Annotated in this window: 40 protein-coding genes and 1 pseudogene; 32 read left to right on the top strand and 9 right to left on the bottom strand. The window is 54.7% G+C overall.

The window, feature by feature from the left end:
* Positions 1 to 19 precede the first annotated feature (19 nt).
* The 3 genes from MDG893_RS15335 to imuA are packed head-to-tail and all read right to left on the bottom strand — an operon-like array spanning position 20 to position 5,255.
* Entirely contained in the window at positions 20 to 3,139 is a 3,120-nt protein-coding gene (locus MDG893_RS15335) for an error-prone DNA polymerase (protein WP_007154725.1), read from the bottom strand.
* Positions 3,139 to 4,557 carry a Y-family DNA polymerase gene (locus MDG893_RS15330; RefSeq protein ID WP_007154724.1) on the bottom strand — a complete coding sequence of 473 codons (1,419 nt, stop codon included), beginning with the start codon at positions 4,555 to 4,557 and terminating at the stop codon, positions 3,139 to 3,141. Before MDG893_RS15330 ends, MDG893_RS15335 begins: the two co-directional genes overlap by 1 nt.
* 8 nt (positions 4,558 to 4,565) lie before the next feature.
* On the bottom strand, positions 4,566 to 5,255 hold the full coding sequence (gene imuA, locus MDG893_RS15325; RefSeq protein ID WP_007154723.1) for a translesion DNA synthesis-associated protein ImuA: 690 nt from the start codon (positions 5,253 to 5,255) through the stop codon (positions 4,566 to 4,568).
* Between the two features lie 126 nt (positions 5,256 to 5,381).
* On the opposite strand from imuA, the gene MDG893_RS15320 reads away from it, so the two are divergent.
* Both MDG893_RS15320 and MDG893_RS15315 read left to right on the top strand, forming a co-directional pair.
* Positions 5,382 to 5,729: a 4a-hydroxytetrahydrobiopterin dehydratase gene (locus tag MDG893_RS15320; protein WP_040474671.1), complete on the top strand. Its 348-nt coding sequence runs from the start codon at positions 5,382 to 5,384 to the stop codon at positions 5,727 to 5,729.
* A 31-nt stretch (positions 5,730 to 5,760) separates the two neighbouring features.
* Positions 5,761 to 6,036 (top strand): YrhK family protein, encoded by a 276-nt coding sequence (locus tag MDG893_RS15315; RefSeq protein ID WP_007154721.1) that lies wholly within the window; start codon positions 5,761 to 5,763, stop codon positions 6,034 to 6,036.
* Here the strand turns inward: MDG893_RS15315 and MDG893_RS15310 are convergent.
* The gene (locus tag MDG893_RS15310) at positions 6,033 to 7,025 is read right to left on the bottom strand and encodes an integron integrase (protein ID WP_007154720.1); all 993 of its coding nucleotides are present in this window, start codon (positions 7,023 to 7,025) and stop codon (positions 6,033 to 6,035) included. The genes MDG893_RS15315 and MDG893_RS15310 overlap by 4 nt on opposite strands.
* A 383-nt stretch (positions 7,026 to 7,408) precedes the next feature.
* Between MDG893_RS15310 and MDG893_RS15305 the strand changes: the two genes are divergently transcribed.
* From MDG893_RS15305 to MDG893_RS15275, 8 genes are all read left to right on the top strand, one after another.
* Positions 7,409 to 8,341, top strand: a complete 933-nt coding sequence (locus MDG893_RS15305; RefSeq protein ID WP_007154719.1) for a toll/interleukin-1 receptor domain-containing protein — start codon at positions 7,409 to 7,411, stop codon at positions 8,339 to 8,341.
* Positions 8,342 to 8,420: 79 nt separating this feature from the next.
* Positions 8,421 to 9,440 carry a DUF3800 domain-containing protein gene (locus MDG893_RS15300; RefSeq protein WP_007154718.1) on the top strand — a complete coding sequence of 340 codons (1,020 nt, stop codon included), beginning with the start codon at positions 8,421 to 8,423 and terminating at the stop codon, positions 9,438 to 9,440.
* 93 nt (positions 9,441 to 9,533) lie between these two features.
* Positions 9,534 to 9,986, top strand: a complete 453-nt coding sequence (locus MDG893_RS15295; protein WP_007154717.1) for a hypothetical protein — start codon at positions 9,534 to 9,536, stop codon at positions 9,984 to 9,986.
* Positions 9,987 to 10,152: 166 nt separating this feature from the next.
* Positions 10,153 to 11,736: a transposase gene (locus MDG893_RS15290; RefSeq protein WP_007152904.1), complete on the top strand. Its 1,584-nt coding sequence runs from the start codon at positions 10,153 to 10,155 to the stop codon at positions 11,734 to 11,736.
* A 122-nt stretch (positions 11,737 to 11,858) separates the two neighbouring features.
* Entirely contained in the window at positions 11,859 to 12,506 is a 648-nt protein-coding gene (locus tag MDG893_RS15285; protein ID WP_157132858.1) for a hypothetical protein, read from the top strand.
* Positions 12,507 to 12,600: 94 nt separating this feature from the next.
* Positions 12,601 to 12,960, top strand: coding sequence for a hypothetical protein (locus tag MDG893_RS15280; protein WP_007154715.1), 360 nt, complete (start codon positions 12,601 to 12,603; stop codon positions 12,958 to 12,960).
* 94 nt (positions 12,961 to 13,054) lie between these two features.
* The gene (locus tag MDG893_RS21435; protein ID WP_007154714.1) at positions 13,055 to 13,306 is read left to right on the top strand and encodes a PIN domain-containing protein; all 252 of its coding nucleotides are present in this window, start codon (positions 13,055 to 13,057) and stop codon (positions 13,304 to 13,306) included.
* 19 nt (positions 13,307 to 13,325) lie between these two features.
* Positions 13,326 to 14,138: a PIN domain-containing protein gene (locus tag MDG893_RS15275; RefSeq protein ID WP_208855210.1), complete on the top strand. Its 813-nt coding sequence runs from the start codon at positions 13,326 to 13,328 to the stop codon at positions 14,136 to 14,138.
* A 272-nt stretch (positions 14,139 to 14,410) separates the two neighbouring features.
* Here MDG893_RS15275 and MDG893_RS15270 read toward each other — a convergent pair whose 3' ends face one another.
* Entirely contained in the window at positions 14,411 to 15,454 is a 1,044-nt protein-coding gene (locus tag MDG893_RS15270) for an IS110 family RNA-guided transposase (RefSeq protein ID WP_007154712.1), read from the bottom strand.
* A gap of 394 nt (positions 15,455 to 15,848) precedes the next feature.
* Between MDG893_RS15270 and MDG893_RS15260 the strand changes: the two genes are divergently transcribed.
* From MDG893_RS15260 to MDG893_RS15230, 6 genes and pseudogenes are all read left to right on the top strand, one after another.
* Positions 15,849 to 16,981, top strand: a protein-coding gene (locus tag MDG893_RS15260; RefSeq protein ID WP_085985277.1) for an IS3 family transposase whose coding sequence is annotated in 2 segments (ribosomal slippage) — positions 15,849 to 16,107 and positions 16,107 to 16,981 — 1,134 coding nt in all. Because the reading frame shifts where the segments join, the coding sequence is not laid out codon by codon here.
* A 16-nt stretch (positions 16,982 to 16,997) separates the two neighbouring features.
* Complete coding sequence (locus MDG893_RS15255) at positions 16,998 to 17,951, top strand: hypothetical protein (protein WP_040474668.1); 954 nt, start codon at positions 16,998 to 17,000, stop codon at positions 17,949 to 17,951.
* A gap of 134 nt (positions 17,952 to 18,085) precedes the next feature.
* On the top strand, positions 18,086 to 18,406 hold the full coding sequence (locus MDG893_RS15250) for a hypothetical protein (protein WP_007154710.1): 321 nt from the start codon (positions 18,086 to 18,088) through the stop codon (positions 18,404 to 18,406).
* A 218-nt stretch (positions 18,407 to 18,624) separates the two neighbouring features.
* A protein-coding gene (locus MDG893_RS15240) for an IS3 family transposase (RefSeq protein WP_425268447.1) occupies positions 18,625 to 19,760 on the top strand; the annotation gives its coding sequence in 2 pieces (ribosomal slippage) (positions 18,625 to 18,877 and positions 18,877 to 19,760; 1,137 coding nt in all).
* A gap of 26 nt (positions 19,761 to 19,786) precedes the next feature.
* Positions 19,787 to 20,032, top strand: a pseudogene (locus MDG893_RS15235) (transposase); the annotation flags it as partial.
* Between the two features lie 208 nt (positions 20,033 to 20,240).
* A complete protein-coding gene (locus MDG893_RS15230; protein ID WP_007154708.1) occupies positions 20,241 to 20,639 on the top strand; it encodes a GFA family protein in 399 nt (132 codons plus the stop codon).
* Positions 20,640 to 20,767: 128 nt separating this feature from the next.
* Here the strand turns inward: MDG893_RS15230 and MDG893_RS15225 are convergent, their stop codons facing one another.
* Positions 20,768 to 22,849, bottom strand: coding sequence for a bifunctional diguanylate cyclase/phosphodiesterase (locus MDG893_RS15225; protein ID WP_007154707.1), 2,082 nt, complete (start codon positions 22,847 to 22,849; stop codon positions 20,768 to 20,770).
* A 375-nt stretch (positions 22,850 to 23,224) separates the two neighbouring features.
* On the opposite strand from MDG893_RS15225, the gene MDG893_RS15220 reads away from it, so the two are divergent.
* Entirely contained in the window at positions 23,225 to 24,628 is a 1,404-nt protein-coding gene (locus MDG893_RS15220) for a pectin acetylesterase-family hydrolase (protein ID WP_007154706.1), read from the top strand.
* A gap of 54 nt (positions 24,629 to 24,682) precedes the next feature.
* On the opposite strand, the gene MDG893_RS15215 is transcribed toward MDG893_RS15220, so the two are convergent.
* Positions 24,683 to 25,354, bottom strand: a complete 672-nt coding sequence (locus tag MDG893_RS15215; protein ID WP_007154705.1) for a hypothetical protein — start codon at positions 25,352 to 25,354, stop codon at positions 24,683 to 24,685.
* A gap of 211 nt (positions 25,355 to 25,565) precedes the next feature.
* Here MDG893_RS15215 and MDG893_RS21090 point away from each other — a divergent pair, with 211 nt between their 5' ends.
* The 3 genes from MDG893_RS21090 to MDG893_RS15200 all read left to right on the top strand — a co-directional run bounded on the left by MDG893_RS21090 (position 25,566) and on the right by MDG893_RS15200 (position 28,500).
* On the top strand, positions 25,566 to 25,895 hold the full coding sequence (locus MDG893_RS21090) for a hypothetical protein (RefSeq protein WP_007154704.1): 330 nt from the start codon (positions 25,566 to 25,568) through the stop codon (positions 25,893 to 25,895).
* Positions 25,896 to 26,038: 143 nt separating this feature from the next.
* Positions 26,039 to 26,917 carry a glutathione-dependent disulfide-bond oxidoreductase gene (gene yghU, locus MDG893_RS15205; RefSeq protein ID WP_007154703.1) on the top strand — a complete coding sequence of 293 codons (879 nt, stop codon included), beginning with the start codon at positions 26,039 to 26,041 and terminating at the stop codon, positions 26,915 to 26,917.
* Positions 26,917 to 28,500 (top strand): PQQ-dependent sugar dehydrogenase, encoded by a 1,584-nt coding sequence (locus MDG893_RS15200; RefSeq protein ID WP_007154702.1) that lies wholly within the window; start codon positions 26,917 to 26,919, stop codon positions 28,498 to 28,500. Before yghU ends, MDG893_RS15200 begins: the two co-directional genes overlap by 1 nt.
* Before the next feature lie 55 nt (positions 28,501 to 28,555).
* On the opposite strand, the gene MDG893_RS15195 is transcribed toward MDG893_RS15200, so the two are convergent.
* A complete protein-coding gene (locus MDG893_RS15195) occupies positions 28,556 to 28,807 on the bottom strand; it encodes a thiamine-binding protein (RefSeq protein WP_007154701.1) in 252 nt (83 codons plus the stop codon).
* A 25-nt stretch (positions 28,808 to 28,832) separates the two neighbouring features.
* On the bottom strand, positions 28,833 to 30,596 hold the full coding sequence (gene ggt, locus MDG893_RS15190; protein WP_040474667.1) for a gamma-glutamyltransferase: 1,764 nt from the start codon (positions 30,594 to 30,596) through the stop codon (positions 28,833 to 28,835).
* Between the two features lie 108 nt (positions 30,597 to 30,704).
* Here ggt and purU point away from each other — a divergent pair, with 108 nt between their 5' ends.
* From purU to pyrF, 12 genes are all read left to right on the top strand, one after another.
* Positions 30,705 to 31,559 (top strand): formyltetrahydrofolate deformylase, encoded by an 855-nt coding sequence (purU, locus tag MDG893_RS15185; RefSeq protein ID WP_007154699.1) that lies wholly within the window; start codon positions 30,705 to 30,707, stop codon positions 31,557 to 31,559.
* A 127-nt stretch (positions 31,560 to 31,686) separates the two neighbouring features.
* The gene (gene gyrA / locus MDG893_RS15180; protein WP_007154698.1) at positions 31,687 to 34,266 is read left to right on the top strand and encodes a DNA gyrase subunit A; all 2,580 of its coding nucleotides are present in this window, start codon (positions 31,687 to 31,689) and stop codon (positions 34,264 to 34,266) included.
* Complete coding sequence (serC, locus tag MDG893_RS15175) at positions 34,250 to 35,332, top strand: 3-phosphoserine/phosphohydroxythreonine transaminase (protein WP_040474666.1); 1,083 nt, start codon at positions 34,250 to 34,252, stop codon at positions 35,330 to 35,332. Before gyrA ends, serC begins: the two co-directional genes overlap by 17 nt.
* Before the next feature lie 2 nt (positions 35,333 to 35,334).
* A complete protein-coding gene (gene pheA, locus MDG893_RS15170) occupies positions 35,335 to 36,432 on the top strand; it encodes a prephenate dehydratase (RefSeq protein ID WP_007154696.1) in 1,098 nt (365 codons plus the stop codon).
* 30 nt (positions 36,433 to 36,462) lie between these two features.
* On the top strand, positions 36,463 to 37,590 hold the full coding sequence (hisC, locus tag MDG893_RS15165; RefSeq protein WP_007154695.1) for a histidinol-phosphate transaminase: 1,128 nt from the start codon (positions 36,463 to 36,465) through the stop codon (positions 37,588 to 37,590).
* The gene (locus tag MDG893_RS15160; protein WP_007154694.1) at positions 37,565 to 39,820 is read left to right on the top strand and encodes a bifunctional prephenate dehydrogenase/3-phosphoshikimate 1-carboxyvinyltransferase; all 2,256 of its coding nucleotides are present in this window, start codon (positions 37,565 to 37,567) and stop codon (positions 39,818 to 39,820) included. The genes hisC and MDG893_RS15160 overlap by 26 nt, the downstream gene beginning before the upstream one ends.
* Positions 39,820 to 40,500 carry a (d)CMP kinase gene (cmk, locus tag MDG893_RS15155; RefSeq protein WP_007154693.1) on the top strand — a complete coding sequence of 227 codons (681 nt, stop codon included), beginning with the start codon at positions 39,820 to 39,822 and terminating at the stop codon, positions 40,498 to 40,500. Before MDG893_RS15160 ends, cmk begins: the two co-directional genes overlap by 1 nt.
* A 131-nt stretch (positions 40,501 to 40,631) precedes the next feature.
* A complete protein-coding gene (rpsA, locus tag MDG893_RS15150) occupies positions 40,632 to 42,326 on the top strand; it encodes a 30S ribosomal protein S1 (protein ID WP_007154692.1) in 1,695 nt (564 codons plus the stop codon).
* Positions 42,327 to 42,458: 132 nt separating this feature from the next.
* Entirely contained in the window at positions 42,459 to 42,755 is a 297-nt protein-coding gene (locus MDG893_RS15145; RefSeq protein WP_007154691.1) for an integration host factor subunit beta, read from the top strand.
* Positions 42,756 to 42,826: 71 nt separating this feature from the next.
* Positions 42,827 to 43,129: a LapA family protein gene (locus MDG893_RS15140; protein WP_007154690.1), complete on the top strand. Its 303-nt coding sequence runs from the start codon at positions 42,827 to 42,829 to the stop codon at positions 43,127 to 43,129.
* A complete protein-coding gene (gene lapB, locus MDG893_RS15135; RefSeq protein WP_007154689.1) occupies positions 43,129 to 44,298 on the top strand; it encodes a lipopolysaccharide assembly protein LapB in 1,170 nt (389 codons plus the stop codon). Before MDG893_RS15140 ends, lapB begins: the two co-directional genes overlap by 1 nt.
* Positions 44,299 to 44,331: 33 nt before the next feature.
* Positions 44,332 to 45,042 (top strand): orotidine-5'-phosphate decarboxylase, encoded by a 711-nt coding sequence (pyrF, locus tag MDG893_RS15130; protein WP_007154688.1) that lies wholly within the window; start codon positions 44,332 to 44,334, stop codon positions 45,040 to 45,042.
* Positions 45,043 to 45,145: the final 103 nt, after the last annotated feature.

Genomic DNA, 45,145 nt, shown 5'->3' with positions numbered 1-45,145 from the left:
ACAGTTATCGCTCTCGAAACTAATGAAAATCCCGCGAATTAACCGGTAACGCCTGAATCAGGTGGCTCAAATCGGACAACCTTCCTGCCATCACGTGAACAATATCCCCCTCTCTTTCCAGAACTCCTTTCACATGTAGAAGTCGAGCCGTTATCAGCGGCTTGCGCTGCCGCCGTGCGGTTTCCAGCCACACCACTACGTTTACGTTACCGGTTTCGTCTTCCAGGGTAACGAAGGTGACTCCGGAGGCGGAGCCGGGGCGTTGGCGGCCTGTGACAAGGCCAGCAACCTGAACGGGGCGGCCAGGCTGGATATTCTTGAGTTGTTCGGCGCTGAGACAGAACTTCAGGTGCCCCTGTTCCCGGAGCAGGGCCAGGGGATGGCGCTGCAGGGTCAGGCCCTGGCTGGTGTAGTCGGCCAGAACGTTCTGGCCTTCCGTGGGTTCGGGCAACTGGAAACAGTGTTCTGGCTGGTAATGAGCAGGTGCTTCTCTGGCAAAGAGCTCCGCGGGCTGTTCGTGCTCAAGCAGTTGCCAGTAAGCCTGATGGCGATTAGTGGTGAACGCTGGCATGGCGTTAGCGCCGGCGAGCAGTTCCATGTCACGTTGGTTCAGGCCGGCCAGGTGACGTAGTTCGGCGGTGGACCGGTAACCTTCAGCCGGGCGGTTGTTGTGCAGGCTTTCGGCGCCGCTGGCAGAGAGGCCTTGTATGAGCCTGAGCCCTAGACGCAAATGACGATTGGGCGACTCCAGAGTATGATTCCATTGGCTGTGGTTTACATTCGGTGGTAGCACAGTGACGTCATGACGACGGGCGTCCTGGACCAGTTGGGACGGTGAATAGAACCCCATGGGCTGGCTATTGAGTAGGGCGCAGTAGAAAGCGGCTGGGTAGTGGCGTTTAATCCACGAGGACACATACACCAGTAGCGCAAAACTGGCGGCATGGGATTCCGGAAAACCGTAGCCGCCGAAACCGCAGATCTGCAGGTATAACCGTTCGGCGAAATCGGCATCGTGGCCGCGTTCCAGCATGCCGTTGATCAGCTTGTCCCGAAACGGCGTCAGGTCGCCGTGGGATTTCCAGGCAGCCATCGCGCGGCGGAGCTGGTCGGCTTCACCGGCAGAGAACCCAGCGGCCACCATGGCCAGCTTGATCACCTGCTCCTGGAAGATAGGCACACCCAGGGTGCGCTCCAGAACATTCCGTACAGCGTCGTTGGGATAGTCAACCGGCTCCAGGCCATGCTTGCGACGCAGATAGGGGTGAACCATGTCACCCTGGATAGGGCCGGGGCGAACGATGGCCACCTCAATCACCAGGTCGTAGTACTTTTCCGGTTTCAGGCGCGGCAACATATTGATCTGGGCACGGGATTCCACCTGGAACACACCGATACTGTCGCCTTTTTGCAGCATGGCATAGGTGGCCTGGTCTTCCAGGGGAATATCCTGCATGGTAAAGGGAGTGCCCTTTTCCTCACTGATCAGCTCCAACGCCTTGCGGATGGCCGTGAGCATGCCCAGGGCAAGCACATCCACTTTCATCAGGCCCAGGCTTTCCAGATCTTCTTTGTCCCACTGTATGACGGTACGGTCCGCCATGGCGGCGTTCTCCACTGGTACCAATTCGGCCAATGGCCCGGCGCTGATGACAAAACCACCGACATGCTGGGACAGGTGGCGGGGGAAGCCCAACAGGGTATTCACCAGGGCAAAGAACTGGTCGGCCACTTTCGGGTTGCGGGTAAGGTGCTTGTCGAGAATTTGCTGGCGCCAGTTGCTGGCCTTGTCCCGCCAATCGATGCCTTCCAGTAGCTGTTCCACCATGGCGGGATCAAATCCCAGGGCCTTGCCCACATCCCGGATGGCGCTGCGCGGCCGGTAGCGGATGACCGTGGCAGCCAGGGCCGCGCGTTCCCGGCTGTAGCGCCGGTAGATGTATTGGATAACCTCTTCCCGCCGTTCATGCTCGAAATCCACATCAATATCGGGTGGCTCTCCGCGATCCTTGGAGATGAAGCGTTCGAACAGCAACTCCACGCGAGCCGGGTTGACCTCGGTAATGCCAAGGCAGTAGCACACGGCAGAGTTGGCGGCAGAGCCCCGACCCTGGCACAGGATGCCCTGACTGCGGGCAAAAGCGACAATGTCCTGGATAGTGAGGAAGTAGTGCTCGTACTTCATCTCTGATATCAGGCTTAGTTCCTTGCGTATCAGCCTCTGAACGTTCGATGGCGTGCCGCTTGGGTATCGCCGGCGTTCACCGTCGTGGGTGAGTTGTTTCAGGTAGGCCGCTGGTGATGTGCCGCCCGGCACCAGGTCCGGTGGGTACTCGTACCGCAAGCTGCCAGGTTCGAAAGTACATTGCTCGGCAATTACCAGGGTTTCCCTGAGCCATGCTTCCGGAAACAGGCGATCAAGAACCGGTAATGGTCGGAGGTAGCGCTCCCCGTTCTGGAACAGGCAGTGGCCGGCGTTTTCCAGGTTGGTGTGGTTGCGCAGGGTCGTGAGCACATCCTGCAACGGTTGCCGCTCGCGGCTGTGCATGTGCACTTCTCCGGTGGCGGCTACCGGGCAACGCAGGTGGTCTGCCAGCCAGCGCGCCCGGGCCAGTTGCTGCTCCTCTCCGGATTCGAGAGTGCGGGCTGCGGCTATCCAGAGATTCGGCTCGAACAGGCGCTGAAGCCATTCACCACAAGCCAAAGCCTGGTCTGCATCTACAACAGTGGGTGAGGGAGGCAGCCACAGGCATACACAATCGTTCAGGGAATGGGTTTCAATATCCCGGAAGAACAACCGGTACTGACCTTTCTCCGCCTGCCGGCGACCAGTGGTGATCAATTGGCAAAGCTGGCCATAACCCTTGCGGGTGCGGGCCAGCAGAATGAAGCGGGGAGTAGCCGCTTCGGCCGGGGCATCTTCAAGTTCAAACCAACTGCCGGTGATCAGCTTTACCGGACTGTCTCTCAGGGCGGCCCATGCCCGAGGAATGCCAGCCACCGAGCAGGCATCTGTGATGGCCAGTGCAGAGTAGCCCAACTCCAGCGCCCGCTCGGCCAGTTCATGGGGGTGTGAGGCCCCGGTCAGAAAGGTGAAATTGCTGAAGCAGAAGAGTTCGGCATAGCTGAATTCGCTCATCAGCCAAACCAACCATGCACGAACCAGCCATCCCGCACATCCCGGAATACCCAGGCAAGCTGGCCGGTGGATAGCTCGGCAATGTAATAGTCCCGATGTACCCTCTGGCCATCCCACCAGCCCCCACTGATCCGTTCCGGGCCCGAAAACCACATGGTCGGAGCTTCGGCCAGCGGTTGCGGCCCTTTGAGTAACCATAAAGGCCGGCGGGGTAACGGGTTAGGAGAGGAAAGGCAGATATGCTTTTTTCGCTGCACCTCTGAGGCAGACCAGGCCCGTTCGGGCCGGTGATCTGCCTGCGGTGATAACTGCCGTAATGAGTGTTCGCCAAGCCGCGCCTGCAGGCGGCTGATCAGGGTATGCCAGGCTTCGCTCAAATCCTGCGTTTCACCCAGGAGGTCCTGGCCAGAGGCCGCTTCCCGCCCCAGAAAGCGTTTGACCGACAACACCAACGAGATCACCGGAGCCCTTAATGGGTGTTGCTCAAAGCGTAGGCGGATAAGATTCAGAAATGCTTCGGCCCGATGCTCGGGGCCGGAGGTGCGAACCCGAATGCGGGTAGGCTCCTGATGCCGGTGCCGCAGGACCAGCAACAGGCTGTCGGTATCCTGCTGTCGCCAGCACAGGTCTTCCTCCAGCTCTGACAGAATGCGCTGCAGGGGGAACAGCAGGCCCTGGGACTGCTCAATCTCCTGTACAAAATCCGCTTGCTGACGAAAGGTGTGGGGCGGTTGCCAGGGTGTTTGTGGGTCCGCGCGGTTACCCTGGATTTTTTGCACATACGCGAGGGTTTCCGGCGACAGTCGACGGGCCAGTTCACCGGCAGGCAGTGAGAAAACATCATCCAGGGTGTTCAGGCCGATTCGCTGCAGCCTGGTACAGGTTTTGTCATCGAATTCCGCAGCCAGCAGGGACATCTGCCCCAGTGTACGCAGGATATGGCCTTTGTCCGCCGTGCACTCGCCCTTGCCGGTACGGGCAATCAGCCGGGCTGACAGTGGGGTGTGGCCGATGGCTATCCAGGCGTTAAGCTGGCGTTCCTCCAGCCCCTGTTCCACCGTTTGCCATACGGCGGCCAGCCCGCCGTAAAGCCGCTGCAGACTGCCCACTTCCGCCAACAGGCCATCCGGTGGAACCAGCACAATATGAGCCGCATACCGGTATAGCCAGCATGCCTGGCTTTCCAGTATCCGGGCTTCCTGTTGGTGGTCCGCCCTGACCATACCCAGTTCCGGCACCAGACTGATGGCAGTTTTCAGGCGCATGCCAGCGTGCACTCCCTGGGCGCAGGCTTCCGGGCAAGCCTGGATCACCTTCTGGCCGGAACCTTCCACAACAGCCAGCGCCGACTGGTTTTCATGAGAGCGGCGAATATGATCCAACAACAGATGAGGAAAGTGCAGATACAGCCAGAGCATGGTGAGCCTTACCCGGCCTTGTCGGCCCAGGGACCCTGGACCACCCTGGGTGCTTCCCGGAAGGCGAGGTCCGCCCGGTGCCCCATGGCTACTGAGCAATATTGGCCGGGCCAGCTGCCGCGACGTTTCAGAACATTGACCTTGAGCGCCTGCTGGCTTCCTGCTGTCAGATCCAGGCGTAGCGCCGCCGGGGAGTTCTGTTCGGCATGGCGCCGTTCGCGGAACAGCACGCACACATTGCTGCCGGCCTCCGCAGCCAGTTGCAAGCGCCGTATGTCTCGGGTGGCCAGTTTTCCGGGCCAGGCCATCACCAGGCCGGTGACCGGTGAGCGCAGGCAGTTTTCCAGCGTCCACAGGAAGTCGCCATCGTCTTCGGTGTTGATCAGTATGACCTGATCCAGATTAACCCCTTCACGGGCCAGGGCAGGGGCGTAGGGTATATGGGGCGGGTTCAGCCAGAATACAGTTTTTTCCGCTTGAGAAAGCCGTTGCATCAGGGGTAGCAACAGGTGCAGCTCACCAATGCCGGGTTCATCCAGCAAGCACTCACTCAGCGCACCACGTGGCCAGCCAGCACCGCCGAGCTGGTTGTCCAGCACCTGGTAACCGGTTGACTCTGTTGGTCGGCTAGTGCGGGTATGATGTTGACCCTGCCACACACGGGCGTCCTGCATCAGTGTATTCAGAATCTCGCTCATGGAAGGTTCTCTATATACTGTTTAAATATACAGTATTCTGAAAAAGACAGGATTTCAAGCGATGGGTTGATAATGTGGCGGAACGAACCCACGTTTGTAGTACAGCCATCAACCATGGAGGTTGAAATGAGTGAATTGACGAAACAAAGCTGCGAAGCCTGCAGCGCAGATGCTCCCACAGTCACTGCTGACCAAAAGCAGGCTTTGGGTAAAGATGTACCCGACTGGCAGGAGATTGAGCTGGATGGGGAAGAGCAGCTACAGCGGGTGTTCAAGCTCAAGAATTTCGCCCAGGCCCAGGCATTTACCAACAAGGTGGGTGACCTGGCCGAAGAGGAAGGGCACCACCCCGCCATCCTTCTGGAATATGGCAAGGTCACCGTACGCTGGTGGACCCACAAGATAGGCGGCCTGCACAAAAACGATTACATCATGGCGGCGCGCACCGACGCAGCCTACAAAGACATGCAATAATTTACCAAACCCACTGGAAACAGGATGTGTAATGGCTGAAGACCGTACAGATAACCCACTAACCTTTCGGTTAGGCCACGAAGAACTGGTTATACGGCGCCGTTACGAAGTGCTCAGCATCATCAATGATTTCCTGATCGCCATCTGGTTTCTGGTGGGCAGCATCCTGTTTCTGTTTCCCGAACACGAAAAAGCGGCCATCTGGCTGTTCATTATTGGCAGTTTCCAGTTCCTGGTTCGCCCCACCATTCGCCTGATCGGGCATATCCACGTGCAGCGTATTCCGGAAAGTCGCTGGGAAAGTTAGAAGGCGTCGTCTATCGGGCTGCGTACTCCAAAGCCTCCTTTACGAACCACATGTGTGTAGATTTCAGTGGTGCGCACGTCGGCGTGGCCCAGCAGCTTCTGAATGGTGCGAATATCGTATCCGCTTTCCAGTAGGCGAGTGGCAAAACTATGCCTGAAAGTATGACTGTTTGCGGGCTTCCGTATCCCCGCAGAGCGAATCGCTATGCGGAAATTTTTTTGTACAGTTCTATCAATCATGTGGTGGCGACGGCGGATGCCGGAACGTGGATCTACTGACAACTCCGCTGCGGGAAACACATACTGCCAACCTGGCTCTTGACTGGCATTTGGATACTTCCGGGCAAGCCCCGCAGGCAAGTATACAGAGCCGTAGCCTTTGGCCAAATCACTTGAATGCTGATGCAAGGCCGCTTCAATTTGCCTGGTCAGGGACTGTATAAGGGAACTAGGTAACAGGGTAATCCGATCCTTATTGCCCTTACCGCTGCGAACCACCAATTGTTGCATTCCAAAATCAACGTCCTTCACGCGCAGCCGCAATACCTCGTTAATACGAAGGCCCGAACCATAGATCAGCATGGCAATCAGGCGATACTCGCCTTCCAGGTTGTTGATAGTGGTTTTTGCTTCCTCAGGACTGAATACCGTTGGCAGCTTTGCGGGCTTTCGGGCGGCTTCGTAATTCAGGTTGTCTAGAGGAATGCCCATGAATTCCCGGTAGAGAAAAATCAGTGCATTCAAAGCTACTCTCTGGGTTGCCACACTGGCATTGGCTTGTAATACCAAATGTGAAAGAAAGGCTTCGACGTCTGCCGAGCCCATCGTTTCAGGATGCTTCCGACCATGGAAACGGATGAAACGCCTTATCCAGAACACATAGGTTTTCTCGGTTGCATAGGCAAGGCCTCGCATACGAATGAAGCTACGAAGTTTGTCCAGAAACCGCGTTGGTTGCACGGGGATAGCTGGTGGGATGTCCATATCCATTTTAATGCCCTTATACTGTTTTTATATACAGTAGGTTCGAATGCGTTGCCCTGTCAACGGGCGCTACAGAGCGAAGTTATACGAACCGGTTCGCAAAACTCCAGGTTAGGTGCGGGAAACTCATGTAAGTATCTGATACTGTTGAAGCTGGATTAGAGCATTGTGGAGTTATACGCCCTCATTCAACGAAATGTTGCAGGCCAAGGAGGGCGTATAACTCCGGCGGTAGCCGTGGTGGGTTCTGGTTAATTATTGATTTTAAATTGATTTATTGAATCGGGCAGGGCGGCTGAAATTGGAATTATACGAATGCGTATTATACGAACGGGTTCGTATAATACGCTGTTACGTGTACAAAATTTCCCTTTGAAACTGGGGTATAGATGAGAGCCATAGAAAAAATAGAGCTGTTGGAAAAGATTGCCCAAGAACTTCAATTGCGAATGACTTTTTCGGAAATAGACATCTTTTTTGATGCTCACGGGGTCAAGTACGCTGGAATTGTTCCGAGTGCCAATAGCAAACGGATTTACGCAAAGGAGGTGCTGGCAAAAGAGAAGAGTGAGGATTTAATACTTAAAATCGCAGAAGAACTCGATATTCCACACAATTATTCAACGAAGTCGCCACGCGAAGCGACGTTTTGGAAACCTGGTTTCTTTCGTCTATTCCTCACCCACCTTGCCTCATTCAAGGTTCAGACATCTCATCTTCAGTCGGTTCTCAAAAGATATGCGATATCCGCTTTCGTTGCGCATGAAGATATTGAGCCGTCTCGGGAATGGCAGCAGGAAATTGAGGCAGGGCTATCAACGATGGATGCGCTTGCAGCGATCCTGATGGATGGTTTTAGAGAGAGTAACTGGTGCGATCAAGAAATCGGTGTTGCCGTTGGGAGGGATGTCTTGATCATACCAATCCGAAAGGGGATGGACCCTTACGGGTTCATTGGAAAATATCAAGGCATTCAGGGAGTAAACAAAACAGTCGGTGAGGTTGCTGAACAAGTATTTATCACGATTGTTAAATCTCCAAAAACGCGATCAAAAATGTTACTGGCTTTGTGTAATGCCATAGGTCAATCAACAGACATCGATGAAGCATTGGACAAAGTCGCTATTTTGAAGTCCGTCGATGCCGTTCCGGAAGATAATTTGGAAAAACTTAAGGACAGAGTAAAAGACAATAGTGTCCTATCGGAATCAGAAAACTTTTTGGCATCATTCAATGGAATGCTCGCAAAATTTGGAGTCAACAAGCTTGTGCTAGTTGATGCAAAAGCCGAAGACGAGTGGGACGATGATATACCATTCTGATCCAGCACCACGTAACCAGTACGGTCAAGGGACGCTCCTGACGTCGCGCCCCTGCCGTTGGCGTTAGCGGGCAAAAAGAATGAATATATTCGTCGATGAATCGGGATCATTCGTAGACGCCCCAAACGTTGGTGCGTTCAATGCTGTGGCCGCATACATGAGTCCCGAAACTGACCGACGCCAGCTTCGAAAAATACTGTCATCTCTAAAACGTTCAGCCGGTGCGCCTGCAAACTCCGAAATCAAGCTCAAAAATCTCAGCGAGCAGCAATATTTCAGTTTTTTGCATCAGCTTTCCGGGTTGGCTGGTGCGCTTTATGTCGTGGCAACCGATGCCGGGCTAAACCAAGCATCCGCAGTAGCAGAACATCAGTTGGAACAGGCTGCCAGGGTGGTCGTTCACAAAGAAAAAATGGTGCATAAGACTGGACAAAATAGTTTGCAGTCTCTATCGGACCGAGTGGCCTCATTGGCACCGCAGTTGTATGTTCAACTTCATTGCCAAGTGAATCTTTTCGAAGCGATTTTAAGAAATGGAGTGCTATATTTCGTTCAACGTAAACCGAGAAGCTTAGGGGTTTTCAGGTGGAGGATTGATCAGAAAAATTCTACCAGGACTGAATACGAGATGGCGTTTACCCAGGTGCTTCCCGCGTTTTTACAGTCGATTTCTCTGGATGACCCAATGCCAATGTTAGAGGGTGCAGATTATTCTGCGTTTAGTCGTTTTGATTGGAGTCCGGAGGAAAAGCCAACATACCTGCGAGACGCCTACGGTATCGATATTGACGAAAGAGAGCTGGCTACAAATATTGGAATGTTAGTAAGAGACAATCTGGAATTTGTTGATTCGAGGGATAGCCAAGGCGTCCAGATTGCCGATCTCTTGGCATCAGGGGTTCGCCGTAGTCTTAGGGGGGAATTCGCAGATAATACATCAGCAGCTAAGTTGCTAGGAAGGCTGATGGTACAGAACTACAAAGGCAAACCGCCAATTCAGCTCCTTGGTTTTACACGATCCGGGACGGCAGTTGACGACCAATCTGCTCGAGCGATAAATATCATGCAGGCGAGTGCGCGTGCGATGCTTACTCGCTAACCAGGCGCTGTTGCCGGACAATTTTTCCACCGCTTTGCGGTTCCAAAATTGCCGCAAAGCTTCGCGTTATGCACTTCTAATTGGGAGGTTTTGGTGCCTGAGAATCTTGAGTTAGAACTGAGCAAACAGTTCAAGGCATCTCAGGAAAGGTACGTTTATTTTGTGCTAGCGGCATCCGCTTCAGCAATCGGTTTTGCGATGACGCAATCGAAAACTGAGCCTCTGAACTATTTCCATGCCCCGCTCGGACTCGCGATTTTTCTTTGGGCTGTTAGCTTTGTCTCTGGCCTGAAAGTTGTGGAGTATGCCGTAAGCGTTACATTTCAAAACCAAAACTATTTAGCATTCAAGCGCGAGCTGCATTCACTACAAGCCGAAAACAAATCTGAGCTTATCGCGCAGTTCAAGGAACGTCTCGACGAGACGGTAGGAAAACAGGAGGCAAAAATGCAGCTGTATGGTGGCCTACAGAGCTGGTGCCTTCTACTGGGAGGCTTGTTCTATATAGTTTGGCATGGTGCTCGAATGTGGGCTCTAAATGCATAACCAGTCATTCCAGTCCGTTACGGCCCTAATGGGCCTCCACCGGACGGCCTTTTCTTCGCTTCGCTACGCAAAGGCCGCCGCTGAATATTGGCGTTGAGGCTGTAGAAAAAGTCTGAATTCCGCCCCAGTTTTGCTAGGATCGGGCAAACGGACAAGGAGTCGTCAGATGCCCAAAGCCAAACCCCGTTTCAGGCCCTACAACTACGACCAGGACGCCATGGTCGTGATCAACTATCAGAACCAGCTTCAGCCCGGCACCTTTGAACACGCGGTGCACTACCTGATCGAGCACAAGCTGGACCTGTCGATCTTCTACCCCAAGTACCGCAACGAAGACACCGGCCGACTGGCCTACGATCCCGCCATCCTGCTGAAGATCATCCTGTTCGCCTATTCCAAGGGCATCAAGACCAGTCGTGAGATGCAGTGGTGCTGCGAGACCAACATCACCTTCAAGGCGCTGTCGTGCGATACCGTTCCTCATTTTACGACCCTGGCCAAGTTCGTCAGCAACCATGCCGACGAGATCGAAGACCTGTTCGAGCAAGTCCTGCTGGTGTGCCACGAACAGGGATTACTGGGGAACGAACTCTTTGCCATCGACGGCTGCAAGATGCCCTCGAATGCAGCCAAAGAATGGTCCGGCACCTTTAAGGAGCTGGAAGAGAAACGGAAAAAGCTACGCCGCCTGATCCGCCACCACCTGAAGGAGCACCATGAAAGGGACGAGGCGGAAACGGAAGCCGAACTGGACCGGGACATCCGCCGGGCGAAGACGGTCCTCTCCCTGGACGAATCCCTGAACAAAGTGAACCGCTTCCTAAAGACGAACCGCCCAAGGATGGGCCGGGGGAAGCGGAGCAAGGAAGTGAAGAGCAACATCACCGATAACGAAAGCGCCAAGATGACCACCAGCAAGGGCACGATCCAGGGCTATAACGGCGTGGCCACGGTGGACCGGAAACACCAGATCATCATTGATGCGCAGGCCTTTGGCGAAGGCCAGGAACACCACACGCTACAACCAGTACTGGAAACCGTCGAAGCCCGATTCAAGAAACTGGGCATTGCCGAGAGTATCTACCAACAAGGCACCGTCATCACCGCCGACACCGGCTTCGCCAACGAAGCCAACATGAAATACCTGCACGAACGGCAGATCAACGGCTACGTGCCGGACAACAAATTCCGCAGCCGGGATCCGAAGTTCAACCACCAGAAAGACAAATACGGCAAGCGGCATCAGAACCTGCCAGACACGGGCTGGAAAGAGACCATCCCGGCCAATGAGTTCCAGTTCGATCCAGTGAGCCTGACCTGCATCTGTCCGACAGGCGAAAGCCTGAAATACCACGCCACCCGCACCGACCAGAATGGCCAAAGCCGGGCCTACTTCCAGGGCCGTCTGTTGCAGTGTCGACACTGTCCGAAGAAGCATCAGTGCATGCAGAACCCGGAGGCCGCCGACCATCGGAAAGGCAAAGGCCGACAGGTGTCGTTCACCATTGAGAGCAAGCGCCTGCCCAACTATACAGACTGGATGAAGCACCGGGTCGACAGCCCAAAGGGCAAAGAGATCTACAGCCACCGCATGTCGGTGGTGGAACCGGTGTTCGGCAACATCGGCACCAACAAACGACTGAACCGGTTCAGTCTGCGAGGTAAGAAAAAGGTGCAGGGCCAATGGCAGCTATACTGCCTGGTGCACAATATTGAGAAGCTGGCGAATTATGGGCGATTGGCAGTCTGACTGGAAACCGCAGAAGGACCCACAATCGGCGCCGCTGAATGAGCTATAGGTGACACAGCGGCGAAACTTGGATTCTGAGCCACATTTGCCAGCAAATAAACGAATGCATCCGCCAACGGCGGATGAACAAACGAACAACTGAAAAGGCGAGTGGAAGCGGCTCAGAATTGGGTTTTTCTACAGCCTCGTTAGCGAGAAAAGTACACATGCGATTGCTATACATTTACCCCATCAGCTTTCTTCTTTTCGTTTTCCCTATAGCGCTCTTCGCGTCAGAGAGTTTGGACGAGCGTTTGTTCTCTGAACTGCAACTAATCAATCAGTCCATGAGCAAGATGACTTCGGAAAACGAGGCGTTTATCGAAGAGCTGGACAAGGAGCGTTGCTCTAAAGCAGCGTCGAAGGGGACATCCTGCGAGGAGCAATCATTGCGGCATTTGGCCGCTTTGGACGAAAGCAATCGAAAAACAGAAGCGTATGTGAAAAATATGATTGAGGGGTGGGCCAGAATCTATGGAATGTTGCGCGTGGCTCACATGCATTGTGACCTTAATAGCTTTAATTTTGATGCGGTACCGACGTCTCTGAGAGCACAATCTCAATTGATCAAACTAGACCCAGACACTGTTGTCTTAAAATACCTTGAGGCATCTGAGGGCGCGTTGGAGATGGATCTTGATGAACTTGATTGTGAGGCGATCAAGTCGTTTACAGCTAATGTGCAACAGATATTTTTAGCGGCACGTCGGGCCCAGGAAAGAATGCGCTAACCAGTGCAGGCACGGCGACGCCCATTACATTGCGCCTTTGGCTCCATTCCATGGGCGCGCATGCTGCAAGCGTTAACCACTACAAAGAGAAGTTATGAGTCAGAGTCAGGAAGAAGAGAAGCAGCCCAAGGAAATAACCGAGCACTCCACTGTCGTTGACAACGGTGAGCCTGTTGAAATTCAGGCAATGGGCAAGTTCTTCGAGGGTATCGTAGAGCCTATCGCTCGTAGCCAAGAGATCGCAGCTAAAGAAGGCACCAAACAAGCGGAAATAATGGCTGGTATCGCGCATCGTGGGCTGTTCTATTTCTTTGCCGTAGCATTCGTAATTCTAGGTATAGCTGTCGCCGCCCTGTTCTTAGACAAAGATCAGCTCGCTGAGAAAATCATTTTTGGCGTCATTTCATTCATAGGTGGTCTCGGTATTGGCAGAAGTATGCCGAAAAATGGTTAACAAGGCGCTTAAGTTTGTTCCGGCCTTCGGCCTCCACCGGACGCCCTTGTCAGGGCGCCGCTTAGCTTCGCGTTAACCAATTTGGGGAGAATGGATGAAGATTTTTGTTGATACGAACATATTCTATAATGATTGGTTCATGCGAAATGCAAACTTCAAGTATCTTTTCCATTTTCTGAATAACGAAGGTCATTCGTTAATTGTCTCAGATTTAGTGATTCAAGAATCTGAAAATATAAGAAATCGAGAGCTTTTAGAGGCTCTTCATGAGATAAAATCCGGCATCAAGAAAGCTCAAAACTCAATTATAGTAAATTGCAGTATAGCGAAGATGATCTGGAGTTAAAAGCTATGACTTTCTCTCAATAATTAAATCAAGAGCGGAAAATGTCGAAGAAATTGGATACGGAAAAATATCGCATTCTGAGGTCGTAAGTCGTGCCCTTAGAAACAAAAAACCATTCTTGGAGGGAGAGAAGGGATATCGAGATACTCTTATCTGGCTATCATTTATCGATTACCTTGTAAACAGAGACGTGAATGAGGATGTGGTTTTTATAACTCAAAACAAGTCGGATTTTTTTAAAAAGAAAAACGATTCAGTTTATTTTCACCCTGATTTGGCTGCTGATTTAAAAGAAAAAGGAGTTAAGGCAAAAGTAGTACCATTCACTTCTCTCTTCGATTTTATCAATAGTAGAGTTGATAGAGATAAACATGCAATAGATCACTATAAATCGGAAGAGGTGTTCGAAGATTTTATAGAGAGTTCATCCATTTCCTTTCTAAATGAGATGTCAAATTTTGGTCTCGCTAATTATCTAGAGAATTCAATATTTGAAAATAAAGTTAGGAACATTCTTGCATTAAGGGTAGAGATGCTGGAGGGGCTTGAAGATTCTGAAGTGATCAGCACTCGGAGTCTGGGTGGTGGTGATATTTACGTAAGCTACAGCTACAATTTACGCAGAGTTTTCATTGAAATCGATATTCAAGAAATAGATTATGCAATGAATAAGTATGAGCTTGATAAAATTTTTTACGATATCGAAATCAGTTCAGGCGTAGCGACTTTGGAATGCCTCATCCGTCCGTATTTTGAGGTAAGTTTTATCTATAATGACAAAGATGAGGAGTTAAAGAACTTCGAAGTTGCAAATTTGCGGATTCGCCGATAAAAAGGTTAACACATATGAGCCTTCTCGGAATCAATAGGCAATAGTCATTTTTTGGCCGCGCCAGCGGCCAACCTAAATCCATGAGCAAGAACGCCTGCTTCGTCAGTCTCGCGGAGCTGTCAGGCACTTACAGCAAACACATATCAAGTCGCTCTGGCTTCAACATCAGTGACAGAAAACCGCTTGGGTATCGGGTACCAGTCAGCGGACGCGCAGTCTTCGGTGTCATCCTTCCGGATCCAGTTAGACGTCTTGCTCAGCCCGTGGCGTGACTAACCTCTCAGGAACCGTTGTTCATCGAACACCCTTTTGTCTTTGAGCATGAAGTACACAGCTCGGCCCAACTTGTGCGCCAAAGCGGATAAGGCCTTGGGTTTGTTCATTCGCTTCTGGAGCTTTTCAACGTAGCGCTTGGCTCTGTCGTTGTTGCGGATGAACAGCACAGCAGCTTCAGAGAATGCCCACTTCAGATGGGCATTGCCGATCTTGTTGCCCTGAGTGCCGTAGACCTTTCCGGCGGATTCGGCTTTGCACTTCACCAGGCGAGCGTAGGACGCGAATTTCTGAACGGATTCGAAGCGTTGAATATCGCCGACTTCGTAGAGAATGGTCAGCGCCAGAATGCGACCCACTCCGGGAATGGTCTTCAGTACGTTGAGTGACGCCGGATTGTGTTGTTTGGCCTGCTGTTCTAGATGCCATTCAAGCTTTTTGAGTTCGTGCTGATAACAGTCGACGATGGCCAGGTCCAGATCGATGTTGCGTTGAACGTCTGGATCGGTAAAAGCAGCAGTGAGTTGTGACCGGCCGCCTGGATTGTTGAGGTTGGCTTTGCTGGGCGGCAGATTGTACTGCCCCAGGGTGTTCACTGCGTGGGCCTTGAGCATAGCCCCATGACGGACGATGCGGGTACGGCGGCGCAGTAGATCGCGGGTGGCCCGCATCTCCTTGGGATAGACGTAAGCCAGTGGGAAATTACCACCGCGCATGAGCATCGCGATCTTGAAGGAATCGATGCGATCGTTCTTGGTTTTACCACCGTGGATGGCCTTCATATAAAGTGCATGGCCAAGGATGAAGTGTATGCCGTGCTCTTCACACAGATCGGAGATCCAGTACCAGCAGTGCATGCACTCGACACCCACAACAAGATCGTCGCGAAACGGTTCGAGCGTGGCCAGTAAGAGTTCCGGCCGAGCTTTGATTTCCTTGTGCAGCAACACCTCCCCCTGCTGGTCGATGATACAGACATACAGGCTGCGGGCGTGCAGGTCGATTCCACAATAATGGCGGTGGGTGCTATGGTAAAAGTTCATTGAGTCTTCTCCCTTGTAGTGCTTGGTCGCCTTCCAGCTTAGCGGGCAACCGCTGGGCTGGGGAGAAGGCTCAATCAGTATCAATCGCAGGCACAGCGACGGCTTTTTCGTTCCGGCTGCGCCTCCACTACAAAGCCGCGCGTGCTGCGGGCGTTATATTCCTGTGATTTCGGTAGGGCACGGCATTAGGCAGTCCAGTCTCTGTGCTCCAGGCGAACTGTCCTCGCGGGTTTGCGATTCACGGTCATGTTTTCAAAGAAAATATTCTTGATATTCGGTAATATGTCGCGACCGTACTAGGTGGAGGATCGCATGTTTGATATGTCTGACCTGCACCCAACTTTCTAATCCATCCTGATCTTAGTAATGTTCATCACCAGAGAGGACGATGAACATGAAGAAGCGATTCACCGAAGAACAGATCATTCCCATTCTCAAGGAAGCCGAGGCCGGCCTTCCGGTCAAAGAGCTGTGCCGGAAGTACAACATCTCGGATGCCACCTTCTACACCTGGCGCAAGAAGTATGGCGGCCTGGAAGTCTCAGAAGCCCGTCGCCTGAAAGCCCTTGAGGAAGAGAACGCCCGGCTCAAGAAGTTGCTGGCCGAGTCCATGCTGGATACAGAAGCCCTGAAGGCCGCCCTCAACCGAAAGTACTAACCGTCGGGAACAAGCGCGAGGCTGTGCGCACCATGCTGTCGGAGACGACGATATCCGAGCGCAAAGCCTGTTCACTCGTCGGGTTATCCCGCGCAACGATGCGATATCAGTCTCAGCGCTCTCCAGAGGAGCGTGAGCTGACAGAGCGCATCAAAGCCATTGCGTTCGAGCGCCGCCGGTTCGGGTACCGGCGTGTTCACCAGTTGCTGCGTCGTGAGGGTGCTGAGGTGAATCACAAGAAGGTTTATCGACTTTACCGAGAGGCCGGCCTGGCCGTCCGCAAACGCAAGCGCCGTAAAGGTGTGATGGTCGAACGGCAGCCATTGGTGTTGCCTGGTGCGCCGAACCACACGTGGTCCATGGACTTTGTGATGGATTCCTTGGCCAACGGCCGCAGGATCAAATGCCTGACGATTGTGGATGACTTCACGAAGGAGTGCCTCGACATTCCCGTGGCCATGGGCATTTCAGGTGAACAGGTCGCCCGCACCTTGGATGGTATAGCGGCCTTCCGAGGCTACCCGAAGGCCGTTAGAACCGACCAGGGGCCGGAATTCACTGGCAGAGCGCTCGATCAATGGGCATACCGCCATGGCGTTGAACTGAAGCTGATTCAGCCCGGAAAGCCGATGCAGAATGGTTACGTCGAGAGCTTTAACGGAAAATTCCGGGATGAGTGCCTGAATGAACACTGGTTCCGGGACCTTGCTCATGCCCGGGAGAAAATCAGTAACTGGCGATTGGACTACAATGAGCAGCGTCCGCATTCATCCCTGGGGTATCAGACACCCCTGGAATTTGCCTCCGCTCTCCGACTTGGAAAAACAGATTCAAAAGTAACGGACATTACTAGGGAGCAGTTGGATTAAACACTGGGGGCAGGTCATGGCATCAATGGGCAGCGTCGCAAGTATACTTGGTTTGCTCGTGGCAATTGCGGTTGCTTTTTACCAGCGGAATGCAGCAATCAAGGCGAAGTTTAGAGCGAATGCTGAAAAAGAAAGAGCTGCAAATCTTGAAGATCACCTTGCCCGTCAACGTTGGCAGCAGCTCCGTTCTTTGGGTGAGCAAATAGATACTCTGGAGAAAGACAAGCGTCATACTGCTGATGCCACTGGCGCTGCCCTCCATGCACGTTTAAAGGAGCAGTACAGCTCTCTTCTGGGCGTAATTGCAACCTCCACAAAATCGTTTTCTGCCGCTCAGCTACGTCACTGGGTTTACACGGGGCGGTTATCGAGACCTTGGCAGGTTGAAGAAGCTCTGAGTCATGTTGAGCCTGAGTTTTCGAATAGTGAAATTGCGGAAGACGAAAAATGGCTAAGACGCGTAATAGACGATGCAAAGGTATCTGCGGAATCCTCACCTCAAACTCTACAGTTTCCACTTGAAGTAAACGAATATGTTGCTGCTTATATTTTGGTCGCAGCAGCAGTTGAAGAACAGCTTTTGGAAGTTTCGAGAGGCAGTGGTCAAACTGCTTATTCGATTGCAGTTTTACTAAATCACTTAGCAGAGGACTGCCTGACAAAAAGCCAGAATAAATATGGCCCCATTAGTTTGAAAGCTTGGGGATGGGATTCAGATAAGACCTTTAAAGAACGTTTCTATCATTACCAAGAGCTTGATTTCTGGGTTGTTCGGGGCGCTGCGCATGACGCCCAAAGCTTACTTAATGGATACGAAGAGTTTTTTGAAGATTACGACGCTCTTGTGAAGTCGGTTATCCCAACCAAGTCGGCAATTCATCATTCGAGGAATAAATATCCCGATATAGCTGAAATCGCGGATCGATTCTTGGAATCAAGCGGCTCAAGAAGAAAAGCCCTCGAATCTTAAAGGGGCTAATGCTTCTCCGACACCTTTGACTTTCTTCATAAATATAACCAATAGCTGTTGCCGGAAGTACCTGCGTTGCGCCCGGGTATGCCGCAAAGCAAAGCGGTAGAGTCTCAATAGAAGGATCATCGAGAATGTATTTAACAAGAGAGGATCTCCACGTTTTTTACCATCAAGTCCATCAGATTGTGGCGAAAAAACTTGGAATAGAAGACTTTGAACTTAAGTCGGCTAGCGAATTAGTCGATGAAATTGAAAAGGTGAATCCAAACGTATCCTCAAGAGTAAGGACGTTCATAAAAGCGTACGAGCGCTGGTTTGATTTTCACCAAAAAATTGATGCCGCAGGCTCATCAGGAAATTTATCTACTCAACAGAACCAAGAGCTGACGGCCGCAATGGATGCTCGGGATTCGACTCGCAAAGAGCTTATCTCGGAGCTAGACAAACTCTAACCAGTCATTGCAGTTCGTTCCGGCCCGATGGGCCTCCACCGGACGGCCTTTTCTCCGCTTCGCTACACAAAGGCCGCTGATCTTGCACCGCTTTAGTGGACGGTCATTTACCGGACTTGGACTTACCCCGGTGCAGTGGACACGCCTAGCCTATGATTGGACTTACCCCGGTGCAGTGGACACGCCTAGCCTATGATTAGAGCATAGGAGGAATTGCCATGAGCAGCCAACGTTACCCCCCTGAATTCAAGGACGAAGCGGTCCGACAAGTGCTGGAGCGGGGCTATACCGTCGCCGAAGTGTCGCAACGACTGGGAGTATCGACTCACAGCCTCTACAAATGGGTTAAGGCCGTGAAACCGGATAAGTCTGACGAACAGGCTGCCGAATTGGTCGAAGCCAAGAGCGAGATTCTAAGGCTACGGGCCCAGATGCGCCGGATTGAAGAGGAGCGGGATATCCTAAAAAAGGCCGCTCGGTACTTTGCCAGAGAGCCCGAGTAAAGTATCGGTTCATCAACGATCACCGACACGAATTCAATACGAAGACCATGTGTCGCGTGCTCCAGGTGGCTCGCAGCGGGTTTTATCAATGGCTGCATAAGCCATTATCTGACCGAGCTATCGATAACCAGCGGCTGCTGGCGCAGATCCTGGCGTCGTATCAGGGAAGCTCTGGTGTCTACGGTGCTCCACGCGTGTTTCTGGACCTTCGGGAAGCCGGTGAAACCTGCGGCAAGAACCGGGTCGCCCGGTTGATGAAAGAGCATAAAATCAAAGCGCTGCGAGGCTATAAAGCGCCAAGGGTGATTGCCGGACGACCGTCAATCCTGACCCCGAACAAGCTTCAACGTGAGTTTACGGTGGACCGCCCGGACAAGTCCTGGGTCACCGATATCACCTATTTGCGAACCTGGCAGGGGTGGCTGTATCTGGCGGTGGTGGTCGATCTGTTCTCGCGTCGTGTGGTGGGCTGGTCCATGAAACCCACGCTGCACCGCAGCCTGGTGGTGGATGCACTGCTGATGGCGGTCTGGCGTCGACGCCCGAAAGCTACCGTGCTGGTGCATTCCGACCAAGGCTCCCAGTACGGCAGTGATGACTGGCACCGGTTCTGCCGTGCCCACAATCTAGACCCGAGCATGAGCCGTCGGGGCAATTGTTGGGATAATGCCGTCGCGGAATCCTTCTTCAGCAGCCTGAAAAAGGAGCGTATCCGGAAGCGGATCTACAAAACCCGTGACCTGGCCAAGGCGGATGTGTTCGACTACATCGAAGTGTTCTATAACCGAATTCGGCGTCATACCCATCTGGGTGGCGTCAGCCCAGAGGCCTTTGAAATGGCCTCCGTTTGAGGCTGGGGTGTGTCATGTGTATCGGGGTAAGTCCAAAGCGCCTGCCCAACTATACGGACTGGATGAAGCACCGGGTCGACAGCCCAAAGGGCAAAGAGATCTACAGCCACCGCATGTCGGTGGTGGAACCGGTGTTCGGCAACATCGGCACCAACAAACGACTGAATCGGTTCAGTTTGCGGGGCAAGAAGAAAGTGCAGGGCCAATGGCAGCTATACTGCCTGGTGCACAATATTGAGAAGCTGGCGAATTACGGGCAGTTGGCGGCGTGATGCGAGGAGTAGTAGGTGGGAGTGTGTTCGCTGGACGCCAGCAATATCGACACTGATATCGTCAAAGGGCCGAAACTGCTGGCTGAACACCGAAGTTGCGATAGTTGGCCAATTGGTGGCCGCGATAAAATTTACAGGAATCAGGCAGTGGGAACAGCTCAGAGTTGGGTTTTTCTACAGCCTCGTTATCACACAAGGAGGTGCATCAATGAAGCAAACAGGTAGTTGTCTCTGCGGGGGCATTCAATACGAAATCAACGGTCCGCTGACCGATGTTCTGAACTGTCACTGTTCAATGTGTCGCAAGCTTCATGCCTCAGCGTTCAGAACCCGCGCCAAGGTGCAATCCTCGGATTGGCACACCGTCAAAGGTGAGGTGTTGCTGAGGTTCTACGAATCTTCTCCGGGCGAGCACAAAGGCTTCTGCTCAAACTGCGGCTCTAGTCTCTATACCAAATTCGATGCAGCCCCCGAGATCTATGGTTTCCCTCTAGGAACACTCGATACTGATCCAGGAGTGAACGCAGGGCGCCATGTATTTGTGGGAAGCAAGGCTCCTTGGATCGAGATAACAGATGATCTGCCTCAGCATGTGGAGTACGACTGAGGCAATAATAGCGAGCCGGTCTTGCCGAACAGGTGCGTGATCTGCACCGTCGTTTTCATAGCTCAACATCGTTGGCAGCGGCATTCTTCTGCCAACGATGCCAACAGTCGTCATGCCGCTCCGCTCATCTAAGTAACCAGAGCTGATTCCGTACGTTTGGTCATGTGAGCAATCTTCTCAAGCAACGCGTCGGGCGGGGCAGGTCTGGCCAACAGGTATCCTTGCAGGGTGTTGCAACCAAGCTGGGTCAGTAGTGCCTGTTGTTCGGCTGTTTCAACACCTTCTGCGACAATCCTCATGTCCAGCGTTTTGCCCAGAGCAATGATCGCCTGGATGATTGCTTCGTCATCGTTATCCTGGGCCAGCTCGGTAATAAAGCCGCGGTCTATTTTCAGTTCGTTGGCTGGCAAACGTTTGAGGTAGAGCAGGCTTGAGTAGCCGGTGCCAAAGTCGTCGATAGAAATGGATACGCCAAGCGCTGAAAGTTTGTTCAATACGGTGAGACTTGTCTCTGCGTTGCGCATGGCCGTTGTTTCGGTGATTTCAAGCACCAGATGTGAGGGATCCAGAGAGTGTTTTTTCAATGCCTCGCGAACCACGTCCACCAGGCTATGGTGTTCCAACTGAACCGCTGAAAGGTTTACCGCCACGCTCCACTCACGATGCCCCTGATCGTACCAGACCCTCATTTGCCGGCAGGCTTCTTCGATGACCCAGTTGCCTATGGGCACGATCAGCCCGGAGCTCTCTGCCAGCGGGAGAAAACGATCGGGTGACAGGAATCCGTGATCGGGGCTTTGCCACCGCAGCAGGGCTTCGAGGCCAGTCATGGGGCCGGCTGGGGCCACAAATTTTGGCTGATAATGCAGAACCAGCTCGTTGCGGCTGACGGCCTGTCGCAGGTTCTGCTGCATCTGCATCTGTAGATGCACATTGGCATTCATGCCGTGCTCGAAAAAACAATAGCCGTTGCGGCCCTGCTTTTTGGCGTGGTACATGGCTGCGTCGGCATTCACCATCAGTTCATGTTCGGTTTTACCGTCCTGGGGGTAAATCGCGATGCCGACACTGGTGGAAATGTGAAGTGGGATATTCGAGGTCTCGTAAGGCTGCTCTATAGAGTCGATTAACCGCTGAGCAAATACGGCGGAAATTTCCGGTGAACTGGGCTCCAGCAAGAGTACAAATTCATCGCCTCCAAGCCTTGCAGCTGTGTCCCCTTCACGTTTGTTTATTAGCAGGCGATTGGCGACTTCCTTCAGCAAGGAATCTCCGACATGATGTCCGTGCATGTCGTTGATCGCCTTGAAGCCGTCGAGGTCCAAAAACAGTACGGCAAACTCACTGTTGTTTCTCTCGGCTCGGTGTATCGCCTGCTCCAGACGGTCGCCCAACAGAACGCGATTTGGTATGCGGGTCAGGTTGTCCTGCAGGGCGAGCTTGATGAGTTCGTTATTGGCGTCATCGAGTGAGTTGGAAAGGCGGCTTGTGCGTACATCAAGCATGGACACGATGAGTGCAATGGCGAACACCGCAAGGCTGACAATGATGACCAGCACCGCCAGCCACTTTGTATCGATCCCGCTGTTGGCCGCGCCACAGAAGCTGTCGATCGGGAATTTGGAGGCAGCCATCCCCGTGTAGTGCATGCCGATAATGGCGCACCCCATAACCAGGGACGCGCCAATGCGGCCGAAGGTGGCCCGCTTGGTTTCCTCCCGCAGACGAAAGGCCAGCCAAAGGGCTGCTGTGGCCGCAACGATGGCGATAGCGATGGATAGTCCAACCAGCCAGGGCACATAGAAAATGTACGGCTGCATGAGCAATGCTTCCATGCCGATGTAGTGCATGCTGGCTACACCCAGGCCCATCAGCAAACCACCCGATAACAGCCGGCTCCAGGGCAATGTGTCCTGACACACCAGATAAAGGGCGAACGCAGAACAAGCAATGGCGATGACTAATGAAAGCAGGGTGAGGGGAACGTCGTAGCCAAGTTCGATGGGAAGGCTAAAGGCGAGCATGCCTATAAAGTGCATGGACCAGATGCCAAAGCCCATGGCGATGGAACCACCAATCAGCCACAGAACGGCAGAGCGCCCCGATGCGCTGGAGACACGGCTGGCCATATTCAGGGCCGTATAGGATGCAAGGACGGCAATGATAATAGAGCAGGCGACCAGCGCCTCATTATAACTGCTCTCTAACATCGAAGACTCGCTTAATATAATCGCGGATTAATGGAATTACAGTCGCCTGATGTTGAACGCTGTCTGCCAGTTATTGCCTGAATATTCATTTTATTTCAGAAGCTTAGTTTCTAAACAGTGGCAAATTGTTACGTTTTATGTCGTGATGAACGTGCTTTTAGTCCCATTGGGCCAATATTAAGTAAGCGATGGGGTGGGCGGTTCTCTCCAATTCAATCATTTCCTTTATGTTTTCCGACAACGCTATTACCTGTCATTTTTTAGGACAAATTGTTCTACGGGCTTTTGTTGAAATGACAGAGTGTCACGTCTAGTTTCGGTTCAGGGGTTGAGCACGACGATTGCCTACACCCCAATAACAACAATCAAGGAGGGATGCCTGTGAAAACGAGCATCAAGAACCAACTGCTAGCTGTTCTTATTCTACTGGGCGTAACAGGCCCGGCGATGGCCGAACTGGGTGACTATGGTTTCTGGCGAACGCTCGGGAATCTGGTTAATCCACCGGCAGCGGATAACCCGGTTACTGCAGCTCAGCGTCAGGGTGACTACCCCTTGCTTGCCAACCCGCCGGGGTTCAACGATGGTTTTTCGCCGGGCAACTATTACGCCTGGCAAACCATTCCTCTGGCGCCCGAAACCGGTGCTGTTTGTGGTAACGGCTCTGAATACAAGTTCTTTGTGAACCGGGTGCCGAATACCAGTAATACGATTATCTATCTGGAAGGGGGCGGCGCCTGCTGGGACTATGAAAGCTGCTCTGGCCAGACAGGGATTCGGGGAGCGCGCAATCCGGACGGAATTCCCGATGACTATATGAGCCTGACGAACCCGAGCGCCAGCCTGGTCAGCCCGTTTGTGGTGCGCCTGAATCCACTGACATCGGTCAAGACCCAAAACTGGAACATGGTCTATATCCCTTACTGTACGGGGGATGTCTACTCTGGTGACAAGGTGGCCGTGTATGAAGATCCAGAGGGTGAAGCGGAGCCTCTGATCTGGCATCACAATGGTCTTCGCAACACCCGTGCAGCCATTTCATGGGTGAAGGACAATCTGCAGCGGCCGAAGCAATTGCTCACAACTGGATGCAGTGCCGGCGGCCTGGGCAGTTTGACCAATTATCACCCGACCCGCCGCGATATGGAGCCAAATCGGGGGTACATGATCAACGACTCCGGGCCAGCTTTCAGTGCGCCTTCCGGAGCCGATCCAGAGGTTTATCCTTCGGTACTGCTGCAGTCGTTTATCCGTGATGCCTGGGGGCTGGACCAGCCCAATGGTCCGCTGGAATACCTCAGCGACGGGCTACCACTGATGAACCTGAACGATCTCGGCTCATTGTATACGGCTCTTTCTGCGGAGCTACCGAATGATCGGATGGGGCATACGCATTTCTGGCAGGATCTGAATTACTCCTCCTATTCTTACGAGCGTTTCTATCCGGAAATCGAAAATGCGCCGAATCAGGCTGCCAAGGAGGCGTTGATCCACGAACGCTGGTATACGGATACAGAACGCCTGAAGGGTACCCTGTCCAACCTGAATAACTTTGGCTATTACCTGCCATGGTTCCGCGATGTGAACGAGAGCCACTGCACCACAATCATCGAGTTCGCCAACTCAGACATTCAGGAGGCGGGGCTGGAGCTGGATGATTTTGTGGCCAATGTGTTGAACGGAAGCGGTGCTGTGATGCAGGCCTCTGAAAGCGATCAGCAGGCTGACTACAACAAGCCGTTCAATCCGCTCTACTGGGCACTTGATCAGCTTTTGTAGCAAATTGGGTCTCAGGTTCTTCGGAATCGGGGAGCTGACTGGAACGGCGATGCGTTATTGTGGCGCATCGCCGTTTTTGTGAGCGGCCACGCGGGCTTCCTGCAATCGCTGGCGTAAGTATTCGTTGCGGGTCATCCCGGAGGGCACTTTGGCCATAGCCATTACCTCTTTTACGATCTGTTTTTCCTGCTGCTTATAGGCTTCAAACTCCGGCTTGGGTTTGGCCAGCCACTCTTCCTTGCGAGCCTGCGCAGCGGCATTCTGCCGGTCAATCAGGCCTTGCAAGGCCCGCTTCTGCGCGGCTTCGTCTTCGATGGTGAGTTTCGTCATGGCAATGCGGACCATCAGGCTCTCTGCTGCGCTGACCTGTCCCCTGCGTTGGTATTCGGCCAGGCGCTGTTCCAGCATGGCTGCCTCCGCTGCGCGTTCTTTCGAAGACAGGCTCTTGGCTTTCGCAAAAAAGGTATGTAGTTCCTCCTCAAAGTCGAGTCGATTGGCCAGTTCCAGCGTTTGCGGGTTGTCCAGTAAAGCCTGTTGCTCGGCTGTAAGCCCGCTGTTCTGATTTTGACTGGTCGACGGCAGCTCTTGAGTCAGTGCCGGGGCAGCTTGTGGATTGCTGATCGATTTTGCGGTGTCGACAGAGGAGTCTGTCTGGCTCAGCCAAAAAGAAATACTGGCCGTGACGGTAGCGATACCGATGGCAGATGCGAGAACCATTCGTTTCATGGCAGTCCCCCTTGTTATTATTGCCCTGATTCCAATTCAGGCTTGGCCTGGCCCAGTAAACGCGACAGGTAATCACTATATTAGCGCAAACCGCTGTAGGCGTAGCTAACGTCCCCAAGCGCTGGGGTTTAATCTTCCGGTACGGGCCTTAATCTGTCTGCTACAGTGGCAGCGCACTCACATCCATTGTTGGTCCCGGGAGTAAAGCCTCATGAAGCCAACCCTATGCGTTTTTGCCTTTCTGGCCGCTTTCAGCCTTAACAGCTGGGCCCAGGAGGTTGATTATGATAAGCGCAACATGCACATTTTCTGTGCCTCGCACCTGGCGGTGATCAGTGACACCCTTGATGAACAAAAGGATGAATACAAGGCATTGACGTTCATGTCTGGCGTTCATCGTGATGAGGCAAGAGAAATGGGGGCAACTGAAAAACACTTCGATGACGTGGTGGCTTATTTAAAGAAAGCACGCAAAAACAATAAACCGAAGTGGAACAAGCTGACATCCCAAAGTCGGAATGTGTGCTTTCCGCAGTCCTGATCGCCATCCTTGAGGTACACACCCTTAAGCCTTTAATCCAAATTAGTTGTCAGTATTCATTTTTTGCAATAACTCAGCAGAGTAGGATGCATACTGACTAATCGCCTTGTGATCCGTGAACTGTTAATAGTGAGGATGAACCAATGACCGACGATACCTACACGCCCCCGAGAGTCTGGAAATGGGATGCCGAGAGCGGCGGAGCCTTCTCGCAAATCAATCGTCCGATTGCCGGCCCCACTCATGAGAAAGAGTTGCCGGTCGGGGAGCACCCGTTTCAGGTCTATTCTTTGGCGACCCCGAATGGCGTGAAGGCCACGATCATGTTTGAGGAGCTCTTGGCCAAGGGTATCAAGGAAGCGGAATACGATGCCTGGCTGATCCGCATCACTGAGGGTGAGCAGTTTGGCAGTGGTTTCGTGAACGCGAACCCGAACTCCAAGATCCCGGCCATGATGGACCACACCCACAGTCCGGCCGTCCGCGTGTTTGAATCCGGTTCTATCCTGCTTTACCTCGCTGAGAAGTTTGGTGAGTTCCTGCCGACGGACATTGTGGCGCGCACGGAAACCATGAACTGGTTATTCTGGCAAATGGGCAGTGCGCCGTTCCTGGGCGGTGGGTTTGGCCATTTCTACGCCTACGCACCGGAAAAATACGAGTACCCGATCAACCGCTACACCATGGAAGTGAAGCGCCAGCTGGATGTGCTGGATCGGCAATTGGCTGACAATCGCTACATTGCGGGTGATGAATACACCATCGCGGACATGGCGATCTGGCCCTGGTACGGTGCACTGGTGAAAAACAAGGTGTACGAAGCGGCAGAGTTCCTGGAAGCGCACACGTACAAGAACGTGATGCGTTGGGCCGATGAAATCGCAGAAAGGCCAGCGGTCAAGCGCGGATTGATGGTTAACCGCACCTGGGGCGAGGACAGCAGGCAGTTACACGAACGGCACGACGCCAGCGATTTTGAATTGCGCACTCAGGACAAGCTGGAGCCTTCTGGAGAGAAGTAATGGCAGCATCGGTCGGTTGGAGGTCAGTGGTGTTGGCGTTCATCGTCGCGCTGATTGCGGGTTCGTTGCTGGGCAGCCTCGTGCAAACCCAGTTCAATCTCCAGGCGCTGGAAGGCCTGGGGGTTGAAATCAGTATGGGAACCCGTCTCGACACCACCGTCCTGGATCTGCTGAACTTTGCCCCCTTGTACGCCATCCTCTTTGGGCTCAGCTTTCTGTTCTCCCAGGCGGCTGCGTCCCTTGTGGCCCGGCTTTTCGGTCGTTCTGGCCGTTTGTGGCTGTGCCCGCTTGCGGCGGCAGTCGGGCTGTGGGCGACTTTACGGATCGTGGATGCGTTAGCGCCCATGCCTACGTTGATTGCGGCCACACGGGATATAGGGGGACTGTTTGCCATGCTGGTAACGGCTGCGTTCTCGGGATGGTTGTTTGCCGTTCTGGTTTCGCGTTTGCCCGGTAAAAAAAGCAAAGCCTCTGCCGCGCCAGTTGTGATGCTGCTGGTTGTTGCCGGGCTGGCGCTGCCTGAATCTGATGCCGTGGCGGATGAGGCCTCGGGCTATACGATTGAAACCGTGGCCAGTGGCCTTGAACACCCCTGGTCGCTGGCGTTCCTGCCCGATGGGCGAATGCTGGTTACCGAAAGGCCTGGACGGCTGCGAATGCTGGCGGCCAACGGCGACCTGATGCCGGAACCGCTGGATGGCGTACCGGAGGTTTTCGCGTCCGGACAGGCAGGGCTGTTTGATGTGCTTCCCGCCAGGAATTTTGAGGACAGCCGCAAGATTTACCTGAGTTATGCCTGCGGCACCATGGACGCGAATCACACCTGCCTGGCCAGGGGAAAACTGGGTGAGCAGGGCCTGGAAAATGTAAGCGAAATATTCCGGGTGCAGCCGGCGAAGAAGGGCAATGCCCACTATGGAGGGCGGATGGTATGGCTGCCGGACAATACGCTGGTGTTAACCTTGGGAGACGGTTTTGACTACCGGGAGCAGGCCCAGCGTCGTCAAAACCACATTGGCAGTATTGTGCGCTTCAACCCGGATGGCAGCGTACCGAACGACAACCCTTTTGCAGGGCACGACGCCTACGAGGGTGAAATATACAGCTATGGTCATCGCAATGTGCAGGGGCTGGCCTACGACAGCAGTCAGGGTCGGCTGATTGCCCATGAGCACGGTCCCCGTGGTGGAGATGAGATCAATGTTATCCGTCCGGGCGCCAATTATGGTTGGCCGGTCACTACCCACGGGCTGGACTACACCGGCGCCCGGGTAACGCCGTTCAGGGAACGTGAAGGCATTGAGTCGCCAATGTTGCATTGGACGCCGTCCATCGCGCCATCGGGCATGACCGTATACACGGGTGATCTGTTTCCCCAGTGGCAGGGCGATTTGTTGGTTGGCGGGTTGGTGACCCGGCAGGTGCATCGTGTCCGGTTGGCGGAGGGTGAGGCAACGGAAGTGGAAGCTCTGTTTGCTGAGCTGGATGAGCGTATCCGGGATGTGGTAACCGGCCCGGAGGGAGCGGTTTACCTGCTCACCGACAGTGCTGACGGCCGTGTTCTGAGAGTGACACCGGACTAGATGCCAGCCACGGATAGCAGGGTAGCTATCCGTGGCTCCTTCCTTGAAGTCTTGGTTATTGGCGTGGCCTGCGGTCACCTTCCATGATCTTGGCCACAAACACCGCTTTACCGTATTCCTCGAACGACCATTTCATGGTGTCCGACAGTACCTGCATCACTTCATCGTACTCACCGAACATTTCGGTGCTCATGCGGCCCGGATAAATCTCCAGGCCCGTCTTTTCAAGCCGTTCGATAACGGCACGAATGGGCGGCTTGTAGTCATCGGTGAGTGGGTAGCAGCTCAGCTGAACGGATAAAAACATAAAACCTCCCGGGGCTGTGTGCCCCTCAATATCCCATGGCTGACGACGTGCTGCGGCGCGGATCTGCACCGCCATGGAGCGTCCCTTCAGCATCGATCAGTATGCTCTGAATGGCGCCCATGGCGCTTTTCGTCACCACCTTGTGCCCCTTTTCTTCCAGCAGCCTCACTGTATCCGGGCTGATGCCCTGTTCGATACGGATCTCGTCTGGCAACCATTGGTGATGAACCCTTGGGGCGCTCACCGCAGACTGAATATTCATGCCATGATCAATCACATTCAGCAGCACCTGCAAGGTTGTCGTGATGATTCGGGACCCGCCAGGGCTTCCCGTAACCAGGTAATTGCGACCATCGCGCCTGACAATCGTTGGCGACATGGAGCTCAGCATGCGTTTGCCGGGTTCCACCTTGTTGGCTTCGCCACCAATCAGTCCATAGGCATTGGGTTCGCCGGGCTTGGCGCTGAAGTCGTCCATTTCGTTGTTCAACAGGAAGCCCGCCCCATCAACTGTGATGCCGGAGCCGTAGCTGAAATTAATGGTGTAGGTGTTGGAAACCGCGTTGCCCCAGCGGTCGACCACGGAGAAGTGAGTGGTTTCCGGGCTTTCATAGGCCCCAGGGTTGCCAGCACTGATCTCGGTCGACGGCCGGGCTTTGGCCGGATCAATGGTTTTGCGCAACGCTTCGGCATAGGCCTTGCTGGTCAGGCCCTTTAGCGGCACCTCCACAAAGTCAGTATCTCCGAGGTATTCCGCGCGGTCGGCATAGGCGAGCTTCATGGCTTCGGCCATGTGGTGAATGCTGGCGGCGGAATTGTGGCCAAAGTCGCTGAGCGGGTATCCCTCGAGAACGTTAAGGATTTGCACGATGTGGGTACCGCCGGAAGAGGGCGGTGACATGGAATAGATGTCGTGGCCGCGGTAGGTGCCATGAACCGGCTGGCGGATTCCGGGCTGGTAGTTCTTAAGGTCCTGAAGTGTGATCAGGCCGTCGTTGCGTTCCATTTCCTCCACGATGAGCTGCGCGGTTTTGCCTTCGTAGAAGCCATCGATGCCTTGATCGGCAATGCGCTGAAGGGTGTCGGCAAGCTCCGGTTGCCGAAATCGCTCGCCTGGCTGCCACGGAGAGCCGTCCTCTTTATAGAAGGTGGCGAGAGTCGCCGGCCAGCGCTGCAGTCGTTCCCGCGCCTGTTCCAGGCCTTCGGTGAAGCGTGCGGGTACAATAAAGCCGTCACGTGCCAGTTTGATCGCCGGGGCCAGAGCCTCTTCCAGTGACAGTGTGCCGTGGCGCTCAAGGGCCATCGCCAGGCCGGCGACGGTGCCGGGCACGCCGGATGCTTTGTGGGTAAAGCGGCTGCGATTCTCGACCACGTTCCCATCGTCGTCCTGGAACATGGTTTTGGTGGCAGCGGCCGGTGCTTTCTCCCGATAGTCGATGGCCTCAACCGCCTCACCATTGCCCGGTGCGTAAAGCATAAATCCGCCGCCGCCAATGTTGCCGGAGCGTGGCTGGGTAACCGCCAGCGCGAATCCCGCCGTAACGGCAGCATCCATAGCATTGCCGCCGTTCTTAAGCACGTTCAATGCGACTTCGGTTGCCAGAGTATGGCTGGTGGCCACCATGCCGTTCCTGGCCTGCACCGGGTGGTGGCGTTCTCCCTCTAGAATGGCCTCTGCAGTCACCGGTTGTAGAGGTAGGAGCAGCGTCAGGGCGATCATCATTCTCGCGGCCAGTGAGCGGCCCGCGAGGGCTTTTCGGGTACGTACCTGTAGGGGGAGTCTATCCATGTTTCTGTGCCTCGTTTCTGGTGCTCAGATAAGCTATCATAGCCGGTCATTTTTGAGGGTGTGAAGTCGCGCGCCCGTGATCCCGGATCAGATTAAGGAAAGGCTTCCATGGAGCATACCTATCGTCTTGTGATTTCCTGCCCGGATCGGGTGGGGATCGTTGCCAAGGTCAGCAACTTTCTGTCGACCTACAATGGCTGGATTACAGAGGCGAGCCACCACTCCGACACCCAGACCGGGTGGTTTTTCATGCGGCATGAGATCAAGGCCAACTCGATCCCTTTCGGCCTGGGCCAGTTCCGCACGGCCTTTGAGCCGATTGCCCGCGAGTTCAATATGAACTGGCACATTGCTGATTCGGCCCAGCCGAAGAAAGTGATCCTGATGTGCAGCAAGGAATCCCATTGTGTGGCGGATTTGCTTCACCGCTGGCACAGCCGTGAGATCAACGCCGAAATCGTGGCGGTTATTTCCAATCATGAAGACCTCCGGCGTATGGTGGAATGGCATGAAATACCCTACCACCATATTCCGGTGAACCAGAACAACCGCGATGAAGCCTTCGGTGAAGTGGATGCTCTGATAGAAGGCTACGAAGCCGATGTGGTGGTTCTCGCCCGGTATATGCAAATCCTGCCGGGGAGCCTGTGCGAGAAGTACCCGGGCAAAGTGATTAATATTCATCACAGCTTCCTGCCGTCGTTCGCAGGTGCCCGCCCATACCATCAGGCCTATAGCCGGGGTGTGAAGCTGATTGGTGCCACCTGTCATTACGTGACCCAGGATCTGGACGAAGGCCCCATTATTGAGCAGGACGTGGTCCGCATCAGCCACAGCGACTCCATTGAAGACATGGTTCGGCTGGGCAAGGATGTGGAGAAAAACGTACTCTCACGGGGCTTGCGGGCGCACATTGAAGACCGTGTGATTACCTACGAAAACAAGACTGTGGTTTTTGACTGACGGCCACCGCCATATCCCCCGCTAAGGGGTTGAATGTGGTAGTATTGGCCGCTTGTTAAAGAATAACTATGGGGCGCTCTGAAGGGCCCTGAAACGACTTCCAGCAAATGCAAAGGAACCTTTCTCGATGGGTGAGTTAGCCAAAGAGATCCTGCCGGTAAATATTGAAGACGAGCTCAAACAGTCCTATCTCGATTACGCCATGAGCGTTATCGTCGGGCGGGCACTTCCAGACGTGCGTGACGGCCTCAAGCCGGTGCATCGCCGCGTACTGTTCGCCATGTCCGAACTCAACAACGACTGGAACAAAGCCTACAAGAAATCCGCCCGTGTGGTGGGTGACGTCATCGGTAAGTACCACCCCCATGGTGACTCGGCGGTTTACGACACTATTGTTCGTATGGCCCAGCCGTTTTCCCTGCGCTACCCGCTGGTGGATGGCCAGGGTAACTTTGGCTCCATCGACGGCGACAACGCGGCTGCCATGCGTTATACCGAGATTCGCATGGAGAAGATTGCCCACTCCCTGCTGGCGGATCTGGACAAGGAAACCGTGGATTTCGTGGCCAACTACGACGGCACCGAACAGATTCCGGACGTACTGCCCACTCGGATTCCCAACCTGCTGGTAAACGGTTCTTCAGGCATCGCCGTGGGTATGGCCACCAATATTCCGCCCCATAACCTGACGGAAATTGTGAACGGCTGCCTGGCATTAATTGATAACCCGGATATGACCATCGACGACCTGATGGAGCACATCCCGGGGCCGGACTTCCCCACCCAGGGCATTATTAATGGTCGTGCCGGCATTGTTGAGGCCTACCGTACCGGCCGTGGGCGCATCTACATCCGCGCCCGCCATGAAATCGAGCACGACAAGAAAACCAACCGCGACGCCATCATTATTACCGAGCTGCCATACCAGCTGAACAAAGCGCGGCTGATCGAGAAAATTGCGGAGCTGGTAAAAGAGAAGCGACTGGAAGGTATCTCCGAGCTGCGGGACGAGTCCAACAAAGAAGGTATCCGGGTTGTGATTGAGCTACGTCGAGGTGAAAACCCCGATGTGGTCATCAATAACCTCTTTGCCCATACCCAGTTGCAGACGGTCTTCGGCATCAACATGGTCGCCCTGATCAATGGTGAGCCGAAAATCCTCAACCTCAAGGAAATGCTGGACGCGTTTGTTCGTCATCGCCGCGAAGTGGTTACCCGCCGCACCATCTACGAACTGCGCAAAGCCCGCGAACGTGGCCATATTCTGGAAGGCCTAACGGTCGCATTGGCGAACATCGATGAAATCATCGCGCTGATCAAGGCGTCTCCGGCTGCGGCCGAGGCGAAAGAGAAGCTGATGGCCCAGGGCTGGGCACCGGGTGACGTTCTGGCGATGCTTGAGCGGGCGGGCGAAGACGCATGCCGCCCCGACGACCTGCCTGAGATCTTTGGCCTGCGTAATGGCCTTTATCATCTGTCGCCAGAACAGGCTCAGGCGATCCTGGACTTGCGCCTGCACCGCCTGACCGGTCTTGAGACCGAAAAGCTCCAGAACGAGTACAAGGACATTCTCGAGAAGATCGCCGACCTGTTGGAAATCCTGGGCGACCCGGACCGCCTTATGCAGGTCATCCGTGAGGAACTGGAAGCCGTAGTGAGCGAGTTTGGCGATAACCGTCTGACCGAAATTACCAGCTCCAAGCGTGACCTGACCATCGCCGACTTGATCGACGAGGAAGATCTGGTGGTGACCATCTCTCACGGTGGTTATGCCAAGACCCAGGCCGTTGAAGATTACCAGGCCCAGCGCCGTGGTGGTCGGGGCAAGGCCGCTACGTCTATGAAAGACGAAGATTTCGTCGAGAAACTGCTGGTAGCGAACTCCCACGACACCATTCTCTGCTTCTCCAACCGGGGCAAGGTGTACTGGTTGCGGGTGTTTGAGATTCCCCGGGCAAGCCGCGCGTCCCGCGGTCGCCCGATGGTCAACATCCTGCCGCTGGAAGAAGGGGAGCGTATTACCACCTTCCTGCCGGTTCGTGACTACCCGGAAGACCAGTACGTGCTGATGGCCACCTCGGCGGGTGTGGTCAAGAAAACGCCGTTGCCGAATTTCTCCCGTCCGCGCAGCAACGGCCTGATTGCGCTGTCGCTGGACGAGGGTGACACACTGATTGGTACCGCCATCACCAAGGGTGATGCGGAAGTCATGCTGTTCTCCTCGGCGGGCAAGGCCGTTCGCTTCAACGAAGAAGCGGTACGCCCGATGAGCCGTACGGCCCGTGGTGTGCGTGGCATCAGAATGCCGGAAGGGCATCATGTTGTGTCGCTGATCATTCCGCAGGAAGACGCAGTTCTGCTGACGGCGAGTGAAAACGGCTACGGTAAACGCACCACCTTCGACGAGTTTCCGACCTACAGCCGGGGCAGCCAGGGCGTTATCGCCATGCAGTGTTCCGAGCGTAACGGCAATCTGGTCACGGCGTTGCAGCTGTTTGAAGGCGACGAAATGATGCTGATCTCGGACAAGGGCACGCTTGTGCGTACCCGCACCGACGAAGTATCGGTCCTGAGCCGGAACACCCAAGGTGTTCGCCTGATCAAACTGAGCCAGGAAGACGAACGCCTTGTGGGTGTTGAGCGTATTGCTGAAACCGATGCCGAAGAGGTCGACGGTGAGGAAGGAAGTGATGAGCAGGGCGTATAATTTTTGTGCAGGCCCGGCGACCTTGCCGGAGCCTGTTTTGCGACAGGCACGGGACGAGATGCTGGATTGGCGCGGCACCGGCATGTCCGTGATGGAGATGAGCCATCGCAGTGACGAGTTCGTGGAAATCGCCGAAACAGCCGAGAAAGACCTTCGGGAATTGGCCGGCGTTTCAGATGATTACGCCGTACTCTTCATGCAGGGTGGTGCGTCCAGCCAGTTCTCGACCATTCCGCTGAACCTGTTGGGTGACAAGGCGTCCGCGGACTACGTGAACACGGGTATCTGGTCGAAGAAAGCTATCGCCGAGGCCAGCCGTTATGGTCAGGTCAATGTCGTGGCAAGCAGCGAATCGAGTGGCTTTGCCAGCATTCCCGATCAGGATAGCTGGTCTACCAACAGCGATGCGGCTTACCTGCATTACACGCCCAATGAAACCATCGGCGGATTGGAGTTCGACTTCGTACCGGAGAGCGGTTCCGTGCCGTTGGTGGCGGATATGTCGTCCACCATGCTGTCACGCCCGCTGGACGTCTCGAAATTCGGCCTGATCTATGCTGGCGCGCAGAAGAACATCGGTCCATCCGGCCTGGTGGTCGTGATCATTCGCAAGGATCTGTTGGGCAAGGCGCTCAAGATCACGCCGACGATGATGAACTATCAGGTGATTGCGGATAATGATTCCATGTACAACACGCCGGCTACATATTCCTGGTATCTGGCAGGCCTGGTGTTCAGTTGGCTGAAAGAGCAGGGCGGTGTTACGGCCATGGGTGAGGTCAATCGTCGTAAAGCCAGCAAGCTGTATGGTTTTATTGATGAGAATGATTTCTACGCCAACCCGATATCCCCGCGCTTCCGCTCCTGGATGAATATACCGTTCACCCTCGCAGATGACGCGCTCAACAGTGCGTTCCTGAAAGGTGCGAATGAGAGGGGGTTGCTGAATCTCAAAGGTCACCGCTCCGTAGGTGGTATGCGAGCCAGCGTCTACAACGCCATGCCAGAGGCCGGTGTCGACGCGTTGATTGACTACATGACCGTGTTTGCGAAGGAGCGGGGCTGATCATGAGTGATGAGCAGGCCCGTCTCGGGCAGTTGAGGGTCGATATTGATCGCCTGGATCAGGAAATCATGGACCTGATCAGCAAGCGTGCGGAATGTGCCCAGGAAGTGGCCCGCGTGAAAATGGAGGCCAACCCGGGTGAGGATGTGTTCTTCTACCGTCCAGAGCGCGAAGCTCAGGTATTGAGGCGTATAAAGGAGAGTAATCCCGGCCCGCTGTCCGGCGAGGAGATGGCTCGACTGTTCCGGGAGATCATGTCTGCATGCTTGGCGCTGGAAAAACCGATGCACATCGCTTTTCTCGGACCGATTGGCACCTTTACCCAGGCGGCGGCGCTCAAGCATTTTGGACACTCTGTGGTCAGCGTGCCTTTGCCGGCCATCGATGCGGTGTTCCGTGAAGTAGAGTCCGGCGCAGCCCACTATGGTGTGGTTCCGGTGGAGAACTCCACGGAAGGCATGATCAACCATACTCTTGACATGTTTATGTCCTCGCCATTGAAGATCTGCGGCGAAGTTCAGTTGCGGATTCATCACCACCTGATGGTATCGCCAAAACACCAGGGGCAGGACATTGTCCGTATCTATTCCCATCAGCAGTCATTTGCCCAATGCCGCCAGTGGCTGGATACCCATCGCTACGGTATCGAGCGGGTCACGGTAAGTAGTAATGCCGAAGCCGCGAGGCGGGCAGCGGAAGAGCCGGGCACGGCCGCCATCGCAGGGGACATGGCGGCGGAACTTTACGGCCTGGAAATGCTGGCGACCAGCATCGAAGACCGACCGGACAACACCACCCGTTTTCTGATCATCGGCCGTGAGGAAGTGCCGGCCAGTGGCAACGATAAATCGTCCATTCTGGTGTCCATGCGCAACAAGCCTGGTGCTTTGTATCAATTGCTTGAGCCGTTTCACAAGCACGGCCTGAGCCTGACCCGTATCGAAACCCGTCCATCGCCCAGCGGTACCTGGGCCTATGTGTTCTACATCGATTTTGAAGGTCATGTGGACGATGCACAGGTCAGCAAGGTGCTGTCAGAGATCGATGAAGAGGCGGTCGAGCTGAAGCGCCTGGGGTCCTATCCCATTGGGGTCCTGTGACAGAAACGCAAATGGCTGAGGAAGGTCGAAATGTCGATTGATTACCAAAGTCTGGCGGTCAAAGGCGTGCAGGCGCTATCCCCCTACCAGCCGGGCAAACCCATTGATGAGCTGGCGAGGGAGCTGGGCCTGAAGCCCGAAAACATCATCAAGCTGGCCAGCAACGAAAACCCTCTTGGGCCCAGCCCAAAGGCGCTGGCGGCGGTGAAGGGCGCCCTGGACGAGCTCTGTCGCTACCCCGATGGCAACGGGTTTGATCTTAAGCAGGCATTGTCGGCGCGATACGGCGTTATGCCCGCGCAGATTACCCTGGGTAACGGTTCCAACGATGTCCTGGAGGTAATCACGAGGTGCTTCGCCGATGCCTCCTCGGAAGTGGTGTTCTCCCAGTATGCCTTTGCGGTATACCCGCTTGTTACCCAGGCGATCGGTGCCAAAGGCGTGTCGGTACCTGCCAGGGACTACGGCCACGACCTTGATGCCATGGTGGAAGCTATAACGGATCGCACCGCGCTGGTGTTTGTGGCCAACCCCAACAACCCCACGGGCACGGTACATGGTGCTGAGGCGATCGAGTCGTTCCTGGCCCGTATTCCCTCCAGGGTTGTGGTGGTTCTGGACGAAGCCTATTGCGAATACCTGCAGGGTGAGGGCTATGTGGATGGCCTGTTGTTGCTCAAGCGCTATCCGAACCTGATTGTTACCAGGACGTTCTCCAAGGCCTGGGGCCTGGCATCGCTGCGGGCTGGCTACAGCGTCAGTTCTCCAGAGATTGCCAATGTTCTCAATCGAGTACGTCAGCCTTTTAATGTGGATTCTCTAGCCTTGGTGGCCGCGACGGCCGTGTTGAGCGATGAAGACTATCTGCGGCGCTCCTGTGAAGTGAATGCAGCCGGGATGAAACAGCTTGAGTCTGCCTTTAACGAAATGGGGCTCCAATACATTCCGTCTGCCGGTAATTTTATTGCAGTGGATGTGGGCGATCAGGCGGCTGACATCAATCAGTCGCTACTGGAGCAGGGCGTTATTGTCAGGCCTATTGGTGGCTACGGCCTGCCCAGGCACCTGCGGGTGTCGGTCGGCTTGCCCGAAGAAAATGCGCGGTTTATCGAGGCCCTGGCCCATGCACTGAATGCGTCCAGCGGACGGGGAGAATAACGTGTCCGAGGTTCAGCCACTGTTCCAGCGCGTTGCTGTCATTGGCCTTGGGCTGATTGGGGGCTCGCTGGCCAGGGCGATCCGCGACAATGGCCTCGCGGTTACCGTTGTGGGTGCTGACAAGCGCGCAGACGAATTGGCGCTTGGCACGGAATTGGGCATTATTGATGAAGCTGCCGGGTCGGTTGCTGACGCAGTGGCCGGCAGCGATCTTGTGGTGTTGGCGGTGCCGGTTAAGGCAACGCGGGCAGTGTTGGCGGAAATCAGACCCCATCTTGGCGAAAATGCCGTGTTAACGGACGTCGGCAGTACCAAGTCCAGTTTTGTTAACGATGTGCGAGAGGTGTTTGGCGATCTACCCGCGAAAGTGATACCCGGTCATCCCATCGCCGGTTCCGAAAAAAGCGGCATCCGCGCAGCCAACCCTGAGTTGTTTGCCAATCACAAGGTTATACTCACGCCGGCGGAGAACGTTGGTCAGCCCGACCTGGAGAAGCTCAGGGCATTGTGGGAAGGCTGTGGTGCAACGGTTCTGACCATGTCAGTGGCTTATCATGATGAAGTGTTGGCCGCCACCAGTCATCTTCCTCATCTTATTGCTTTCTCGCTAGTGGATACCCTGGCGGGCGAGGACGAAAATCTGGATATTTTCCGCTACGCAGCGGGTGGCTTCCGGGACTTCACCCGAATTGCAGCCAGCGACCCGGTGATGTGGCACGATATTTTTCTCTCTAACCGGGATGCGGTGTTGCGGGTCATTGATCATTTTACCCACGATCTGGATCAGCTCCGTACCGCCATCGCCGATCAGGACAGTGCAACTCTGTTGCGGGTTTTCAGTCGCGCCAAGGCGGCGCGGGAACATTTTTCCAAGATGCTTTCAGGACAGGCTTACGTGACAAACAACAGTCAGAAACAGGTAACGTTCCGTCTTCAACCCGGTGGCCGGATTTCCGGCGAGATACGCGTACCGGGTGACAAATCCATTTCCCACCGATCCATCATGCTGGGAGCCCTTGCCGACGGCATCACGGAAGTGAAAGGCTTCCTTGAAGGCGAGGATAGTTTGGCAACTCTGCAGGCGTTCCGCGATATGGGGGTGACCATTGAAGGGCCGGACGCGGGATTTGTCCGCATTCACGGCGTTGGTATCAATGGCCTCCAGGCGCCGCGTGGCCCTCTGTATCTGGGCAATTCCGGAACCGCCATGCGTCTGTTCTCGGGTTTGCTGGCGGCTCAGCCGTTTGACTCCGAGCTCACCGGCGACGAAAGCCTGTCCAAGCGTCCCATGGGGCGTGTGGCTGATCCGCTGCGAGCAATGGGTGCGGTGATTGACACTGCCGAGGGCGGGCGGCCGCCTTTGAAGATTCGTGGTGGGCATGCGCTGACCGGTATCCATTATGAAATGCCGGTGGCCAGCGCCCAGGTTAAATCCTGCCTGTTGCTCGCCGGCCTCTATGCCGAGGGCGTAACCTCAGTTACCGAGCCAGCTCCTACTAGGGATCATACTGAGCGCATGTTGGAAGGCTTTGGTTATCACGTACATCGTGATACTGCGACGGCCAGCGTGACCGGTGGTGGTCGCTTGACCGCCACCGCCATAGACGTGCCAGCGGATATCTCTTCGTCAGCGTTTTTCCTCGTCGCGGCGAGTATTGCCCCGGATTCCGACTTGACCATCCGCCACGTTGGCATGAATCCGACGAGAGTTGGCGTGATCAACATCCTGCGCATGATGGGGGCCAATATAGAAGTCCTCGAAGAGCGCGTGATTGGTGGGGAGCCGGTCGCTGATCTTCGTGTCCGTTCCGCCGAACTCAAGGGTATCGACATCCCCGAGGATCAGGTTCCTCTGGCAATCGACGAATTCCCCGTGCTGTTCATTGCCGCAGTCTGCGCCGAGGGCAGAACTGTTTTGCGCGGCGCCGAGGAACTCCGCGTCAAGGAAAGTGATCGCATCCAGGTGATGGCGGACGGCCTGACTGCCCTCGGAGTTGAAACCACCGTAACCCCAGACGGTATTATCATTGATGGTGGCCAGACGATGACCGCTGGAACCGTGAATAGCCACGGGGATCACCGCATTGCTATGGCGTTCTCCGTTGCCTCCCTGCGTGCTGAAGGGGATATAGAGGTGACCGATTGCGCCAATGTGTCCACCTCATTCCCGGGCTTTGTGGCGCTGGCAAAGCAGACCGGCATCAACATTGCCGCCGAAGGAGCTGAATGATGGCTGAAAGCAAGGCTCCGGTTATTACCGTGGACGGCCCTGGCGGTTCCGGCAAAGGCACCATTACCCAGATGCTTGCCCGCCGGCTCGGGTGGCACCTGTTGGACAGCGGTGCGCTTTATCGCCTCACCGCGCTGGCGGCAGAGCGGCAGGGCGTGTCCCTGGAAGACGAGCCGTCCCTGGTAAACGTCGCCGCCAGCCTTGATGTGGCGTTTGAGCCAACGCCACCAGGTGAGCCTGCAAAAGTGCTGATGGCCGGTGTCGACGTAACCGCAGATATACGTACAGAAACCTGTGGCGATAATGCCTCGAAGGTGGCTGTCATGCAGCCGGTACGCGACGCTCTGTTGCAGCGCCAGCGCGACTTCCAGAAGCCTCCCGGGCTGGTTGCGGATGGCCGTGACATGGGAACGGTGGTGTTCCCGGACGCGCCGGTGAAGATCTTCCTGACAGCCAGTGCCGAAGAGCGTGCGCAAAGACGCTACAGCCAGTTGAAGGACGCAGGGGTCGATGTTAATATTGACGCCCTTTTAGAGGAGATACGGGTGCGCGATGAGCGGGATATGAACCGCGCCGCCGCCCCGCTCAAGCCTGCGGACGATGCGCAAGTCATTGATTCGACTGGGTTGAGCATAGAAGAGGTGTTAGTCAGGGTTATGGCCGCAGCAGGTCAGGCCTGACTACACCTTTTTGTTGTTGAAATTCCGGATTCGGCGTTATCGGCCAGCCACTGGCTGGATTCGGATTGAAACTAACAGACCGTGTCGCTGGTAGCACGGAGTAAACTTGCGTTGATCACATAGGACACATAATGAGCGAGAGCTTTGCGGATCTTTTTGAAGAAAGCCTAAAAGAAATTGACATGCAACCAGGTTCCATCGTCCAGGGAACCGTTGTAGACGTCGATAACGACTGGGTCACCGTTAACGCCGGACTGAAGTCCGAAGGTGTTATCCCCGCCTCCCAGTTCCTCAATGAAAAAGGCGAGTTGGAAGTTGCTATCGGCGACGTTGTTGACGTAGCTCTCGACGCTGTGGAAGACGGCTTCGGTGAAACCCGTCTGTCCCGTGAAAAAGCCAAGCGCGCAGAAGCCTGGAAGGTGCTTGAGAAGTCCTTCGAAGCTGAAGAAGTGGTTAAGGGTGTTATCAATGGCAAGGTCAAAGGTGGTTTCACCGTCGATCTGGCCGGCATCCGTGCCTTCCTGCCGGGCTCGCTGGTAGATGTTCGTCCGGTTCGCGATACCGCGCACCTGGAGAACAAGGAACTCGAATTCAAGGTTATCAAGCTCGACCAGAAGCGTAACAACGTGGTTGTTTCCCGCCGCGCCGTTCTGGAAGCTGAAAACAGTGCCGAGCGTGAAGCTCTGCTCGAAACCCTGACCGAAGGTCTGGAAATCAAGGGTATCGTCAAGAACCTGACCGACTACGGCGCGTTCGTAGATCTGGGCGGTGTTGACGGCCTGCTGCACATCACTGATATGGCCTGGAAGCGCATCAAGCATCCGAGCGAGATCGTTAATGTCGGCGACGAGATCAACGTCAAGGTTCTGAAGTTTGACCGTGAGCGCAACCGCGTATCACTGGGTCTGAAGCAGCTGGGCGAAGATCCCTGGGTGGATATCAAGGGCCGTTATCCGGAAGGTACCAAGGTTACTGCTCGTGTAACCAACCTGACCGACTACGGCTGCTTCGCGGAACTGGAAGAAGGCGTTGAAGGGCTGGTTCACGTGTCCGAAATGGACTGGACCAACAAGAACATCCATCCGTCCAAAGTCGTTCAGGTTGGCGACGAAGTGGGCGTGATGATTCTGGACATCGACGAAGAGCGTCGTCGTATCTCTCTGGGTATCAAGCAGTGTGTTGCGAACCCCTGGGAAGATTTCTCCAGCAAGTTCAACAAAGGCGACCGTATCTCCGGCAAGATCAAGTCAATCACTGACTTTGGTATCTTCATCGGCCTGGACGGCGGCATCGATGGTCTGGTTCACCTGTCAGACATCAGCTGGAACGAGACTGGCGAAGAAGCCGTCCGTGAATACAAGAAGGGCGACGAAGTTGAAACCGTTATCCTGTCTGTTGATCCCGAGCGTGAGCGCATCTCCCTGGGCATCAAGCAGCTGGAAAGCGATCCGTTCGCCGAGTTTGTACAGCTGAACGACAAGGGCTCCATCGTGAAGGGCACGGTATCTGCGGTTGACGCCAAAGCTGCCACCATTACCCTGAACGACGAAGTTGAAGCGGTACTGAAAGCCTCTGAAATCAGCCGTGACCGTGTTGAAGATGCACGCAACGCGCTGAACGAAGGCGACGAAGTTGAAGCGAAGATCATCAGCATCGACCGCAAGAACCGCGTCATCAACCTGTCTGTGAAGTCCAAGGACGTTGAAGACGACAAGCAGGCGCTGGAAGGTGTTCGCGCCAAAGCGGCTGAATCTTCCTCTGGTGCGACCACCATCGGTGATCTCATCAAGGAGCAGATGCAGCAGCAAAACGCCAACAAGGAATAACATTTCCGGTTGGTACGAAAAAAACGGGCTCTAAGAGCCCGTTTTTTTTGTGTTTTTTTCTGGTTTGGCTAAACTAGAGCCAAGGAGCTGGTAATCGGCTATCCGACAATAATGTGAAGAGGGATGAGCCCAATGACGAAATCTGAACTGGTGGAGCTGATTGCGTCCAAGCAGACGCAGCTTTCAGTGAAGGATGTGGAACTGGCTGTAAAAACGATAATTGAACACATGTCCCAATCACTGGCGGATGGCCAGCGAATCGAGATCCGGGGTTTTGGTAGTTTCTCATTGCACCATCGCGCAGCCAGAACCGGGCGTAACCCGAAAACCGGTGAAGCCGTGCAATTACCGGCCAAATTTGTTCCGCACTTCAAGCCAGGCAAGGAGTTGCGTGAGCAGGTAAACGATAGCCTTAAAAAGGGCTTCTGATTACCCTCTTGGGGAAAGACGTTAACCAGGTCCTGAGGTAAACAACCAGGTCCGTGTGGAGCATTGCGACTATGGCCGGATTTCAGAAGGTCCTTCTCATTCTGCTGGTATTATTTCTGGTTCTGGTAGCACTTGTTTTTTCACTGAATAATCAGATGGCAGTCTCCCTTAATTTCCTGCTCTTTGAGACTCAACCTCATGGTGTTGCCGTCTGGATTATCCTGTCTTTTGTGATCGGCGCTTTGATTGGAGTTCTGATTACCATGCTTGCAACCGTCCGCACATCGGTTTCCCGTCGTAACCTCGAGAAACGACTTGCTCGTACCGAGCAGGCATTGGAGAAATCCAGGGCCCAGAACGACCGGACGCTTTAATGGATATAGTGCTTCAATGGCTGCTGTTAACGGTTGCAGTGGCCGCTGGCTGGTTTGTCGGGCGGATGGGCAATACCAGGGAACGCTCCAAAACGCCCATCTCCGATGAGGATTCCGTCAAGGATCGTCTGCAATTCCTGTTTACTAACTATTCCGATCAGGCGGTCGAGAACTTCGTGCAGTCCCTGGCTGTGAACAAGGAAACGGTGGGCCTGCACCTCTCCATCGGCGCCCATTTTCGCCACAAGGGCGAAACCGATCGTGCCATCCTGATTCATCAGAACCTCCTCGCCCGTCCGGAGCTGCCGCCGCGTTATTCCCAGCAGGTTACTTACGAGCTGGCCATTGACTACCTGAACGCAGGCCTTCTGGACAGGGCGGAAGCGTTGCTTCATCAACTGATGGGCGACAGGGAGTACGGCCGTAAGTCTTCATTGCAACTGATTGAGCTGTATCAGCAGGAAAAGGAATGGGGAAAGGCGGGCCAGGTCGCCCGCACATTGACGACGGGCGACCACGATGCCCGCATGTACAAAATGCTGGCCTACATTACCTGCGAGCAGGCTGAGGATGCCCTCAAGCACGATGACCGCTGGATGGCTCAGAAGCTGTCCAAGGAAGCGCTGGAGTACGATCGTTCCTGTGTCAGGGCCTCCTTTATCATGATGAAATTGCTCATTCGTCAGGGCAGCTACCGCGACGCGGCCAGCCAAAGCCTGAAAGTCTTCGATCAGAACCCTGAGTTCGGCTCAGAGGCGGTGGACCGGCTGATGAAGCTTGAGCGGGAACACGGCGATGTGGGGCGCCTGGTCAAAAAGCTTGGCAAGTTCTACGAAGCCTGGCCGAGTACAAGCTTGCTGCTGGCACTGGTTGAAGCCGTAGAGCGTACATCCGGCCGTATGGCCGCAATCGAGTTGCTACGCCGAGAGCTGGAAGTCCGCCCCAGCGTCCGCGGTCTGCTGCGCCTGGTGGAACTGGCGGGCTATGAAAAAGGCATGACGACGGACGAAGGCCGTCTGGTCAGCCGCATCGGCCACTTGATACTCGCCAACCGTCCGGTATATCGATGTGTAAACTGCGGTTTCTCCGGCCAGCAATTGCATTGGCTGTGTCCCAGCTGCAAGCAATGGGAAACCGTTCGCCCAATCCAGGGCGTGGAAGCCGAATAATCCGAAAACACGACACTCTGCAGGAAACTGACTGTGCAAACCCCCGATAGTCCCCGAATCATCGTTGCCCTGGATTTCCCCTCCGATCAGCCCGCGTTGGCTCTGGTTGATCAACTGGACCCTGCGAAGTGTCGCCTTAAAGTCGGCAAGGAACTCTTTACGCGATCAGGTCCCGGCTTGGTTCGCGACCTTCACGCCCGCGGCTTCGACGTTTTCCTGGATCTGAAATTTCACGATATCCCGAACACAACGTCCGCTGCCGTGGCGGCCGCCGCCGACCTGGGCGTCTGGATGGTGAACGTACATGCCTCCGGCGGCGAGAAAATGATGACCGCCTGTCGCGACCGCCTGGAAAGCTTCGGCAAGGATCGGCCACTGCTGATTGCCGTTACTGTGCTGACCAGCATGGGGCCGGAGGATCTTGCCGGTATCGGCATCACGGGTTCCCCGGAAGCCCAGGTATCCCGCTTGGCAACCCTGACCCGCAACTGCGGCCTGGACGGTGTCGTCTGCTCCGCTCAGGAGGCTCCGGCTTTGAAAGCAGAGCAGGGCAAGGATTTCAAACTGGTCACCCCGGGTATCCGTCCGCTGTCTGCTGACAAGGGAGACCAGCAGCGCATCATGACGCCCACAGAGGCCCTCAAAGCCGGGTCCGACTATCTGGTCATCGGTCGCCCGATTACGCAGGCTGCTGATCCTTTGGCTGCGCTGGAGGCTATACACTGTGAGGTGGTTGGCCTCTAACCGTGGTTTATGCTCTAAGTTCGGCCCTAGCCTGAAGGTGTGGTGCCTCAGTACGGTGGGGCCTCCCTCTCGAAAACCGCTACGAGCACATCCATGTGCGCTT

Origin of the sequence: Marinobacter algicola DG893, assembly GCF_000170835.1 — a bacterium.
GTDB lineage: Bacteria > Pseudomonadota > Gammaproteobacteria > Pseudomonadales > Oleiphilaceae > Marinobacter > Marinobacter algicola.
The sequence above is the reverse complement of the archived record's forward strand: the minus strand, read 5'-3'. Positions and strand labels throughout refer to the sequence as shown.

What these genes read in the sequence shown, in the direction of transcription:
- MDG893_RS15335 (WP_007154725.1), bottom strand. Translation starts at nt 3,139, where the DNA reads ATGAGCGAATTCAGCTATGCCGAACTCTTCTGCTTCAGCAATTTCACC.
- MDG893_RS15330 (WP_007154724.1), bottom strand. Translation starts at nt 4,557, where the DNA reads ATGCTCTGGCTGTATCTGCACTTTCCTCATCTGTTGTTGGATCATATT.
- imuA (WP_007154723.1), bottom strand. Translation starts at nt 5,255, where the DNA reads ATGAGCGAGATTCTGAATACACTGATGCAGGACGCCCGTGTGTGGCAG.
- MDG893_RS15320 (WP_040474671.1), top strand. Translation starts at nt 5,382, where the DNA reads ATGAGTGAATTGACGAAACAAAGCTGCGAAGCCTGCAGCGCAGATGCT.
- MDG893_RS15315 (WP_007154721.1), top strand. Translation starts at nt 5,761, where the DNA reads ATGGCTGAAGACCGTACAGATAACCCACTAACCTTTCGGTTAGGCCAC.
- MDG893_RS15310 (WP_007154720.1), bottom strand. Translation starts at nt 7,025, where the DNA reads ATGGATATGGACATCCCACCAGCTATCCCCGTGCAACCAACGCGGTTT.
- MDG893_RS15305 (WP_007154719.1), top strand. Translation starts at nt 7,409, where the DNA reads ATGAGAGCCATAGAAAAAATAGAGCTGTTGGAAAAGATTGCCCAAGAA.
- MDG893_RS15300 (WP_007154718.1), top strand. Translation starts at nt 8,421, where the DNA reads ATGAATATATTCGTCGATGAATCGGGATCATTCGTAGACGCCCCAAAC.
- MDG893_RS15290 (WP_007152904.1), top strand. Translation starts at nt 10,153, where the DNA reads ATGCCCAAAGCCAAACCCCGTTTCAGGCCCTACAACTACGACCAGGAC.
- MDG893_RS15285 (WP_157132858.1), top strand. Translation starts at nt 11,859, where the DNA reads ATGAACAAACGAACAACTGAAAAGGCGAGTGGAAGCGGCTCAGAATTG.
- MDG893_RS15280 (WP_007154715.1), top strand. Translation starts at nt 12,601, where the DNA reads ATGAGTCAGAGTCAGGAAGAAGAGAAGCAGCCCAAGGAAATAACCGAG.
- MDG893_RS21435 (WP_007154714.1), top strand. Translation starts at nt 13,055, where the DNA reads ATGAAGATTTTTGTTGATACGAACATATTCTATAATGATTGGTTCATG.
- MDG893_RS15270 (WP_007154712.1), bottom strand. Translation starts at nt 15,454, where the DNA reads ATGAACTTTTACCATAGCACCCACCGCCATTATTGTGGAATCGACCTG.
- MDG893_RS15255 (WP_040474668.1), top strand. Translation starts at nt 16,998, where the DNA reads ATGGCATCAATGGGCAGCGTCGCAAGTATACTTGGTTTGCTCGTGGCA.
- MDG893_RS15250 (WP_007154710.1), top strand. Translation starts at nt 18,086, where the DNA reads ATGTATTTAACAAGAGAGGATCTCCACGTTTTTTACCATCAAGTCCAT.
- MDG893_RS15230 (WP_007154708.1), top strand. Translation starts at nt 20,241, where the DNA reads ATGAAGCAAACAGGTAGTTGTCTCTGCGGGGGCATTCAATACGAAATC.
- MDG893_RS15225 (WP_007154707.1), bottom strand. Translation starts at nt 22,849, where the DNA reads ATGTTAGAGAGCAGTTATAATGAGGCGCTGGTCGCCTGCTCTATTATC.
- MDG893_RS15220 (WP_007154706.1), top strand. Translation starts at nt 23,225, where the DNA reads ATGCCTGTGAAAACGAGCATCAAGAACCAACTGCTAGCTGTTCTTATT.
- MDG893_RS15215 (WP_007154705.1), bottom strand. Translation starts at nt 25,354, where the DNA reads ATGAAACGAATGGTTCTCGCATCTGCCATCGGTATCGCTACCGTCACG.
- MDG893_RS21090 (WP_007154704.1), top strand. Translation starts at nt 25,566, where the DNA reads ATGAAGCCAACCCTATGCGTTTTTGCCTTTCTGGCCGCTTTCAGCCTT.
- yghU (WP_007154703.1), top strand. Translation starts at nt 26,039, where the DNA reads ATGACCGACGATACCTACACGCCCCCGAGAGTCTGGAAATGGGATGCC.
- MDG893_RS15200 (WP_007154702.1), top strand. Translation starts at nt 26,917, where the DNA reads ATGGCAGCATCGGTCGGTTGGAGGTCAGTGGTGTTGGCGTTCATCGTC.
- MDG893_RS15195 (WP_007154701.1), bottom strand. Translation starts at nt 28,807, where the DNA reads ATGTTTTTATCCGTTCAGCTGAGCTGCTACCCACTCACCGATGACTAC.
- ggt (WP_040474667.1), bottom strand. Translation starts at nt 30,596, where the DNA reads ATGGATAGACTCCCCCTACAGGTACGTACCCGAAAAGCCCTCGCGGGC.
- purU (WP_007154699.1), top strand. Translation starts at nt 30,705, where the DNA reads ATGGAGCATACCTATCGTCTTGTGATTTCCTGCCCGGATCGGGTGGGG.
- gyrA (WP_007154698.1), top strand. Translation starts at nt 31,687, where the DNA reads ATGGGTGAGTTAGCCAAAGAGATCCTGCCGGTAAATATTGAAGACGAG.
- serC (WP_040474666.1), top strand. Translation starts at nt 34,250, where the DNA reads ATGAGCAGGGCGTATAATTTTTGTGCAGGCCCGGCGACCTTGCCGGAG.
- pheA (WP_007154696.1), top strand. Translation starts at nt 35,335, where the DNA reads ATGAGTGATGAGCAGGCCCGTCTCGGGCAGTTGAGGGTCGATATTGAT.
- hisC (WP_007154695.1), top strand. Translation starts at nt 36,463, where the DNA reads ATGTCGATTGATTACCAAAGTCTGGCGGTCAAAGGCGTGCAGGCGCTA.
- MDG893_RS15160 (WP_007154694.1), top strand. Translation starts at nt 37,565, where the DNA reads ATGCGTCCAGCGGACGGGGAGAATAACGTGTCCGAGGTTCAGCCACTG.
- cmk (WP_007154693.1), top strand. Translation starts at nt 39,820, where the DNA reads ATGGCTGAAAGCAAGGCTCCGGTTATTACCGTGGACGGCCCTGGCGGT.
- rpsA (WP_007154692.1), top strand. Translation starts at nt 40,632, where the DNA reads ATGAGCGAGAGCTTTGCGGATCTTTTTGAAGAAAGCCTAAAAGAAATT.
- MDG893_RS15145 (WP_007154691.1), top strand. Translation starts at nt 42,459, where the DNA reads ATGACGAAATCTGAACTGGTGGAGCTGATTGCGTCCAAGCAGACGCAG.
- MDG893_RS15140 (WP_007154690.1), top strand. Translation starts at nt 42,827, where the DNA reads ATGGCCGGATTTCAGAAGGTCCTTCTCATTCTGCTGGTATTATTTCTG.
- lapB (WP_007154689.1), top strand. Translation starts at nt 43,129, where the DNA reads ATGGATATAGTGCTTCAATGGCTGCTGTTAACGGTTGCAGTGGCCGCT.